The 57,671-nt window shown below is 40.4% G+C and carries 50 protein-coding genes, 2 tRNA genes and 1 pseudogene (2 of these 53 running past the window's edge); 44 read left to right on the top strand and 9 right to left on the bottom strand.

Going from position 1 to position 57,671, the window contains the following annotated elements; all coding sequences use genetic code 11:
- Positions 1–510, top strand: the end of a protein-coding gene (locus PVK71_RS13780) for a sigma-54-dependent transcriptional regulator (RefSeq protein ID WP_274419348.1). It extends 828 nt beyond the left edge of the window; only the last 510 of its 1,338 coding nucleotides appear in the window; its start codon lies off the left edge, out of view; its stop codon occupies positions 508–510.
- Between the two features lie 52 nt (positions 511–562).
- On the opposite strand, the gene mutH is transcribed toward PVK71_RS13780, so the two are convergent.
- Complete coding sequence (mutH, locus tag PVK71_RS13785) at positions 563–1,231, bottom strand: DNA mismatch repair endonuclease MutH (protein ID WP_151655438.1); 669 nt, start codon at positions 1,229–1,231, stop codon at positions 563–565.
- 598 nt (positions 1,232–1,829) lie between these two features.
- Here mutH and rppH point away from each other — a divergent pair.
- From rppH to PVK71_RS13810, 5 genes are all read left to right on the top strand, one after another.
- Positions 1,830–2,342 (top strand): RNA pyrophosphohydrolase, encoded by a 513-nt coding sequence (gene rppH, locus PVK71_RS13790; RefSeq protein ID WP_122036636.1) that lies wholly within the window; start codon positions 1,830–1,832, stop codon positions 2,340–2,342.
- Between the two features lie 36 nt (positions 2,343–2,378).
- Positions 2,379–4,640: a phosphoenolpyruvate--protein phosphotransferase gene (gene ptsP / locus PVK71_RS13795; protein WP_274419349.1), complete on the top strand. Its 2,262-nt coding sequence runs from the start codon at positions 2,379–2,381 to the stop codon at positions 4,638–4,640.
- Positions 4,641–5,444, top strand: a complete 804-nt coding sequence (locus PVK71_RS13800) for a sulfite exporter TauE/SafE family protein (protein ID WP_274419350.1) — start codon at positions 4,641–4,643, stop codon at positions 5,442–5,444.
- A 10-nt stretch (positions 5,445–5,454) separates the two neighbouring features.
- On the top strand, positions 5,455–6,306 hold the full coding sequence (lgt, locus tag PVK71_RS13805; RefSeq protein ID WP_151655442.1) for a prolipoprotein diacylglyceryl transferase: 852 nt from the start codon (positions 5,455–5,457) through the stop codon (positions 6,304–6,306).
- A gap of 101 nt (positions 6,307–6,407) precedes the next feature.
- The gene (locus PVK71_RS13810) at positions 6,408–7,259 is read left to right on the top strand and encodes a thymidylate synthase (protein ID WP_274419351.1); all 852 of its coding nucleotides are present in this window, start codon (positions 6,408–6,410) and stop codon (positions 7,257–7,259) included.
- A 104-nt stretch (positions 7,260–7,363) separates the two neighbouring features.
- On the opposite strand, the gene PVK71_RS13815 is transcribed toward PVK71_RS13810, so the two are convergent.
- A complete protein-coding gene (locus tag PVK71_RS13815; RefSeq protein WP_274419352.1) occupies positions 7,364–8,509 on the bottom strand; it encodes a Na/Pi symporter in 1,146 nt (381 codons plus the stop codon).
- Between the two features lie 405 nt (positions 8,510–8,914).
- On the opposite strand from PVK71_RS13815, the gene nhaR reads away from it, so the two are divergent.
- Together nhaR and PVK71_RS13825 are read left to right on the top strand one after the other, a co-directional pair.
- A complete protein-coding gene (nhaR, locus tag PVK71_RS13820; protein ID WP_274419353.1) occupies positions 8,915–9,817 on the top strand; it encodes a transcriptional activator NhaR in 903 nt (300 codons plus the stop codon).
- Positions 9,818–9,864: 47 nt separating this feature from the next.
- The gene (locus PVK71_RS13825) at positions 9,865–10,164 is read left to right on the top strand and encodes an ArsR/SmtB family transcription factor (protein WP_130044318.1); all 300 of its coding nucleotides are present in this window, start codon (positions 9,865–9,867) and stop codon (positions 10,162–10,164) included.
- Between the two features lie 202 nt (positions 10,165–10,366).
- Here the strand turns inward: PVK71_RS13825 and rpsT are convergent, their stop codons facing one another.
- On the bottom strand, positions 10,367–10,627 hold the full coding sequence (gene rpsT, locus PVK71_RS13830; RefSeq protein WP_005417629.1) for a 30S ribosomal protein S20: 261 nt from the start codon (positions 10,625–10,627) through the stop codon (positions 10,367–10,369).
- Positions 10,628–10,848: 221 nt separating this feature from the next.
- Between rpsT and murJ the strand changes: the two genes are divergently transcribed.
- The 9 genes from murJ (at position 10,849) to carB (ending at position 24,153) form a co-directional block, all read left to right on the top strand.
- Positions 10,849–12,408, top strand: coding sequence for a murein biosynthesis integral membrane protein MurJ (gene murJ / locus PVK71_RS13835; protein ID WP_274419354.1), 1,560 nt, complete (start codon positions 10,849–10,851; stop codon positions 12,406–12,408).
- 89 nt (positions 12,409–12,497) lie between these two features.
- Positions 12,498–13,430, top strand: coding sequence for a bifunctional riboflavin kinase/FAD synthetase (ribF, locus tag PVK71_RS13840; RefSeq protein ID WP_274419355.1), 933 nt, complete (start codon positions 12,498–12,500; stop codon positions 13,428–13,430).
- A 36-nt stretch (positions 13,431–13,466) separates the two neighbouring features.
- Positions 13,467–16,325 carry an isoleucine--tRNA ligase gene (gene ileS, locus PVK71_RS13845; RefSeq protein ID WP_274419356.1) on the top strand — a complete coding sequence of 953 codons (2,859 nt, stop codon included), beginning with the start codon at positions 13,467–13,469 and terminating at the stop codon, positions 16,323–16,325.
- Positions 16,325–16,840 carry a signal peptidase II gene (lspA, locus tag PVK71_RS13850; protein ID WP_130046875.1) on the top strand — a complete coding sequence of 172 codons (516 nt, stop codon included), beginning with the start codon at positions 16,325–16,327 and terminating at the stop codon, positions 16,838–16,840. The genes ileS and lspA overlap by 1 nt, the downstream gene beginning before the upstream one ends.
- Before the next feature lie 73 nt (positions 16,841–16,913).
- Positions 16,914–17,342 carry an FKBP-type peptidyl-prolyl cis-trans isomerase gene (fkpB, locus tag PVK71_RS13855; protein ID WP_443111724.1) on the top strand — a complete coding sequence of 143 codons (429 nt, stop codon included), beginning with the start codon at positions 16,914–16,916 and terminating at the stop codon, positions 17,340–17,342.
- Between the two features lie 24 nt (positions 17,343–17,366).
- A complete protein-coding gene (gene ispH / locus PVK71_RS13860; protein WP_274419357.1) occupies positions 17,367–18,311 on the top strand; it encodes a 4-hydroxy-3-methylbut-2-enyl diphosphate reductase in 945 nt (314 codons plus the stop codon).
- A 71-nt stretch (positions 18,312–18,382) separates the two neighbouring features.
- Positions 18,383–19,192: a 4-hydroxy-tetrahydrodipicolinate reductase gene (dapB, locus tag PVK71_RS13865; RefSeq protein WP_130044311.1), complete on the top strand. Its 810-nt coding sequence runs from the start codon at positions 18,383–18,385 to the stop codon at positions 19,190–19,192.
- A gap of 555 nt (positions 19,193–19,747) precedes the next feature.
- Entirely contained in the window at positions 19,748–20,905 is a 1,158-nt protein-coding gene (gene carA, locus PVK71_RS13870; RefSeq protein ID WP_274419358.1) for a glutamine-hydrolyzing carbamoyl-phosphate synthase small subunit, read from the top strand.
- Positions 20,906–20,922: 17 nt separating this feature from the next.
- Complete coding sequence (carB, locus tag PVK71_RS13875; protein WP_130046871.1) at positions 20,923–24,153, top strand: carbamoyl-phosphate synthase large subunit; 3,231 nt, start codon at positions 20,923–20,925, stop codon at positions 24,151–24,153.
- A 139-nt stretch (positions 24,154–24,292) separates the two neighbouring features.
- Here the strand turns inward: carB and dacB are convergent, their stop codons facing one another.
- Both dacB and PVK71_RS13885 read right to left on the bottom strand, forming a co-directional pair.
- The gene (gene dacB, locus PVK71_RS13880; protein ID WP_274419359.1) at positions 24,293–25,699 is read right to left on the bottom strand and encodes a serine-type D-Ala-D-Ala carboxypeptidase; all 1,407 of its coding nucleotides are present in this window, start codon (positions 25,697–25,699) and stop codon (positions 24,293–24,295) included.
- Positions 25,700–25,841: 142 nt separating this feature from the next.
- Entirely contained in the window at positions 25,842–26,864 is a 1,023-nt protein-coding gene (locus PVK71_RS13885) for a porin (RefSeq protein ID WP_274419385.1), read from the bottom strand.
- 594 nt (positions 26,865–27,458) lie between these two features.
- Between PVK71_RS13885 and greA the strand changes: the two genes are divergently transcribed.
- The gene (greA, locus tag PVK71_RS13890) at positions 27,459–27,932 is read left to right on the top strand and encodes a transcription elongation factor GreA (protein WP_274419360.1); all 474 of its coding nucleotides are present in this window, start codon (positions 27,459–27,461) and stop codon (positions 27,930–27,932) included.
- 95 nt (positions 27,933–28,027) lie between these two features.
- On the opposite strand, the gene yhbY is transcribed toward greA, so the two are convergent.
- Complete coding sequence (yhbY, locus tag PVK71_RS13895) at positions 28,028–28,324, bottom strand: ribosome assembly RNA-binding protein YhbY (RefSeq protein ID WP_105054030.1); 297 nt, start codon at positions 28,322–28,324, stop codon at positions 28,028–28,030.
- Between the two features lie 118 nt (positions 28,325–28,442).
- Here yhbY and rlmE point away from each other — a divergent pair, with 118 nt between their 5' ends.
- The 15 genes from rlmE to nlpI all read left to right on the top strand — a co-directional run bounded on the left by rlmE (position 28,443) and on the right by nlpI (position 44,432).
- Entirely contained in the window at positions 28,443–29,072 is a 630-nt protein-coding gene (gene rlmE / locus PVK71_RS13900; protein WP_130044306.1) for a 23S rRNA (uridine(2552)-2'-O)-methyltransferase RlmE, read from the top strand.
- An 85-nt stretch (positions 29,073–29,157) separates the two neighbouring features.
- Positions 29,158–31,128, top strand: coding sequence for an ATP-dependent zinc metalloprotease FtsH (gene ftsH, locus PVK71_RS13905; RefSeq protein ID WP_274419361.1), 1,971 nt, complete (start codon positions 29,158–29,160; stop codon positions 31,126–31,128).
- 64 nt (positions 31,129–31,192) lie between these two features.
- Positions 31,193–32,029, top strand: coding sequence for a dihydropteroate synthase (folP, locus tag PVK71_RS13910; RefSeq protein ID WP_274419362.1), 837 nt, complete (start codon positions 31,193–31,195; stop codon positions 32,027–32,029).
- Between the two features lie 44 nt (positions 32,030–32,073).
- Positions 32,074–33,411: a phosphoglucosamine mutase gene (glmM, locus tag PVK71_RS13915; protein ID WP_130046866.1), complete on the top strand. Its 1,338-nt coding sequence runs from the start codon at positions 32,074–32,076 to the stop codon at positions 33,409–33,411.
- A gap of 151 nt (positions 33,412–33,562) precedes the next feature.
- Positions 33,563–33,895 carry a preprotein translocase subunit SecG gene (gene secG / locus PVK71_RS13920; protein WP_130044302.1) on the top strand — a complete coding sequence of 111 codons (333 nt, stop codon included), beginning with the start codon at positions 33,563–33,565 and terminating at the stop codon, positions 33,893–33,895.
- Between the two features lie 9 nt (positions 33,896–33,904).
- A tRNA-Leu gene (locus PVK71_RS13925) sits at positions 33,905–33,989 on the top strand.
- A 69-nt stretch (positions 33,990–34,058) separates the two neighbouring features.
- A tRNA-Met gene (locus PVK71_RS13930) sits at positions 34,059–34,135 on the top strand.
- A 164-nt stretch (positions 34,136–34,299) separates the two neighbouring features.
- Positions 34,300–34,755 carry a ribosome maturation factor RimP gene (rimP, locus tag PVK71_RS13935; protein WP_012549404.1) on the top strand — a complete coding sequence of 152 codons (456 nt, stop codon included), beginning with the start codon at positions 34,300–34,302 and terminating at the stop codon, positions 34,753–34,755.
- A 17-nt stretch (positions 34,756–34,772) separates the two neighbouring features.
- Positions 34,773–36,260, top strand: coding sequence for a transcription termination factor NusA (gene nusA / locus PVK71_RS13940; RefSeq protein WP_130044301.1), 1,488 nt, complete (start codon positions 34,773–34,775; stop codon positions 36,258–36,260).
- Positions 36,261–36,283: 23 nt separating this feature from the next.
- A complete protein-coding gene (gene infB / locus PVK71_RS13945; RefSeq protein WP_130046865.1) occupies positions 36,284–38,965 on the top strand; it encodes a translation initiation factor IF-2 in 2,682 nt (893 codons plus the stop codon).
- Positions 38,966–39,076: 111 nt separating this feature from the next.
- Entirely contained in the window at positions 39,077–39,484 is a 408-nt protein-coding gene (gene rbfA, locus PVK71_RS13950) for a 30S ribosome-binding factor RbfA (RefSeq protein ID WP_130044299.1), read from the top strand.
- Entirely contained in the window at positions 39,484–40,440 is a 957-nt protein-coding gene (truB, locus tag PVK71_RS13955; protein ID WP_130046864.1) for a tRNA pseudouridine(55) synthase TruB, read from the top strand. The genes rbfA and truB overlap by 1 nt, the downstream gene beginning before the upstream one ends.
- Before the next feature lie 163 nt (positions 40,441–40,603).
- Entirely contained in the window at positions 40,604–40,873 is a 270-nt protein-coding gene (gene rpsO, locus PVK71_RS13960; protein WP_130044297.1) for a 30S ribosomal protein S15, read from the top strand.
- 350 nt (positions 40,874–41,223) lie between these two features.
- Positions 41,224–43,353 carry a polyribonucleotide nucleotidyltransferase gene (gene pnp, locus PVK71_RS13965; protein ID WP_274419363.1) on the top strand — a complete coding sequence of 710 codons (2,130 nt, stop codon included), beginning with the start codon at positions 41,224–41,226 and terminating at the stop codon, positions 43,351–43,353.
- A gap of 110 nt (positions 43,354–43,463) precedes the next feature.
- Positions 43,464–44,432 carry a lipoprotein NlpI gene (gene nlpI / locus PVK71_RS13970; RefSeq protein WP_274419364.1) on the top strand — a complete coding sequence of 323 codons (969 nt, stop codon included), beginning with the start codon at positions 43,464–43,466 and terminating at the stop codon, positions 44,430–44,432.
- A 79-nt stretch (positions 44,433–44,511) separates the two neighbouring features.
- On the opposite strand, the gene PVK71_RS13975 is transcribed toward nlpI, so the two are convergent.
- The 3 genes and pseudogenes from PVK71_RS13975 to PVK71_RS13985 form a co-directional block, all read right to left on the bottom strand.
- On the bottom strand, positions 44,512–45,390 hold the full coding sequence (locus PVK71_RS13975; RefSeq protein WP_274419365.1) for a U32 family peptidase: 879 nt from the start codon (positions 45,388–45,390) through the stop codon (positions 44,512–44,514).
- A gap of 9 nt (positions 45,391–45,399) precedes the next feature.
- A complete protein-coding gene (ubiU, locus tag PVK71_RS13980; protein WP_274419366.1) occupies positions 45,400–46,401 on the bottom strand; it encodes a ubiquinone anaerobic biosynthesis protein UbiU in 1,002 nt (333 codons plus the stop codon).
- A gap of 217 nt (positions 46,402–46,618) precedes the next feature.
- Positions 46,619–48,621 (bottom strand): annotated as a pseudogene (locus PVK71_RS13985) (putative bifunctional diguanylate cyclase/phosphodiesterase).
- A gap of 216 nt (positions 48,622–48,837) precedes the next feature.
- Between PVK71_RS13985 and ubiT the strand changes: the two are divergent.
- The 11 genes from ubiT to deoA all read left to right on the top strand — a co-directional run.
- Positions 48,838–49,356: a ubiquinone anaerobic biosynthesis accessory factor UbiT gene (gene ubiT / locus PVK71_RS13990; RefSeq protein WP_130044291.1), complete on the top strand. Its 519-nt coding sequence runs from the start codon at positions 48,838–48,840 to the stop codon at positions 49,354–49,356.
- Complete coding sequence (locus tag PVK71_RS13995) at positions 49,346–49,849, top strand: GNAT family N-acetyltransferase (protein ID WP_274419367.1); 504 nt, start codon at positions 49,346–49,348, stop codon at positions 49,847–49,849. The genes ubiT and PVK71_RS13995 overlap by 11 nt, the downstream gene beginning before the upstream one ends.
- Before the next feature lie 129 nt (positions 49,850–49,978).
- A complete protein-coding gene (locus PVK71_RS14000; protein ID WP_274419368.1) occupies positions 49,979–50,380 on the top strand; it encodes a DNA polymerase III subunit psi in 402 nt (133 codons plus the stop codon).
- Positions 50,370–50,816, top strand: coding sequence for a ribosomal protein S18-alanine N-acetyltransferase (gene rimI / locus PVK71_RS14005; RefSeq protein WP_274419369.1), 447 nt, complete (start codon positions 50,370–50,372; stop codon positions 50,814–50,816). The genes PVK71_RS14000 and rimI overlap by 11 nt, the downstream gene beginning before the upstream one ends.
- A gap of 117 nt (positions 50,817–50,933) precedes the next feature.
- Positions 50,934–52,514, top strand: coding sequence for a peptide chain release factor 3 (prfC, locus tag PVK71_RS14010; RefSeq protein ID WP_130044287.1), 1,581 nt, complete (start codon positions 50,934–50,936; stop codon positions 52,512–52,514).
- Between the two features lie 102 nt (positions 52,515–52,616).
- Positions 52,617–52,730 (top strand): DUF5363 family protein, encoded by a 114-nt coding sequence (locus PVK71_RS14015; RefSeq protein WP_130044286.1) that lies wholly within the window; start codon positions 52,617–52,619, stop codon positions 52,728–52,730.
- Positions 52,730–53,506 (top strand): TatD family hydrolase, encoded by a 777-nt coding sequence (locus PVK71_RS14020; protein ID WP_274419370.1) that lies wholly within the window; start codon positions 52,730–52,732, stop codon positions 53,504–53,506. The genes PVK71_RS14015 and PVK71_RS14020 overlap by 1 nt, the downstream gene beginning before the upstream one ends.
- 198 nt (positions 53,507–53,704) lie before the next feature.
- Entirely contained in the window at positions 53,705–54,961 is a 1,257-nt protein-coding gene (locus PVK71_RS14025) for a NupC/NupG family nucleoside CNT transporter (RefSeq protein WP_274419371.1), read from the top strand.
- A gap of 286 nt (positions 54,962–55,247) precedes the next feature.
- Positions 55,248–55,418, top strand: a complete 171-nt coding sequence (locus tag PVK71_RS14030; protein WP_005417708.1) for a XapX domain-containing protein — start codon at positions 55,248–55,250, stop codon at positions 55,416–55,418.
- 265 nt (positions 55,419–55,683) lie between these two features.
- Positions 55,684–56,460 carry a deoxyribose-phosphate aldolase gene (gene deoC, locus PVK71_RS14035; RefSeq protein ID WP_130044283.1) on the top strand — a complete coding sequence of 259 codons (777 nt, stop codon included), beginning with the start codon at positions 55,684–55,686 and terminating at the stop codon, positions 56,458–56,460.
- A gap of 115 nt (positions 56,461–56,575) precedes the next feature.
- Positions 56,576–57,671 carry the 5' portion of a thymidine phosphorylase gene (gene deoA / locus PVK71_RS14040; RefSeq protein WP_274419372.1) on the top strand. It continues 236 nt past the right edge of the window, so the window shows 1,096 of its 1,332 coding nt (coding positions 1–1,096); its start codon is at positions 56,576–56,578; its stop codon lies off the right edge, out of view.

The raw sequence follows: 57,671 nt of genomic DNA on the forward strand, positions 1-57,671 counted from the left end.
GCAAGCCATATTGATCTTGAAAAAGCGATAGAAGAAGGTAACTTTAAAGAAGAGTTATATTATCGTCTGAATGTACTTCGTATTCATGTCCCTTCTTTAAAAGAGAGAAGTTCAGATATTTCGGTCTTAGCGGATCATTTTCTTCAACGCTATGCCAGAGAATACAATACACAAGCACGTACTTTCTCAGAAGATGCAATGCAAACTATGCTGCATTACCAATGGCCGGGTAATGTTCGTGAATTAGTTAACCAGGTTAAACGTGCAGTATTACTTGCAGATAGCATGACGATAGATCTTGAGCATTTAGATCTTCCACAGCGCAGTGATACAAAACGAAGCTTACGTGTTATTCGTGAAAATTCAGAGCGTGATGCACTCTTGATGGTATTAGAGTCTCATGATGGTCAGGTGTCCTCTGCTGCAAAAGAGCTAGGAGTGTCGCGTGCCACCATGTATCGTTTATTGAATAAACATAACTTGATTTCAGAGCCAAGAAGCTACAGCTAATAAAAGCAAAGTTAGCAAAAGGGTCTTATCTTAATTAGAGATAAGGCCTTTTTTAATTAAAGAATGATTTTAAGATCGCATGAGTAAAATGAGTTTTTAAATAAAACCCTCTTGGTAGCGTTTTAATTGGGTTTCCATTCTCCCCGTAAGCTTCAGTAAGGGCTCGGCTGTTTGCCGCTTTAGGTCTAAGCTGTAAAACTTCACCATGCTTTGCCGTGATAGATTCCACTTTTCCTAAGACAATTAAGTCCATTAACTCTTCCCAATCTTGCTTTAATTGGTGCTCTTCTGCTATAGAAGGTTTCCACAGTACAGGGTAACCAACATGTCGATCACCGACAGGGATTTCTCGCTCCCCTTCAACAGGGATCCACAGAACATGAGCTAATTTATGGCGAACATGAGATTCCTCCCACTTTAAACTATGTACACCAGTTAGAGGTGCAACAGAGACAAAAGTGGTTTCAAGAGGTTTTCCGCTATAACTGATCGGAATTGTTTTGAGTTCAATACCAAGATCAATGAAATCAGGCAATGGTTTACTCCCTGCAGAAGCGCCTAAATGCCATTCTAATAACTGCCCAACCCAGCCTTTATCTCGCTTTAAATTTTCAGGGACAGCTATCCCTGCTTGTTCAGCAAGTTCAGAGAGCGTATAGCCTGCAATGTTTTCAGCTCTGGTTAATAGTTCATTAATACTGTTTGGTGGTGGTTGCTTCATAGTGGCTCTTTAATGGCGATAGAACGATAAGATTACCATATAATCTTTTCTATTTAGCACTCTTGATTGGATCTTCTCAAGTTATCCACAGTGAAGATTATTTTTTGCTCTATATTTGTTTTTATGGATCTATGTACAGTACTTTATTTCTTAATAAGTTATTGACTTTTTAAGGGGCAGCACATTATAGAGCTTGTAATTGTGGGTAACCATCAAGTTGCTCGATCTTTAACCGATCTGTGTTCATATTATTCAATCAGAGTTAAATAAAAAAGATCCAATTAAAGATCTTTTGTTTAACTTTATGTTTATTATGGTATTTGTTGATTTCCCATTATTATCTTCACTCTATTGATAAATTGATTTTTATTGCTCAATTTGATTTGTTTTTATCTTCTTCACAAAGTTATACACAGAAAAGGTGAATAAATGTGGGGCAGCTCTCATTGTTATGTTGATAAGTTCTCTTGTGATTAAAAGTTATTCAATAAAAGAGGTTATTTTAGTAAAACGTGATAAGAAAGCGTGATCCTGTTTGCTCAAAGAGACGATCTGTGAAAAAATCATAGGCAATATAAGTTTAAGATGAGGTCATCCAGTGATAGATGGCGATGGTTTCCGCCCGAACGTCGGGATAGTGATATGCAATAGCCATGGTCAAGTATTCTGGGCGAAACGATACGGACAACATTCTTGGCAATTTCCACAAGGTGGCATTGATGATGGTGAGACACCAGAGCAAGCAATGTACCGAGAATTGTATGAAGAAGTTGGTCTGACAAAAAATGATGTACGTATTTTAGCAAGTAGCCGCCATTGGTTACGATATAAATTACCGAAGCGTTTAGTTAGATGGGATTCAAAACCTGTCTGTATTGGGCAAAAACAGAAGTGGTTTTTGCTACGCTTGGAATGTGACGAATCCAAGGTGAATATGCAAAGAGATCGCACGCCAGAATTTGATGGTTGGCGATGGGTAAGTTATTGGTACCCAGTTAGACAAGTGGTTTCATTTAAGCGTGATGTTTATCGTCGAGCCCTCAAAGAGTTCGCGGTAATTGCTATGCCGTTTAAGGAACGAAAATTTAAAAGGAAAGGTAAAAAAGGTTAAGCGGTCGATACCTTATAACCTTAAGGATTGCCTCTTATGCTTACTCAACTCAGGGACATAGTTGATCACGTCGCTAAAGCAGAATCGCTCGATGATGCTTTAGCGTTATTAGTGAAGAATACCCGTCACTCAATGCGAACAGAGTGTTGCTCAGTCTATTTAATGAGTAATGATAATCTGCGTTTAGAATTGATGGCTACCGAAGGTTTAAAAGCCAAGCCGAATACCGTTTCACTTGGTATTGATGAAGGGCTTGTAGGCCTGGTTGCCCGTAGCTGCGAGCCATTAAACCTCGCTAATGCCTCAGTACACCCCTCGTATAAATACATTCCAAGTATTGCTGAATATAAATTTAACTCTTTTTTGGCGACGCCGATCATCTATCGTCGACAAAATTTAGGCGTTTTAGTTGTTCAACAGAAAGAGAAACGCCAATTTACAGAAGTGGAAGAATCCTTTCTTGTTACGCTTTCTGCTCAACTTGCAGTGGTATTAGCGCACGCGAAAGCACACGAAAGTTGGTCTGCTCATTTACAAACTTCAGTAATACAACAGAAACAATTTAAAGGGATCTCTGCGTCTAATGGCGTAGGTATTGCCCCTTTATGGTTTGATGATGCCCAACCTAAAATAGAAGCAATTTTACCAAGTTCTTGTCTTGATATTGAGCTGGAAAAAGATCGTTTAGGTACGGCGGTTGAGTTAGCTCTAAAGGATTTTAGACGTTCGAAAAAGCGTTTTGAGCAAGAGCTGAACAACGAAACGTTAGCAATCTTTGATCTCTTTACTCACTTATTAAATGATCCAATGCTGAAAGCTGATCTGAAAAAACAGATCGATAAAGGGGACTCTGCTGAGTGGGCATTGCGCCAAGTTATTGAGTCTTATGCTGGCCGTTTTGAGAGAATGAGTGACTCTTATTTAAGTGAGAGAGCAAATGACGTTAGGGAGCTAGGACAGCGTTTACTCTACTTTTTAAACTATGAAGATAACTTAGATATTGAACTGTCTCACCCTGTTATTTTGGTGACAAACCAATTAACTGCTTCAATGCTTGCGAGTATCCCAAAAGATAAGTTAAGAGGGGTTATCTCTCTCGAGGGGGCTGCTAACTCTCACGCTGCTATTTTATCTCGAGCTTTAGGCATCCCGGCGATTATGGGCGTAGAGTTTAACCCTGGTCATTACCATAAATCATTAGCCATTGTTGATGGTTACAGTGGCTTGCTTTATATCAAGCCGACAGAAGCGCTAACTCAAGAATACATCGAATTACAAAACGAAGAGATCGCACTCTCTGAGTTAATAACACAAGATCTTGATAAACCAACATTAACGCTAGATGGGCATTTGATGAAGATCCATCTTAATGCAGGATTAAGCGCAGACTCAAGCATTGCCGTTAACCAAGGGGTTGATGGTGTAGGGCTGTATCGCACCGAAATACCCTTTTTATTGCATCAACGATTTCCTTCTGAAGAAGAACAATATTTGCAATATAAGGCAATTTTAGAAACCTATCCTCAAAAACCAGTCATCATGAGAACGTTGGATATTGGAGGGGATAAGCCATTACCTTATTTACCAATAGAAGAAGATAATCCATTTTTAGGCTGGCGTGGCATTCGGTTCACTTTAGATCATCCTGATATTTTTTTACTACAGTTAAAAGCCATGGTCAGAGCGAATATTGGCAATGAAAATTTATCGATTATGTTGCCGATGATTTCAGGGATCCCTGAATTAAAGCAAGCCCGGGCGTTGATCAATCAAGCTTATGAAGAAGTACTTAGTGAGGCTGAAACACACTTTGCAAAACCTCGCATTGGTATGATGGTAGAAGTACCTTCTATGCTTTATCTCTTACCAAGAGTTGCAGGGTTAGTTGATTTCATTTCTGTAGGGACGAATGATTTAACTCAGTATCTATTAGCCGTAGATAGGAATAACTCACGGGTTTCTCATGTGTATGAGTCTTATCACCCTGCGGTATTATTAGCATTAAAACAGATTATCGATACGGCAAATCAACATAATTTGCCCGTCAGCGTCTGTGGTGAATTAGCGGGTGATCCTATTGGTTGTTTATTGTTGATGGGCCTGGGTTACAACAGTTTAAGTATGAATACCTCTAATGTAGCAAAAGTTAAGTATATTATTAGACAGGTAGGGTTATCAGAAATAGAAACGCTAATAGCTAAACTTTTACACCATGATGATGCAGAGCAAATTTTAGCTGATATGATGGCGTTTTTTGAAGAGAAGAATCTTTCAGGATTTATTCGAGCAGGTAAATAAATGTCAGTGGATTTTTGGTCTATTTTTGCACTCTATCTTGCATTAGGCAGTGTTGTTGGAGTAATGGCTGGCTTATTAGGCATTGGTGGTGGATTACTTGTTGTTCCTGCATTGTTATGGTTACTTCCACAAGCCGGTATTGATGCTAGCATTGCAATGCAAATGGCACTTGGTACATCACTAGCAACCATTATATTTACCTCAAGCTCATCGGCATGGAACCATTTACGTTTAGGTAATGTCGAAGTGGGGCTTATTAAAAGTTTAGCGCCAGGGGTTATTCTAGGCGGTTTTATTGGCAGTTACCTTACCGAATTAATACCAGCACATTATTTACCGAAAGTGTTTGGTGTTATTGTGCTTTTATTAGCTCTACAGATGCTGTTAGCGCTTAAATTTACGGCGACAAGAATAATGCCGCCACCGCTTAAAGTTGCGACATCCGGTGGTGTTATTGGTATTGTGTCTAGCTTAGCGGGCATTGGTGGTGGATCACTAACGGTACCTTATTTAAGTTTTCATGGTGTTGAAATGAGAAAGGCCATTGGCAGCTCTTCATTATGTGGCACATTAATCGCTATTGCAGGCATGATAGGGTTTGTAATACATGGTGTAAATGTGGAAAACTTACCGCCAATGAGTTTAGGTTACGTTTATTTACCTGCATTGTGTGGTATTAGCTTTACCTCTATTTTAACCACTAGAGTTGGGGCTAAATTAGCGTCACATTTACCAACACCGACATTAAAAAAAATCTTTGCCGTATTTCTAGTATTTATTGGCAGTAAAATGTTCTTAGGATAAGAGAGTAGTCATGAGTCAGGGGTATTTGAACTTCCCACACATCGATCCAGTTTTGATTGAAATAGGGCCATTAGCAGTACGTTGGTACGGCTTGATGTATTTATTCGGTTTCATGTTTGCCTTATGGCTTGCTAATAAACGCGCTGATAAACCAAACAGCGGTTGGACTCGTGATCAAGTGAGTGATCTTCTGTTTGCAGGCTTTTTAGGGGTAGTCATTGGTGGACGTGTTGGTTATGTCCTATTTTATAACTTTGGCCATTTCTTAGAGAACCCACTGTATTTATTTGAGGTGTGGACGGGCGGTATGTCTTTCCATGGTGGCTTGTTAGGTGTGATCACGGCAATGCTCTGGTACGGTTATAAAAATAATCGTAGCTTCTTTACCATTGCCGATTTTGTAGCGCCATTAGTCCCATTTGGTTTAGGTGCGGGTCGTCTTGGTAACTTTATGAATGGTGAACTTTGGGGACGAGTAACGGATGTGCCTTGGGCGATGGTATTCCCAACGGGTGGCCCTTTCCCTCGTCATCCATCTCAGTTATATGAATTTGCACTGGAAGGTGTTGTTCTATTCTTCATTCTAAACTGGTTTATTCGTAAACCTCGTCCGCTAGGTGCAGTCTCAGGGTTATTCCTATTTGGCTATGGAACCTTCCGTTTCTTGGTAGAATACGTTCGCCAACCTGATGCTCAGTTAGGTCTATTTGGTGACTGGATTTCAATGGGACAAATTTTATCATTGCCAATGGTGATTGGTGGTCTATTGATGATGATTTGGGCATTCAAACGTAATCTTTTTGCGACTGATTTAAAGAGCAGCGGCACCAAGTCAAAGAAATCTAAACAAAAAGCAAAATAAACAAACTAAGAAAAATACGCTAGAATAGCGTGAATGACGATTTATAGTAATGGCCTCTCGTTTGAGGCCATTTTTTTAACTAATTTTAAGAGAGCAGACCCGTGAAGCAGTATTTAGATTTATGCCAACGCATCGTTGATGAAGGGACTTGGATTGAAAACGAACGTACAGGAAAACGCTGCCTAACGGTGATTAACGCTGATTTAACTTATGATGTTGCTAATAGCCAATTTCCGTTAGTAACGACACGTAAGAGTTTTTGGAAAGCGGCAGTCGCAGAGATGATTGGCTATATTCGTGGTTACGATAATGCGGAAGACTTCCGTAAGATTGGCACTAAAACATGGGATGCGAATGCGAACTTAAATGATGCATGGCTGAATAATCCTCATCGTAAAGGTGATGATGACATGGGCCGAGTATACGGTGTACAAGGTCGTTCGTGGGCAAAACCAAATGGTGAGTTTGTCGATCAACTGAAAAAGATCATTGATGATTTAAGCGCAGGTATTGATGACCGTGGTGAAATTTTAAACTTCTACAATCCTGGTGAGTTTGATATGGGTTGCTTGCGTCCATGCATGTACTCACACCATTTTTCACTATTAGGGGATACATTGTACTTAAATAGTACTCAACGCTCGTGTGATGTTCCGCTAGGCCTTAATTTTAATATGGTCCAAGTCTATTTTCTACTGGCTATTGTGGCTCAAATTACAGGGCATAAAGCAGGTAAGGCTTATCATAAAATTGTTAACGGTCACATCTATGAAGATCAGCTTGAATTGATGAAAGAAGTTCAGTTAAAGCGTGAGCCATTGAAAGCCCCAATCTTTAAAATAAACCCTAAGATAAAATCATTAGAAGATTTAGAAACTTGGGTAACCATGGATGATTTTGAAGTGATTGGCTATGAAAGTCATGAAGCGATTAAGTATCCTTTTTCTGTGTAATACCCAGTCCAGTACTAATATCCATTTACTAATTACATTTGTATAAGATATAAAAAAGCCCCGAAGCATTTACTTCGGGGCTTTCCTTTATCTGTTTATCAATATTAAACCGTTAGAGCTAATACGCTACCTGGTAGAATGATGAATACAAAACTTAAATATCCAGCAACAACCGCTTTGTTACGGTTAGCCATTTCTGCAATCCACTCAGCACCTTTAATTGGTAACTCACGTAAGAATGGAGTACCGAAGATAACTAGCGTTGCAATTACGTTGAAACATAGGTGAACAAGTGCAATTTGCAGAGCAAGAACCGCATACTCTCCTGATGCAGCCGTTGCTGCTAGTAGAGCCGTCACACAAGTACCAATGTTGGCACCAAGAGTGAATGGATAAACATCGCGAACTTTAAGTACACCAGTACCTACAAGTGGAACCATTAAACTTGTTGTTGTCGATGATGATTGAACTAGAACCGTTACTACTGTACCTGATGCGATACCATGTAGAGGGCCACGGCCAATTGCGCTCTTAAGCAGTTCTTTTGCACGACCAACCATTAAGCTCTTCATTAATTTACCCATAAGAGTAATAGAAATAATAAGAACGGTAATACCAAGTGCAATCATTAATAGACCACCAGTCATGCTTCCAAAGCTAGATAGAGGCTCTTGGATAGCACTGATAACTGGCTTGGTAATTGGTTTGATAAAATCAAAGCCTTTCATGTTCATGTCGCCCGCACTTAAGAACGGAGACACCAACCATGCTGATAGTTTTTGGAAAATACCAAACATCATTTCTAGAGGTAAGAAAATAGACACGGCTAATAGGTTAAAGAAGTCATGAACCGTTGCGCAAGCAAATGCACGTCTAAATTCATTTTTACAACGAGCGTGGCCAAGGCTTACTAGAGTATTGGTAACGGTAGTACCAATATTAGCACCCATTACCATAGGAATTGCGGTTTCAATAGGTAAACCACCAGCCACTAATCCAACAATAATAGAGGTCACAGTTGAAGAGGATTGAATTAATGCTGTTGCAACTAAGCCGATCATTAAGCCAGCAATAGGGTGAGATGCAAATTCAAAAAGAACTTTTGCTTCCTCACCAACAGACCATTTAAAGCCTGTGCCAACCATAGCAACCGCTAAAAGAAGAAGGTAAAGCATAAATGCTAAGTTTGCCCAACGCAGCATGCGCGAGGTATTGCTCATTGTTGCTGCAGAAATTGATTGGGTATTCATAGTAAAGCTCCGTACCGAAATAGTATGTTGTCGGTTTATTTAATCTGAAGCGATAGTAGATAACGAATATTTCAGAAATATTACAGTGAAAGAGAAAACTGTAATAAATGCTTCATATTTCATTTAAGCTCTATTTTTAGTACTCTAGGTGTGTTTAAGTGGTTGAATTATAGTTTGTTTTACGCGTTATTAAAAAATGGAATATAAATTTTTTTTTCAAACTTTTTTGTTATATGTTTCGCTTGTATGACGGTTTTAAGAATCTAGTTGCGGAAAAAACGAATAATTTTAATGAAATAAATAGTTTTTACGAAGTGTTTGCTTTAACTGTAATAAATGTCGTATCGTTCATATTATTGATGATGCAATGACTTATTCGGTTCGCAAAAAGAGATAAGGTGCAATATGTCCCACTTAAATTACAACCATGTTTATTATTTTTGGATGGTATGTAAGCAAGGTTCAGTAACTAAAGCAGCAGAAGCTCTGTTTTTAACCCCTCAAACGGTAACTGGTCAAATTAAAATATTAGAAGAGCGCTTAGACGGTAAATTAACTAAACGTAATGGTCGGAATGTAGAGCCTACAGAGCTAGGACAACTGGTCTATAAATATGCAGATCGTATGTTTGGTTTAAGTTATGAGATGCTTGATATCGTTAATTACAGCCAGCAGTCGAATGTATTGTTTGATGTGGGTGTTGCTGATGCGCTTTCTAAACGTTTAGTAAGTAAAGTTTTATCAACAACAGTACCGGAAGATGCGTCTATTCATCTACGCTGTTTAGAATCCACTCATGAATTATTACTTGAGCAGTTATCTCAACATAAATTAGACATGATTTTGTCTGATTGTCCGGTTGATTCAAGTCAGAACTCTGGGCTTTTCAGTAAAAAGTTAGGTGAGTGTAGTATGAGTTTCTTTTGTTCTAAAGAGAGCGAATCAATCAACTTTCCTGAAGTCTTAGAAAAGAAGAAACTGCTTATTCCTGGTGGCAGAACCTCAATGGGAAGAAAGGTAATCCAGTGGTGTGATCAACAAGGTATTACCCCAAATATTTTAGGGGAGTTTGATGATGTCGCTTTAATGAAAGCATTTGCTCGTGAAAGCAATGCAGTTTTTCTCGCGCCAACCGTTTATATGAATGAGGCAGACTCTGATCTAACTTTACATAGAATTGCTGATGTAAATGATTTAAAAGAAGAGTATTACGTTATTTTTGCTGAACGAATGATCCAGCATCCAGCAGTAAAAAGCATTTGCTCTGCTGATTTCTCACATTTATTTGATTTTAATTTGCAATCATAAAGACGAATACGCTAAATTAGCTTTAACTAAATTAGATGGTAGTATTTATGAATTTACAGATGATGGCAGAGAATGGGCCAAAAGCCGTTACATTACTTAAAGCAATGGCAAATGAACGTCGTTTGTTTATTTTGTGTTTGCTGCTTGATGGGGAGCTATCGGTAGGACAAATTGCAGAACAGCTAGAGTTGAGCCAATCAGCATTGTCTCAGCATTTAGGTTGGTTACGTAAGGATGAGTTGGTATCAACAAGAAAAGAGTCTCAAACCGTGTACTACTCATTAAGTAGCCATGAGGTTAAGTCTGTCATTCAATTATTGCATGATCTGTATTGTCCAAAGAATTAATACGAGGCGATCACTTTTCTGCATAATATAGATAAGGTGCTTATACCAATCTAAGCAATTATCTGAACAACTACTTATCCAGAATGGTATTAAACATTGGTAGGGTAGAGAATCGTATCTTTTTTTATTTACCAAATAGCAGGCATAAAAAAACCGACCTAGGTCGGTTTTTTCTTATTTCTAACTGAGAATCAAATTTCTATTAAAGAGCTTTGATTGCTGCAGTGAAACGCGCTTTATGACGTGCAGCTTTATTCTTATGAATAAGGCCTTTAGTCGCCATGCGGTCTAGAAGTGGAGTTGCAGTTGCTAGTGCAGCAGTTGCAGCTTCTTTATCGCCAGCTTCGATAGCTGCGATAGTTTTTTTCATGTAAGTGCGCATCATTGAACGACGGCTAGCGTTGTGCTGGCGACGTCTTTCAGCTTGAGTTGCGCGCTTCTTAGCAGATTTACTATTTGCCAAGGGTCTAACTCCCAAAAACGTAGTTCGGTGACAATTTAAGGTCGGGAAATATGCATTCTTTGAACTTAAATGTCAACTGATTTGTGTAAAAACCAAGCTGAATCAAACAAAAATTTGATGAGAATGGCAAAACACGGTTAAGATGGCGTGCATTCTAACAGCATTTTTTCCAGTTAGTAAGCTCTTTATGGTAATCATCGCCATCTTTATGAGGTTTTTTTGTGAGTAAACGACTTTTACGTTCTGGCTTAATCGTCAGCATCATGACTTTAGTGTCTCGAGTACTCGGTTTAGTCCGTGATGTAGTAGTAGCAAATTTAATGGGAGCGGGCGCAGCAGCAGACGTTTTCTTTTTTGCGAATAAAATTCCTAACTTTCTACGTCGCCTATTCGCAGAGGGGGCTTTTTCACAAGCCTTTGTTCCCGTATTAACGGAATATCACGCCAGTGGGGATGATAATAAAACCCGTGAATTAATAGCAAAAGCATCGGGTACCCTTGGGGTTCTCGTTACCATTGTTACTTTTTTCGGGATTTTAGGTTCAGGAGCGGTCACTGCTCTGTTCGGCGCCGGGTGGTTTATGGATTGGCTTAATGATGGCCCGAATGCGCCTAAATTTGAACTTGCCAGTTTTCTTTTAAAGATTACCTTTCCTTATCTGTGGTTTATTACTTTCGTTGCACTCTCTGGCGCGATTCTAAATACCCTAGGTAAATTCGCAGTTTCTTCATTTACTCCCGTCTTTTTAAATATTGCTATTATTGCTTGTGCTTATTTTATTTCACCAAGTTTAGAACAACCAGAGATCGGCTTAGCGATTGGTGTATTTCTGGGCGGCTTGATTCAATTTTTATTCCAGCTTCCATTTCTTTATAAAGCGAAAATGTTGGTACGCCCACAATGGGGTTGGAATGATCCCGGTGTAACTAAAATCAGAACCTTAATGATCCCTGCATTATTTGGCGTATCAGTCAGTCAAATTAACTTGTTACTTGATACCTTTATTGCAAGTTTTCTAGCAACAGGTTCAATCAGTTGGTTGTATTATTCTGATCGCTTGTTAGAGTTTCCATTAGGGTTGTTTGGCATTGCAATAGCAACGGTAATATTACCTGCACTATCGAGAAAGCATGTGGATTCTGAAGGTGATGGTTTTTCACAGACCATGGATTGGGGGGTGAGAATGGTGATCTTACTTGGGATCCCTGCGATGTTAGGCTTAATGGTATTAGCAAAGCCGATGCTAATGGTGTTATTTATGCGTGGAGAGTTCTCTCCACACGATGTGAATCAAGCTTCTCTTTCTTTACTTGCATATGCGTCTGGATTACTTAACTTCATGCTAATCAAAGTATTAGCTCCAGGGTATTACGCACGACAAGATACAAAAACACCTGTTCGTTACGGTATTATAGCCATGGTAACTAACATGTTCTTTAACGCCATCTTTGCTTACTTTTACGGTTATGTTGGCTTGGCGATAGCTACCGCGTTATCTGCTCTCGTCAATATGACATTACTGTATCGCGGTCTGCATTTAGCCAATGTTTATAAGTTATCAAAAGAGACGATATTTTTTGTGCTTAAATTAATGGTTTCAGGCGCAGTCATGGTAAGTATTTTATTGTGGTTAATGCCATCAATGAGCGTTTGGCTAGAGTGGGACCTTATGAAACGAGTCATAATGCTTTTTTCTTTCATTGGGTTAGGTGCGCTAAGTTACTTGATAACCGCCGTTGTTTTTGGCCTGCGTCCTCGTCATTTACGAGTTTCAGCATAAAGTAAGAATTACGTTGTTCAGTGGTGCGAATGAACACATTAGTATATAATTCGTCAGTTTTTTTAAGCGAATAAATTGATATTGAGATAATGGAATTAATCCGAGGTATTCACAATATTACGCCAGGCCATAAAGGCTGCGTAATGACGATAGGTAATTTTGATGGTGTTCATTTAGGACATCAGCAAGTATTACAACAAGTTAAGTCTAAAGCCAAAGCGCTTGGCTTACCGTCTGTCGTCATGACTTTTGAACCTCAGCCTATGGAGTTTTTTGCAAAAGAAAAAGCCCCAGCACGATTAACCCGTTTACGAGATAAGTTTGTTCAGCTTAAAAAACTAGAAATAGAACGTTTATTGTGTATTAATTTTAATCAGAAATTTGCAGAACAAACCGCTGATGAGTTTGTCGAAGACTTGTTGGTTAGAGCATTGGGTGTTAAATTTCTGGTTGTTGGTGATGATTTTTGCTTTGGTAAACATCGCAAAGGAAATTTCGCCATGCTGCAAGAGGCCGGGAAAAAGTACGGTTTTGAAGTGGTAAATACACAAAGTTTTTGTTTAGAAAAACAAAGAGTAAGCAGTACGGCTATCCGTCATGCTCTCGCAAATGATAACTTAAGTGATGTCGCCACTATGTTAGGGCGAAATTACAGTATTACAGGCCGTGTCTCTCATGGTCGAAAGTTGGGGAGGACCATTGGTTTTCCTACAGCAAATATTCCATTAAAGCGTTGTGTTTCACCTGTGTCTGGCGTTTATGTTGTTCGAGCTAAAGACAAGAGTGGGAAACAATTAGGTGGTGTTGCTAATATTGGCAATCGCCCAACGGTGAATGGCGTTCGTCAGCAGCTAGAAGTACATTTTTTTGATTATCAAGCCAATTTATATGGCCAGCAATTGAATGTAGAATTACTTTGTAAGTTGCGTGATGAGCACAAATTTGAGTCATTTGACGCATTAAAACAACAAATAGAATTAGATTCTCAGGCAGCACGGGTGTGGCTGTCTGAAAATAGATAACATTTCATTTCGCCCAAGTAACGGAATTAAGAATCAATGAGTGACTATAAAGATACCTTGAACCTGCCTGAAACAGGATTCCCAATGCGTGGTAACTTGGCTAATCGTGAGCCAGAAATGCTTAAGCGTTGGTACGATGAAGATCTTTACGGTGAAATCCGTAAAGCGAAAAAAGGTAAGAAATCGTTCGTATTACACGACGGTCCTCCTTATGCAAATGGTGACATTCATATTGGTCACGCACTAAACAAGATTCTTAAAGACATTATTATTAAGTCGAAAACACTTTCAGGTTTCGATGCACCGTACATTCCAGGTTGGGACTGCCACGGCCTACCTATTGAATTAATGGTAGAAAAGAAAAAAGGTAAGCCAGGTCAAAAGATCTCTGCTGCTGAGTTCCGTGAAGAATGTCGTAAATACGCAGCTGGTCAAGTTGAAGGTCAAAAAGAGAGCTTCAAACGTTTAGGCATCATGGGCGAGTGGGATAAGCCTTACCGCACTATGGATTTTGGTACTGAAGCAAATATCATCCGTTCTTTAGGTAAAATTGCTGACCAAGGTCACCTACTTAAAGGTTTTAAACCTGTTCACTGGTGTACTGATTGTGGTTCAGCATTGGCTGAAGCAGAAGTTGAATACCAAGATAAAGTATCTCCATCTATTGATGTGCGTTTTATTGCAGCAGACGAAGCGGCAACATTAGCAAAATTCAGCACGCCTGAAGGTCATCAAGGTGAAGGTGAAGTATCCGTTGTTATCTGGACAACGACGCCTTGGACTCTTCCTGCTAACCGTGCAGTAGCATTACATGCTGATCTTGAATATGTATTAGTTCAAGTTGAAGCCCATGGTGAGCAAAAAGCACAACGTCTAATTCTTGCATCTGAACTAGCTAAATCGGTAATGGATCGTGCGGGTATCGAGCATTTCCATAACTTAGGTTTTGCAAAAGGGTCTGATTTAGAGCTTCTTCAATTCAATCACCCATTCTATGACTTTACGGTTCCTGCTATTTTAGGCGAGCACGTAACAACCGATTCAGGTACTGGTATCGTTCATACCGCTCCTGGTCACGGCCAAGAAGATTTCGTGGTTGGTAAGAAATACGATTTAGAAATTGCAAACCCAGTAGGATCAAATGGTGTATACCTTCCTGATACTGAACTATTTGCAGGTCAACACGTATTCAAAGCGAACGATTCAGTTCTTGAAGTACTAAAAGAAAAAGGCGCATTACTGCATCATCATGCGTACGAGCACAGCTACCCACATTGCTGGAGACACAAAACGCCAATCATCTTCCGTGCAACGCCGCAATGGTTCATCTCAATGGATCAAGCAGGTCTTCGTGCAAAAGCGTTAGAAGAAGTGAAGAGCGTTGAGTGGATGCCAGAATGGGGTCAAAACCGTATCGAAGGTATGATCGAAGGTCGTCCTGAGTGGTGTATTTCTCGTCAACGTACTTGGGGTGTGCCAATTGCTTTATTCGTTCATAAAGAAACGTCTGAATTACACCCTAATTCACTAGAGCTAATTGAAAAAGTAGCGAAGCTAGTTGAAGAAAAAGGCATTCAAGCGTGGTGGGATGTAGATGCCACTGAGCTAATGGGTGAAGACGATGCCGCTAAATACGAAAAAGTATTAGATACTTTAGATGTATGGTTTGACTCTGGTGTTACTCACTTCTCTGTAGTTGATTCTCGTGAAGAGTATGACTTCCCACAAGAAGAGAGAACACACAGCGCAGATCTTTACCTAGAAGGTTCAGATCAACACCGTGGTTGGTTCCAATCTTCATTGATCTCATCAGTAGCAATGAAAGGTAAAGCACCTTACCGCCAAGTACTAACACACGGTTTCGTGGTTGATGGTAACGGCCGTAAGATGTCTAAATCTATCGGTAACGTTGTTGCTCCTAAAGACGTAACAAACAAACTAGGCGCAGATATCCTTCGTCTATGGGTTGCTTCTACTGATTACACTAATGAAGTTGCGGTTTCTGATGAAATCCTAAAACGTTCAGCTGACGCATACCGTCGTATTCGTAATACAGCTCGTTTCTTCTTAGCTAACTTAAGCGGCTTTAACCCAGAAACTGATATCGTTCCTGCTGAAGAAATGGTTGCTCTTGATCGTTGGGCTGTTGGTCGTGCATTTGCTGCACAACAAGAAATCATCAAATCTTACGATGAATACAACTTGCATGAAGTAACTCAGCGTTTGATGCACTTCTGTTCAATCGAAATGGGTTCTTTCTACCTAGATGTAATTAAAGATCGCCAATACACAGCTAAGAAGAGCGGTCACGCTCAACGTAGTTGTCAAACTGCACTTTACTACATTGTAGAAGCATTGGTTCGTTGGATGGCACCAATCATGTCATTCACAGCAGATGAAATCTGGAATGAAATGCCAGGTGAGCGTGAGAAATTTGTATTCACAGGTGAGTGGTACCAAGGTCTGTTTGATCTTACTGAAGGTGAAGAGTTCAACAATGAATTCTGGACTGACATCCAATCAGTTCGTGCTTCGGTTAATAAATTACTTGAAGCTGCTCGTGGTGAGAAAGTTATCGGTGGTGCACTTCAAGCTGAAGTAACGCTATACGCTGATGACGCATTGATTGCTAAAATCAATAAATTAGAAGATGAACTGCGTTTTGTTCTTCTAACATCAAGCGCAACTGTTAAGCCACTTAGCGAAAAAACAGAATCAGCAAAAGCGACAGAGCTTGAAGGTCTGTTTGTAGATGTTGCAGCATCTGAAGCAGCGAAATGTGAGCGTTGTTGGCACCATGTTGCTGATGTAGGTACAATCGAAGGCCACGAAGAAGTATGTGGCCGTTGTGTATCTAACATTGACGGCGAAGGCGAAGAGCGTAAATTTGCATAATGACTAGCGATAATAAGACATTACCGCTGCTTAAAGAATCAGGACTCCGCTGGCTATGGTTAGCGGGGATCATCTTTATGGCAGACATCAGCATCAAGTTATTTGTGATGAAGGAAATGGGTTACGGTTGGGCAAACCGCATTGAAGTGTTGCCTTTCTTTAACTTCCTTTATGTTCATAACTACGGTGCAGCATTCAGTTTTTTAAGTGATCAAGCTGGTTGGCAACGCTGGTTCTTTACTGGTATTGCGATTGCTGTGTGTAGCTTGTTGGGTTATTGGATGCGTAAAGCACCACAAACTGACAAACTAAATAATATTGCTTATGCACTGATTATTGGTGGTGCGATTGGTAATGTGTTTGATCGTTTAGTTCATGGTTTTGTTGTTGATTACCTTGATTTTTTCTGGGGTAACTACCATTGGCCAGCATTTAACTTAGCAGACGCCGCCATTTGTATTGGAGCGGGACTGATCATCTTAGATGGTTTTCGCTCTGGTAAAAAAGAGCAATAAGGCCTAATTAGATATAATAAATTGAACGCTGCCCGAGAAGTCGAGTGGCGTTTTTTTTCAAGGAAAGATAATAATGAAAATAGAAAATAGCAGTGAAGTTACTCTACATTTCACCATAAAATTAAAAGATGGATCTGTTGCGGATAGTACATACAGTTCGGGTAAACCGGCTAAATTCATTATGGGCGATGGCAGCCTTAGTGATAATTTTGAAAAATGTTTATTAGGATTAGAGTCAGAACAATCAAAAAGTATTGAGCTTAATGCTGAAGATGCTTTTGGTCTTCCAAACCCTGATAATATCCACCATATGGATAGAAATCGTTTTATGGGTGATGCGGTAGCTGAAGTGGGAACTATTATGGCCTTTAGTGGCCCTGATGGAATGGATATTCCAGGAATAATCACGGAGATTGCTGGAGATTCTGTTACTGTGGATTTTAATCACCCATTAGCCGGTCAAGATGTTATCTTTGACGTAGAGATTGTAGCGGTTGGTTAATCCAACACAATAAAGAGATAAAAAATGAAAATAGTATTAGCAAACCCTCGTGGATTTTGTGCTGGTGTTGATCGTGCCATTAGCATTGTTGAGCGTGCACTTGAATTGTATGAAGCCCCAATTTATGTTCGCCATGAAGTGGTTCATAATCGTTTTGTTGTTGAGGGTTTAAAGCAGCGAGGTGCTATTTTTGTTGAAGAGTTAAGTGAAGTGCCAGACGACAATATCGTTATCTTTTCGGCTCATGGCGTTTCTCAAGCTGTACGTAAAGAAGCAAAAGAGCGCGCATTAACTGTATTTGATGCAACGTGTCCACTAGTAACGAAAGTACATATGGAAGTGGCTCGAGCAAGTAAGAAGAATATTGAAGTCGTACTGATTGGTCACGCAGGTCACCCTGAAGTGGAAGGTACGATGGGGCAATATGCCAATGAGACAGGTGGTATGTATTTGGTTGAAACCCCAAGTGATGTCATTAATCTTACGGTTAACGATCCAAGTAACTTGCACTATGTTAGTCAAACAACCTTGTCTGTAGATGAAACCGCTGATGTGATTGATGAGTTACGTCGAGTATTTCCTGAGATCCAAGGCCCTCGTAAAGATGATATTTGTTACGCAACCCAAAACCGTCAGGATGCAGTACGTGACATGGCAAGTCAGGTTGACGTAATGATTGTCGTTGGTTCAAAAAACTCCTCAAATTCAAATCGTTTACGTGAATTATCAGAAAAACTAGGTACAGCAAGTTATTTAATTGATTGTCCTGAAGACTTAAAAGAAGAGTGGTTAACCAATCAAGCTAAAGTTGGTGTAACTGCCGGGGCTTCAGCACCTGAAGAACTTGTTAACCAAATCATTGAACAAGTAAAAGCGTTTGGTGGTACGACGGTTGAAGAGTTAACTGGTCGTGAAGAAAATATGTTCTTTGAAGTGCCAAAAGAATTACAAATTAAAACTGTGTCTTAATACTTTACGTGTTGTGAATCAAAATTTGAGATAGAGTGCAAGGAAGCGAATTTAAAGGAGTAAAAATAAGAATGGTAAGAATAGCAATTGCAGGCGCAGCAGGAAGAATGGGCCGTAACTTAATTAAAGCAGTGAATGGCTCTCAGTTTGCCGTTCTTGCAGCAGCAAGTGAACACCCAGAATCAAGCTTAATTGGTGTTGATGTTGGAGAGATGGCTGGGTTAGGAAAATCAGGTCTTTCTATTGTGGATGATTTAGCAAAAGTGGTTGATGATTTTGATGTGATTATTGATTTTACACTTCCAATTTCAACCCTTAAAAATATCGAACTTTGTCAAGAGCACAAAAAAGCCATTGTTATCGGTACAACCGGCTTTAGTGAGCCAGGTAAAGCGCTTATCGATCAAGCTTCAAAAGACATTCCTATCGTAATGGCTCCTAACTACAGTGTTGGTGTTAACCTTGTCTTCAAGCTGTTAGAGAAGGCAGCAAAAGTGATGGGTGATTATTGTGACATTGAAATTGTAGAAGCGCATCACCGTTATAAAGTCGACGCACCCTCAGGTACAGCCATTGGTATGGGGGAAGCTATTGCGGGTGCTATGGGTAATAAACTTGAAGATGTTGCCGTATATGCTCGTGAAGGTATTACTGGTGAAAGAAGCAAAGATGAGATTGGATTTGCAACGATTCGAGCCGGAGATATTGTAGGCGAACATACGGCTATGTTTGCTGATATTGGTGAACGTGTTGAAATAACACATAAAGCAACGGATAGAATGACGTTTGCAAATGGTGCGGTGAGAGCCTCCCATTGGCTACATCAAAAGTCTCCTGGTTTCTATACCATGCACGATGTTTTAGAGCTAGATCAGCTATAACAATTATATTAAGCCCGAATCATTATTGATTTGGGCTTTTTTTTAACTGAACCAAATCAAATACAACTTAATCACTATTTATTCATTGTTAGTGCTCTGTATTACTGAGTTTTCTGGGTTGTGTAAATTTTTTGTTTTCTATTCGTTGTTTTATTTGCGCTTTACTTTTCTTGTGTTTTTGCTGGTTATTTACAGTATTTCACCTGGAGCTTTTGTTTTTTGATGTTTTGTTTGTTGTTTAACGTTTGCTTTGTTTTTATAAGTAATTTTAAATGATGAAAAAAGATTGAATATGCATAATTTTTATTTCGTAGTGATTTTTCATCATATTGATCTGGATAAATGCCTTTTTTACTGTGAAAATAGGTTTTTTGTAATGAGTTGTCTAAAAAAGTTATTTATCTTGGTGTTTTTTATTGACACTTATCCCAGATGTATCTAAAATTTCGCCAATTTGTCAAAATTCGAGCTTTTAGTTTGTATTTTGGGTTTCAAAAAAACAGTTTTGCAATTATATTGATTAAAACTGAATACTTATTATGTTTGGAGGTTGTCTTGAGTAAATCAGCGCTGTTAGTCCTAGAAGATGGGACAGTGTTCCGCGGTCAATCGATTGGAGCAGATGGCTCGGCCGTTGGTGAAGTCGTTTTTAATACCTCGATGACGGGGTACCAAGAAATTCTTACTGATCCTTCCTATTCTCAACAAATCGTTACTCTTACTTATCCTCACATTGGCAATACCGGAATCAATTCCGAAGATGAAGAATCTTCTTCTATCCACGCTCAAGGCCTTGTGATTCGCGATCTTCCTCTTCTAGCTTCAAACTTCCGCAGTGAACAAACTCTTTCTGAATACCTTAAATCTCAAAATATCGTCGGCATTGCTGATATCGATACGCGTAAATTAACTCGGATCTTACGTGAGAAAGGTGCTCAAAACGGTTGTATTGTCGCGGGCAATAATTTAGATGAAGCATTTGCGCTAGCTCAAGCAAAAGAGTTCCCAGGTCTTAAAGGCATGGATTTAGCAAAAGAAGTAACGACTTCTGAAGCTTACCAATGGAAGCAAGGTTCTTGGACATTAACTGGCGGTTTGCCAGAAGAAAAAGCAGACAGTGAGTTACCATTCCACGTTGTTGCTTACGATTTCGGCGCTAAACGTAACATCTTACGTATGTTAGTAGACCGTGGTTGTCGCCTAACGGTTGTTCCAGCACAGACTTCAGCAGAAGAAGTGTTAGCAATGAATCCAGATGGCGTATTCCTATCAAATGGCCCTGGTGACCCTGCGCCATGTACTTACGCAATTGAAGCTACGAAAGTGTTCTTAGAAAAAGGGTTACCAATCTTTGGTATCTGTCTTGGCCATCAAATTCTTGCTTTAGCATCAGGCGCTCAAACCGTAAAAATGAAGTTTGGTCACCACGGTGCAAACCACCCAGTTAAAGACTTAGATCGTGATGTGGTTATGATCACTGCACAGAATCACGGTTTTGCTGCGGATGAAGAAACACTTCCTGCGAACTTGCGTGCAACGCACAAATCATTATTTGATGGTACGTTGCAAGGCATTCATCGTACAGATAAGCCTGCATTTAGCTTCCAAGGTCACCCTGAAGCAAGCCCGGGTCCACACGATGCCGCGCCATTGTTTGACCATTTCATTGAATTGATTCAGCAGTCTATTTCAGACAAGACAAATAAAGCTTAATTCGGAGTAGTAATAAGATGCCAAAACGTACTGACATTAAAAGCGTTCTAATTCTAGGTGCAGGCCCAATCGTAATCGGCCAAGCATGTGAATTTGACTACTCTGGTGCACAAGCGTGTAAAGCACTTCGTGAAGAAGGCTATCGCGTTATTCTTGTGAACTCTAACCCTGCAACAATCATGACTGACCCAGACATGGCTGATGCAACATACATTGAGCCTATCCATTGGGAAGTGGTTCGTAACATTATCGAAAAAGAGCGTCCAGATGCAGTTCTACCTACAATGGGTGGCCAAACGGCATTGAACTGTGCGCTTGATTTAGAAAAGCACGGCGTTCTTGCTGAATTCGGTGTTGAGATGATTGGTGCAACGGCTGATGCAATTGATAAAGCAGAAGACCGTTCACGTTTCGATAAAGCAATGAAGTCAATTGGCCTTGAGTGTCCAACGGCTGATACGGCAAAAACAATGGAAGAAGCTTACAAAGTACTAGAGATGGTAGGCTTCCCTTGTATCATTCGTCCATCATTTACGATGGGGGGTACCGGTGGTGGTATCGCTTATAACAAAGAAGAATTTGATGAAATTTGTCGCCGTGGTTTGGATCTTTCTCCAACCAATGAACTTTTAATCGATGAATCTCTTATCGGTTGGAAAGAATACGAGATGGAAGTGGTTCGAGATAAGAACGACAACTGTATTATCGTATGTGCGATTGAAAACTTTGACGCGATGGGCATTCACACGGGTGACTCAATCACGGTAGCGCCTGCACAAACACTAACAGACAAAGAATACCAATTAATGCGTAATGCTTCTCTAGCTGTACTGCGTGAGATTGGTGTTGAAACGGGTGGTTCAAACGTACAGTTTGGTATTAACCCGAAAGATGGCCGTATGGTTATCATTGAAATGAACCCACGTGTATCTCGTTCATCTGCACTTGCATCTAAAGCAACGGGTTTCCCTATTGCAAAAATTGCAGCAAAATTAGCTATTGGCTTTACGCTTGACGAGCTAATGAATGACATTACAGGTGGTGCAACGCCAGCGTCATTTGAACCAACAATTGATTACGTTGTTACTAAGATCCCTCGTTTTAACTTCGAAAAATTCGCAGGCGCTAACGACCGTCTTACCACTCAAATGAAATCGGTTGGCGAAGTAATGGCTATCGGCCGTAACCAACAAGAATCGCTACAAAAAGCACTGCGTGGCCTAGAGGTTGGCGCGACAGGCTTTGATGAAATGGTTGATCTTGATGCGCCTGATGCATTAACTAAAATTCGCCATGAACTAAAAGATGCAGGTGCTGAGCGTATTTGGTACATCGCTGATGCATTCCGTGCTGGTATGTCAGTTGATGGTGTATTCAACCTAACAAATGTTGACCGTTGGTTCCTAGTTCAAATCGAAGATCTAGTGAAGATGGAAGCAGAAGTTAAAGCGGGCGGCTTCGCTAGCTTAAATGCAGACATGTTACGTAAACTAAAACGTAAAGGTTTTGCGGATGCGCGTCTTTCTAAACTATTAGGTGTGGGTGAAAGTGAAATCCGCCGTCTACGTGACCAGCATGATATTCACCCTGTCTACAAGCGTGTCGATACGTGTGCTGCTGAGTTTTCATCAGATACGGCTTACATGTACTCATCTTATGATGAAGAGTGTGAAGCAAACCCAACAGACAAAGATAAGATCATGATCTTAGGTGGCGGTCCAAACCGTATCGGCCAAGGTATTGAGTTTGACTACTGTTGTGTACACGCATCATTAGCACTACGTGAAGATGGCTACGAAACTATCATGGTTAACTGTAACCCTGAGACCGTTTCTACCGATTATGATACGTCTGACCGTCTATACTTCGAACCAGTAACTCTGGAAGATGTACTAGCAATTGCTCGTGTTGAAAAGCCAAAAGGTGTGATTGTTCAATACGGTGGTCAAACGCCACTTAAATTGGCGCGTGCTCTAGAAGCGGCAGGTGTTCCAATCATTGGTACAAGCCCTGATGCTATCGACCGTGCAGAAGACCGTGAGCGTTTCCAAGTTGCAGTAGACCGCCTAGAGCTTCTACAACCAGAAAATGCAACCGTAACAACAATGGAGCAAGCAATTGAGAAATCGAAAGAAATTGGCTTCCCATTAGTTGTACGTCCTTCTTATGTTCTTGGTGGTCGTGCGATGGAAATCGTATATGACGAGCAAGACTTACGTCGTTATTTCAATGAAGCGGTTAGCGTTTCAAATGAATCTCCAGTACTTCTTGATAGCTTCCTAGATGACGCAATCGAAGTCGATGTAGATGCAATTTGTGACGGTGAACAAGTGGTTATCGCTGGTATCATGGAGCACATCGAGCAAGCGGGTGTTCACTCAGGTGACTCAGCGTGTTCTCTTCCTGCTTATACGTTAAGCGAAGAAATCCAAGATGTAATGCGTGATCAAGTACGTAAGCTGGCATTCGAGCTGGGTGTTCGTGGCTTAATGAATACACAGTTTGCAGTTAAAGATAATAATGTATATTTAATCGAAGTTAACCCACGTGCTGCTCGTACGGTTCCATTCGTATCTAAAGCAACAGGTGCGCCAATTGCGAAGATTGCTGCACGAGTAATGGCGGGTCAATCGTTAGAGTCTCAAGGTTTTACGAAAGAGATTATCCCACCATACTACTCAGTTAAAGAAGTGGTTTTACCGTTCAATAAGTTCCCTGGCGTTGATCCACTGTTAGGCCCTGAAATGCGTTCAACGGGTGAAGTGATGGGTGTTGGTGCAACGTTTGCTGAAGCATTTGCAAAAGCAGAATTAGGTTGTAGCAAAGAGTACCCAGAAGGTGGTCGTGCATTACTTTCTGTTCGTGAAGGCGATAAGAAACGTGTTGTAGATTTAGCAAAACACCTTGTTAAATTAGGTTACCAACTGGATGCGACTCACGGTACAGCGGTTATTCTTGGCGAAGCAGGTATTAACCCTCGTCTAGTGAACAAAGTACACGAAGGTCGCCCTCATATTCTTGACCGTATCAAAAATGGTGAATACACCTACATCGTAAATACTGCAGCAGGTCGTCAAGCGATTGAAGATTCTAAAGTATTGCGTCGTGGTGCATTGGCTGAGAAAGTGAACTACACAACAACGCTAAATGCAGCATTTGCTAGCTGTCTAGCGCATGAAGCGGATGACCGTAAAACGGTTAATTCGGTTCAAGAGCTTCACGCAAAAGTGGCTGCTAAATACGCTTAATTACAATGTTAGTTACGAAATATATTAGCTAACTAATAATAAAAATCCCGAAGAATGCGAGTTCTTCGGGATTTTTCATTTGTCTTTTCTAGTTAACAAGCAAGAATGATCACATACTTATGTAGATTGGTATAAAATCCTAATCTTTTGAGAGTTCAATTAACTCTTGGTAAAAGTTTTTCTCAAAGGTATCAATAGGGCGCTCAACTGGTGTTGCGCCTTCTTTTGCTGCAACAGGGTGATAATCTGCAACAAATTGAACAAACAGCTGAGGTGCTTGATTCTCTAAACCCACAAACCCAGCCATATTATAACTACCAAACAGTGAGCCGCTTTTCGATTTCATGCTGCCTTTAATGGGTTCTTTACGCATGCTGTTACGATACTTTAAGGTGCCATCAATGCCTGATATTGGTAATAGGTCAATCAAGCCTAATTCTTTATCGTGTTTATATAGATATTGCAGGATTGATGTCATTTGATTTGCTGTCATACGGTTATTACGAGATAAACCAGAGCCATCAACCAGCACCGCATTGCTTAAATCAATATTCGCTTGTTTTAGTAAAATATCTTTAATTGCCGCAGTACCATTAGTGAAGCTGCCTGCTTGTTGGTAATTCAAATGACCTAGCATCTTGGTTAAGTTATCAGCGTAATGGTTATCAGATTTTTTAAGCATATGATCCAACAATTCCATTAATGGTTTTGAGCTGTGCATCGCTAATTTATTGCCAGTAATAACTGGCGCATCTGGTTTTCCAAAACGCACTTCACCATTAAGTTTAATATTGTGCTCATTTAAAATTTTAAGCACCGTTTGCTCGGTGAAATCTTGTGTGTCTTGTACTGCAAATTTTAGAGGAAGCGGTTTGTTACGATTAACCAAGCAGCCATTTAGCTCATAATGGTTACCTTGGGTAGTTAGCTCTAGATCGCAGAAGGTCGACTCTTGTTCTTCTCTACTCACACTTTTAGCGTAGCTAGAAAAAGAGATAGGTTGATGAATAGGAACAAAGACTCTGGTACTTCCATCATCATGAGTTGTGATCGAAGCTTGTACGCAGTTCTCATCAATACTGAATGCACTCGATGGGGCACTATAACACACGCCTAGAATATCCCATGGCCAACCAACCGCTCGCTCATAACCTGTGAAAATGGTGCCGTCGATCCATAAATCGCCTTGAATAGTCTTGATATCACCTTCATCAAACAGAGAAGAGAGTTGCTTACGTGATAAAGAGGGATCACCTGTGAAAGTCAGCACGATGTCTTTATCTGCTTTATATAAAGAGGTTTCAAAAGAGAACTCTTTTCCTAGTGCTAATCGAGCGGCCAATGCGGTGGCAATTTTTAAGGTACTCGCGGGTGGCAGCAGTTCATCTTGCTTTTGTTGAAACTCTATCTTATTTGATTGTAGATTTTCGACAGTAATAGCGGTTCTGCTACCTGATGGGAGAGAAGAAAGTGTCTCTTTAATATCAGCAATACTTGAAAAAGAAATAAGACTGAGTGCGATAAGGGTGTAACGAGAAAAAAACATGATGAGCTCAATTTGAAAATAATGAGATATCTTAACGTCTGTTGATCATGATGTGTAATGAATAAGAAAAAATTAATGGAATATCACAAAGAAAAAACGCCCACCGAGGTGAGCGCTTTATTTAAGTAAGAGTTAAGACTGATTAGAAGTCGTAACGCATACCTAGAGCTAGTTCGTCTTCTGCGTCTGCACTTGTTGCATTGCCGTTAAGACCAGATGTTGAACCAATCTTATCGCCCTTGCTGATCAGGTTGAAGTTGTAAGAGATGTACGTACGGAAGTTAGCATTGAAGAAGTACGTTGCATCTACAGCAAAGTTATCAGCTGATGTTTCATCATTTGTTTCTGCGTTGTTATACGTAGAAGTAAATACTGTTTTACCCATGGTATAAGCGACAGCTGCTTCGTAACCTGTGTAATCAACAGAACCGTTGTGGTATGTAGTTACACCAGCTGCGCTTGTTGATTTTTGCTTTTCACCATTAGTGAATGTACCTGCGAAGTATAGGTCACCCATAGTGTAAGAACCTGCAAACATCATTTCGTTCGCATCAGCTTGGTCTGCGTAACCAGCACCTAGTTTGAAGCCTGAATCACCGAACGCGTAGATACCAGATAGTGCGTAACCGTCGTTAGAGATCTCACCTTTATCTGCATCATCAAAACGGTAGTTTGCTTTAGCAGAGAAGTCACCGAATGTGCCTTTGTAGCCAAGGTTGTTGTTTGTACGGTCAGCTACAGAGATTTTATCTGCTGCTGAGTTACCAGCGTAAGCCATGATATCGGTAAAGTCAGTGATAACACCTAGTGCGCCATCGTTTTTACCGTAAGTTACTTCACCAAAGTTACCGCCAAGACCAGCGTATGTGTAACGGTTGTTTAGGCCGTTAGAACCAGAATCAGTAGCTAGACCGTTATCATTGTTAGTGAACTCACCTTCGTAGAAACCTACACCATATAGGCCGTCAGTAATTTGAGTCGTACCTTTAAAGTTTAGACGTACACGAGTTTTATCAGCAGCATCACCATCTTTCACAGATAGGCGAGCTTCAGCACGGCCGCCCATTTCTAGAGTTTGGTCTGCGCCTTTGTAGATTTCTGCTGCATTTACTGCGCCAGCTGACGTAATTGCTGCTACTGCTAGAGCTAATACTGATTTGTTCATCATTATTCTAATTCCTATAAGGGTGGAGGAGATTATGTCCATTTTAAGTGAAGTCAGTAATAGATAGCTTCTTATGTTTAAGAATAGTTATCACTTACTTCACCGTTTCAATAGGTTTATTTTCAGGGTTAACGCGATAAAAAGGTTAGTAAAACAATCTAAAAACTGCAATTGCACACTGTTTTTAATTATTTTTTTGTGATTTAGATCGTTATTTTTCAGTTGGTTATCGTTTTTGTAGAAAGTTTGTCTATAAAGTGAACTATAGGATGTTTTATGTTTTTTTTAGTTTTACCTATAAAAATTACGTGACAGCGATCGCATTTTGTATTTTATCTGGCCTTGTTTTTTGTGCTTGCTTTGTTATTTGAGACGAACTTCTTATTAATGTTACTGTCGAGGTAAAAACAAATCTTAGAAAACAAACAACAGAATAGGTGATAAAAGCCATTTCTTTGTTTACACTAGAGGAAATTAAATTTAGACAGAAACACTGAAGATAAATAACTTGTTGGTGAAGGTTCACCGGTAAAGTTATCTTTGGTGGGATTTTTATTTGCTGAATTTGTAATTTCAGCTTTAGAGGTAGAAAATATGGATAAGGTACCAATGACGGTACGTGGCGAGAAGCTACTGCGTGATGAACTGGAAGTATTATTAAAACGTCGCCCTTTGATTTCAAAAGCGATTGGTGAAGCTCGTGAGCTTGGTGACTTAAAAGAGAATGCCGAATATCACGCTGCTCGTGAAGAACAAGGTATTTGTGAAGCGCAAATCCGTGATATCGAATATAAACTATCGGTAGCGCAAGTGATTGACGTAACAAAAATGACCAACACAGGTAAAGTTATTTTTGGTGCTACCGTAACGCTTATCGATGTAAATACTGATGATGAAGTGAAGTACCAGATTGTTGCTGATGATGAAGCAAACATTAAAGAAGGTCGAATTTCAGTAAATTCTCCAATTGCTCGTGGCCTTATTGGCAAAATGGCTGGGGATGAAGTGAACATTCAAACACCTGGCGGTACAAAAGAATTTGAAATCGAAGCAGTTGACTATATTTAAGAGTTACTGTTATAGATGATATAAAGGCCGCGTAGCTATCTTCAATAAGAAAACTAGGACGGCCTTTTTAATTTCTTACAACATTAATGTAGAAATTATTTTCTAGGGATCTCGATTTTACGAGCTTCGCTAGCGCGGAATAGAACAAGTGTCTTACCGATAACTTGTACTTTTTCAGCTTCAGTTTCACGAATGATTGCGTCAACAATCAATTGCTTAGTATCACGGTCTTCAGAAGCGATTTTAACTTTGATTAGCTCGTGGTGATTAAGCGCAATCTCAATTTCAGCTACTACAGCTTCAGTAAGACCATTTGAACCCATCATTACAACGGGTTTTAAATTGTGAGCAAGGCCTTTAAGGTGTTGCTTCTGTTTTGTGCTTAGGTTCATATATACCCGATTTTTTCTATATTAAGGGTTGAAAACAGCCTATTCTAACGCCATCTATTCCGGAAGACTATTTTTTGTTTCAGTCTTCTAATTTAAATTAAGTATTTTTAGGTAATGCATGAGTAAGAATAAACTTTCAGCAAGCTCTGGCCGCTGGTTAAAAGAACACTTTGATGATAAATACGTTCTTGAAGCGCAAAAAAGAGGCTATCGTTCTCGTGCTATTTTTAAGATTGAAGAAATTCAAAATAAAGACAAGCTATTAAAGCCAGGTATGACAGTGGTTGACCTCGGTGCTGCCCCTGGTGGGTGGTCACAATACGCGGTTGAGCAAGTTGGTGATTCTGGTCAAGTTATTGCGTGTGATATTTTGGCAATGGATTCAATCGCTGGCGTAAGCTTTTTGCAGGGGGACTTTAGGGAAGAAGCGGTACTAGACGCATTGCTTGAACGCATACAACCAGATATGGTAGATGTAGTAATGTCAGATATGGCTCCAAATATGAGTGGTAACCTAGCTGTTGACCAACCAAGAGCAATGTATCTTGTTGAGTTAGCGTTAGATATGTGCCGTCAAGTATTGGCTCCAAATGGCAGTTTTACAGTAAAAGTGTTCCAAGGCGAAGGCTTTGATCAGTACTTACAAGAAGTACGTAATATGTTCAAGGTCGTTAAGATTAGAAAACCAGATTCATCACGTGCACGTTCTCGTGAAGTGTATATTGTAGCCACTGGTTACAAAGGATAAGTTTTACGTTGTAGCTACAGGATATAAACTGTAGTACTCTATCTTTCATCTATTTAGTTAACGCGGGGTTAACACCTTGAGTGACATGGCAAAAAATCTAATATTATGGCTGGTTATTGCTGTCGTTTTGATGTCAGTATTCCAAAGCTTTGGGCCGAGTGATAGCTCTGGTCGTTCGATTGACTACACTACTTTTGTTAAAGAAGTGGGGAATAGTCAGGTACAAGAAGCAACTTTTAACAATCGTGAAATAAAGGTAATGAAGCGTGACGGTACTCGTTATGTAACTTATATGCCTGTATTCCAAGATCCTAAATTGCTTGATGACCTTATTAATCAAAACGTAATCGTGAAGGGCACACCACCAGAAGAGCAGAGCTTACTTGAGTCTATCTTTATTTCGTGGTTCCCAATGATTCTTCTGATTGGTGTTTGGATCTTCTTTATGCGTCAAATGCAAGGCGGCGGTGGCAAAGGGGCAATGTCCTTTGGTAAAAGCAAAGCTAAGATGATGATTGAAGAGCAGATAAAAACCACCTTTGATGATGTTGCTGGTTGTGATGAAGCAAAAGAAGATGTTAAAGAATTGGTTGATTACTTACGTGAACCAAGTCGTTTCCAAAAGCTAGGTGGTAAAATCCCAACAGGTGTTCTATTAGTTGGTCCTCCTGGTACTGGTAAAACACTGATTGCAAAAGCGATTGCTGGTGAAGCGAAAGTACCATTCTTCTCAATTTCTGGTTCTGATTTTGTTGAAATGTTTGTTGGTGTTGGTGCATCTCGTGTGCGTGACATGTTTGAACAAGCGAAAAAATCATCACCTTGTATTATCTTTATCGATGAAATCGATGCTGTAGGTCGCCAGCGTGGCGCAGGTGTTGGTGGTGGTAATGATGAGCGTGAGCAAACATTAAACCAAATGCTTGTTGAGATGGATGGTTTTGAAGGTAACGAAGGTATTATCGTTGTTGCTGCAACTAACCGTCCTGATGTTCTAGATGCGGCACTGCTTCGTCCTGGCCGTTTTGACCGTCAAGTTGTTGTAGGTCTACCTGATATCCGTGGACGTGAGCAAATACTTCAAGTTCATATGCGTAAAGTACCTCTAGGTGCAGGTGTTGAACCATCATTGATTGCTCGTGGTACTCCTGGATTCTCTGGTGCTGATCTGGCTAACTTAGTGAACGAAGCAGCATTGTTTGCAGCTCGTGGTAATAAGCGTGTTGTTTCAATGGTTGAGTTTGAATTAGCCAAAGATAAAATCATGATGGGCGCAGAGCGTAAATCAATGGTGATGTCTGAAGAAACAAAAGAATCAACAGCATACCATGAAGCTGGCCACGCGATTGTTGGTCGCTTAGTTCCTGAACATGATCCAGTGTACAAAGTATCTATCATTCCACGCGGTCGTGCGTTGGGTGTGACTATGTATCTGCCTGAGCAAGATCGTATCAGTATGAACCGTCAACATTTAGAATCGATGATTTCGAGCCTATATGGTGGTCGCTTAGCTGAAGAATTGATTTACGGTGTTGATAAAGTATCAACAGGTGCATCGAACGATATTGAACGTGCCACTGATATTGCTCGTAAAATGGTAACGCAATGGGGCTTCTCTGATGCTCTAGGTCCTCTACTTTATGCAGAAGATCAAGGCGACCCGTTCTCTGGTCACGGTGGTTCTCATCATGCTAAGCACGTTTCTCCTGAAACACTGCAACTGATTGATGCTGAAATCCGTACTATCATTGATCGCAATTATGCACGTGCAAGACAGATCCTTGAAGACAACATGGATATCATGCACTCAATGAAAGATGCGTTAATGAAGTTTGAAACCATTGATGCAGGTCAGATTGATGACTTAATGGATCGCAAAGCTGATATTCGTGAACCGCAAGGGTGGGGCGATAACAACCCACAACCTCAAGCGAAAGCTGAAGCGCCAGTAGAAGAAGAAACAGAATCAAAAGCAGAAGATAAGGTTGAAGAAATAAAAGATCAACCAACTCCAACTGATGATACAAAAAACGATTCTGAATCATCTGAAAAGTAAGATGAAGTAAGATAAATTAAACCCCGAGCTATGCTCGGGGTTTTTGTATTTAAAAGGACTAATCATGAAATTGGTAAGCAAAGAGAAAACGTTATTATTAGATCGCTCACATGTAATGGGCATTCTTAATGTAACGCCTGACTCTTTTTCTGATGGCGGTAAATTCACTCATTTAGACGCAGCGTTAAAGCAAGCTGAAAAAATGGTAAATTCAGGTGTCAGCTTTATTGATATTGGTGGTGAGTCGACAAGACCAGGGGCTCCTGATGTGGGCCTTCAGCAAGAGTTGGATCGTGTTATTCCTATTATTGAAGCGATAAATCAACGTTTTGATACTTGGATTTCAATTGATACAAGTAAAGCTATTGTGATGGATGAAGCGGTCAATGCAGGGGCTGATTTAATTAATGATGTGCGTGCACTGCAAGAACCGAATGCGTTAGAAATAGCAGCAAAAGCAAACGTTCCAGTGTGTTTGATGCACATGCAAGGTCAACCTAGAACCATGCAATCTAATCCTACCTATGATGACCTATTGGCTGATGTATCTCGCTTTCTTGAGGAAAGAGTATCAGCATGCCAATCGGTTGGTATCGCAAAAGATAAGTTAATTCTTGATCCTGGATTTGGATTTGGTAAAACCTTAGCGCATAATTACCAACTGCTTGCTGAATTAGAGCGTTTTCACCAATTAGGTTTTCCTGTTTTGGCTGGGATGTCTCGTAAATCAATGATTTTTAAATTACTAAATACAGAGCCGCAAAATGCGGTGGCTGGTAGCTTGGCGTGTGCCACTATTGCAGCAATGAAGGGCGCACAAATTATCCGTGTTCATGACTTTGAGCAAACGATGGATATCGTAAAAGTATGTCAGGCAACGTTAGAGCAGAGTGCTCATTAGTAATCAATCAAACAAATTATTAAAATTAAAACATGGAGTACAACATGGCTGAGCGTAAATATTTTGGAACCGATGGGGTTCGTGGTCTGGTTGGCCAAGCGCCTATTACCCCAGATTTTGTTATGAAACTTGGTTGGGCTGCTGGGCAAGTTTTAGCTAAGCAAGGCACAAAAAAAGTCATTATTGGTAAAGATACACGTATTTCTGGTTATATGCTTGAATCTGCTTTAGAGGCTGGTTTGGCGGCTGCTGGGTTACAAGCGAAATTTACTGGGCCAATGCCGACGCCTGCTGTGGCTTACCTTACTCAGACCTTCCGTGCTGAAGCGGGTATTGTTATATCTGCATCTCATAACCCATATTATGATAACGGGATCAAATTTTTCTCATCTGAAGGAACGAAATTACCAGATGATATAGAGATGGCCATTGAAGCTGAACTTGATAAACCAATGACATGTGTTGAATCTGCTTTGCTGGGCAAAGCATCTCGCTTGAATGATGCTGCTGGTCGTTATATTGAATTTTGTAAAAGTACCTTCCCTAAAGAGCTGAGCTTAGCTGGTGTGAAAATGGTTATCGATTGTGCTCATGGCGCAACGTATCATATCGCCCCGAACGTATTTAAAGAGCTTGGCGCAGAGATCATTACGATTGGTTGTGAGCCAAATGGCACCAATATTAACCATGAGGTAGGGGCGACAGATGTACGCGCCTTACAAGCTAAAGTATTAGAAGAGAAAGCAGATTTTGGTGTTGCTTTTGATGGTGATGGTGACCGTATCATCATGGTTGATGAGCTTGGTGAAAAAGTCGATGGCGACCAAATTGCTTACATTATTGCTCGTGATGCGTTGCGTCGTGGTGAATTAAAAGGCGGTGTTGTTGGTACTTTGATGACCAATATGGGAATGGAAGTGGCGTTACGTAATTTAGGTATCCCATTCGTTCGTTCTAATGTTGGTGACCGTTATGTGATGGAAAAACTGCTTGAGAATAATTGGCTTATTGGTGCAGAAAACTCAGGGCACGTTATCCTTCTTGATAAAGTGACTACTGGAGATGCAATTGTTGCAGCACTTCAGGTGATTGCATCGATTGTTGGCAGTAAAATGTCATTAAAAGAATTATGCAGCGGCATGACAATGTTCCCACAAGTATTGGAAAATATTCGTTTTACTGGAGATAGTAATCCTCTTGATTCTGATGCAGTTAAAGCTGCTCAAGCTGATGTAGAATCAAAATTAGGTGATAACGGTCGAGTATTATTACGTAAATCAGGAACTGAACCTTTAATCCGCGTTATGGTTGAAGGTGAAAACGCTGAGCTTGTTCAGCAATATGCGCTGCAAATTGCGGATGCAGTAAAAGAAAGCTGTTAATTTGAGCAATTAAATGAAATTGAACGTTTTTTGTTAATTTTAACTTGTCATAGTAGCCTAGTTTGGTTAATATCCCTCGGCCTCTTAATTGAGAGGGCGCTGGTGTTGCCAATAGGCTACCGGTACATTAATTAGATACATGGGTGATGGAATGCATACGATTCTACTTGTGATTTATCTGATTGCCGCAGTCGGTGTAATTGGCCTAGTATTGGTACAACACGGTAAAGGCGCAGATATGGGAGCTTCATTTGGGGCTGGAGCATCAAATACAGTATTTGGCTCTGGTGGCTCTGGAAACTTTTTAACCCGAATGACTGCAATTTGTGCAACAGTATTTTTCATTATCAGTTTAGCGCTAGGCAATATGTCTACGCATAAATCTGAAGGTTTTGATCTTAAATTAGATCAACAAGCTACAGAGCAAGTAATTGATAATACGAGCGACGTTCCTGCTACTGAAAACAGCGACGTACCTCTTTAAAAGAATTTAGCCGAGATGGTGAAATTGGTAGACACGCTAGCATGAGGTGCTAGTGCCTTATGGTGTGAGGGTTCAAGTCCCTCTCTCGGCACCATATTCAGACAAGAATCTGATTCTTGTAATAAAAGCATAAAGAAACTATACTTTCTTTGTTCTTTTCGGACGCGGGATGGAGCAGCTTGGTAGCTCGTCGGGCTCATAACCCGAAGGTCGTCGGTTCAAATCCGGCTCCCGCAACCAATTATCTAGTAAAAGTAATTGCTCTTATTAGATAAGTCACGCAAGTGGCATTCAGGGTCCAGCAGTACTAAACCCCGCAATTATCGGGGTTTTTTGCTATCTGAAACAGACTGTTTTTTAAAGAATTGGGCCTAGAGCCCTTTTTTTGTTTTCAGGGGATATCAATGACAGGATTAGAAAGACAACTAACAGAAATGCTTGAGGCTCCTGTTGGTGCTTTAGGTTATGAATTGGTCGGTTTAGAATTTATTCGTGCGGGTGAACACTCAACGCTACGTGTATTTATTGACCATGAAAATGGCATCTTTGTGGAGGACTGCGCAGAAGCCAGTCGTCAAATCAGTGCAGTAATGGATGTAGAAGATCCAATTACAGTAGCATATAACCTAGAGGTTTCCTCTCCAGGTCTTGAACGTCCACTGTTTAAAGCAGCACATTATCAACAATTTGTTGGTCACGAGGTCAGCCTTGTATTAAAGATGCCGATGAATAACCGTCGTAAATGGAAAGGTGACATCCTAGACATTAACGGTGAAATTGTTACGGTTACAGTTGATGGTAACAATGAAGAATTTGCGTTAAGCAACATTTCAAAGGCGAACTTAGTTCCTAAATTTTAAGGCTTGAAGAGGCTAAAATGAACAAAGAAATCTTAGCTGTTGTAGAAGCAGTATCAAATGAAAAAGCTGTTCCTCGTGAGCGAATTTTTGAAGCATTAGAAATCGCGTTAGCAACAGCAACAAAGAAAAAATCTGAAATGGAAATTGAAGTACGTGTTGCGATCGATCGCAAAACAGGTGACTTCGAAACATTCCGTCGTTGGGTTGCAGTAGAAAAAGTTGAGCATCCAACGCTTGAAATTTCTATTGAAGCAGCACAGTTTGAAGATGAAACTATCGAAATCGGTGGTTACATTGAAGATGATATCGATTCAGTAACATTTGACCGTATTACGACTCAAACTGCAAAACAAGTTATCGTACAAAAAGTACGTGAAGCTGAGCGCGCAATGATCGTTGAGCAGTTTATTGATAACGAAGGTGAGCTGATCACTGGTATCGTTAAAAAAGTAAACCGTGATGCAATCATCGTTGATCTTGGTAACAACGCTGAAGCGGTAATTTTACGTGAAGACCAACTTCCACGTGAAAACTTCCGTCCAGGTGACCGTGTTCGTGGTCTGCTATATGCAGTTAAACCAGAAGCTCGTGGTTTCCAACTATTCATGACGCGTTCAAAAGGCGTAATGCTTACTGAGCTATTCCGCGTAGAAGTGCCTGAAATTGGCGAAGAGCTAATTGAATTAAAAGGTGCAGCTCGTGATCCAGGTTCTCGCGCTAAAATCGCAGTGAAAACAAACGACAAGCGTATCGATCCTGTTGGTGCGTGTGTTGGTATGCGTGGCGCACGTGTACAAGCTGTATCTGGTGAGCTTGGCGGCGAGCGTATTGATATCGTGCTTTGGGATGATAACCCAGCACAATTCGTTATCAATGCGATGGCTCCAGCAGAAGTTGCTTCTATCATTGTAGATGAAGATAACAACACTATGGATATCGCTGTTGAAGCTGATAACCTAGCACAAGCAATTGGCCGTAGTGGTCAAAACGTACGTCTAGCATCTCAACTGACTGGTTGGGAACTTAACGTAATGACAGTTGCTGATCTTAATAAAAAGCACCAAGAAGAAGCTCAAGGCTCTATTGATGCATTTGTTAAGCATTTAGATATTGATGAAGATTTTGCTCAACTATTAGTTGAAGAAGGCTTCACAACACTTGAAGAGATCGCTTACGTACCTGTAAACGAACTACTTGAAGTTGAAGCTCTAGATGAAGAAACAGTTGATCTTCTTCGTACTCGAGCTAAAGAAGCGTTAACAACACTTGCATTAGCGCAAGAAGAGTCTCTTGATGGCATCGAACCAGCAGAAGACCTACTTGCACTTGAAGGTTTAGAGCGTGAATTAGCGTTTAAACTTGCAGCTAAAGGTGTAATTACACTAGAAGACCTTGCAGACCAAGGTGTTGACGAACTGTCAGATATTGAAGATCTAACAGAAACTCGTGCTGGTGAGTTAATCATGGCAGCACGTAACATTTGTTGGTTCAGCGACGAAGCATAATTATTTCAGCAAGGAGAAGCGGTATGACAAAGCTTACGGTAAAAGCACTTAGTGAAGAAATTGGAACTCCGGTTGACCGCTTACTTCAGCAATTTTCGGATGCTGGTATAAACAAAAAAGATGGTGACTCTGTATCTGAAGGTGAAAAGCAATCATTGCTAGTTCACCTAAAGAAAGAGCATGGTAGCGCTGATGAAAGCGCGTCACCAACCCGTCTAACTCTTCAACGCAAGACTCGCAGCACATTAAGTGTTGCTGGGTCTGGCGGCAAAAGTAAAGATGTGCAAGTTGAAGTACGTAAAAAACGTACTTATGTAAAAGCAAGTACACTTGAAGAAGAGAAAAAAGCTGAGCAACTGAAAGCAGAAGCTGAAGAACAAGCCAAACGTGATGCAGAGGATGCTGCAGTTCGCGAACTTGAACAAAAAGCACAACGTGAAGCGGAAGAAAAAGCTAAGCGTGATGCTGAAGCAGAGGTTAAAGCAAAACGTGACGCTGAACAAAAAGCGAAACGTGCTGAAACTGAAAAGGCTAAAAAAGAAATGACTACTAAAAACGATCAAGCGAAAAAAGAAGCTGATGAACTAAAACTTCGTCAGGAACAAGAAGCGACTCGTAAAGCAGAAGCAGAAGCTGCAAAACTGGTTGAAGAAGCTCGTAAACTTGCTGAAGAAAACGAAGCTCGTTGGAAAGAAGAAGAGCAGAAAAAATCAGCAGCTGAAAAAACTGCAGATTACCACGTAACAACGTCATCTCACGCTCGTGAAGCAGAAGATGCAGCAGACCGTAAAGATGAGCAACAGCCTCGTCGTCGTAAGAAAAAAGCAAAACCAGCTGAAGCTGCAGCTCCTCGCGGTGGCCGTAACCAACGTGGCGGTCGCAACAAGAAGCCTCAAGTAAACAAACCAACTTCTATGCAACACGGCTTTGATAAGACAGCAACCGTTGCTAAGCAAGTGGTTGCTATCGGTGAAACAATCGTTGTTTCTGAACTAGCAAGCAAAATGTCTGTTAAAGCAACAGAAGTAATCAAAGTTATGATGAAGATGGGCGCTATGGCGACTATCAACCAAGTTATCGACCAAGAAACAGCGGCATTAGTTGCTGAAGAAATGGGTCATAAAGTGGTTCTTCGTAAAGAAAATGAATTAGAAGAAGCAGTACTGTCAGATCGTGATAACACAGCAGAAGCAGTATCTCGTGCTCCAGTTGTTACTATCATGGGTCACGTTGACCACGGTAAAACTTCTACACTAGATTACATCCGTCGTGCACACGTTGCTGATGCAGAAGCGGGTGGTATTACACAACACATCGGTGCATATCACGTTGAAACTGACAACGGTATGATCACTTTCCTTGATACTCCTGGACACGCAGCGTTTACTGCTATGCGTGCTCGTGGTGCTCAAGCGACAGATATCGTTGTTCTTGTTGTTGCTGCAGATGATGGTGTTATGCCACAAACAATCGAAGCTATCCAACACGCAAAAGCGGCTGGTGTTCCTCTGATTGTTGCTGTAAACAAAATCGATAAAGAAGGCGCTAACCCAGATAACGTTAAAAATGAGCTTGCTCAATATGATGTTATTCCTGAGGAGTGGGGCGGCGAGAACATGTTTGTTCATATCTCTGCTAAGCAAGGTACAAACATTGAAGGTCTTCTAGAAGCTATCCTTCTTCAGTCTGAAGTACTTGAATTAACTGCGGTTAAAGATGGTATGGCGTCAGGCGTTGTTGTTGAATCTCGTCTAGACAAAGGCCGTGGCCCTGTTGCTACTGTTCTTGTTCAGTCTGGTACTCTAAACAAAGGCGACATCGTTCTTTGTGGTCAAGAGTACGGCCGTGTTCGTGCAATGCGCGATGAAAACGGTAAAGACATTGACACTGCGGGTCCTTCAATCCCAGTTGAGATCCTTGGTCTTTCTGGTGTTCCTGCATCAGGTGACGAAGCAACAGTAGTTCGTGATGAGCGTAAAGCACGTGAAGTTGCAAACTACCGTCAAGGTAAATTCCGTGATGTTAAACTAGCACGTCAACAAAAAGCTAAGCTTGAAAACATGTTTGCAAACATGGAAGCGGGTGAAGTTGCTGAGCTTAATGTAGTACTTAAAGCTGACGTTCAAGGTTCTGTTGAAGCTATTGCTGATTCACTACTTAAACTGTCTACTGACGAAGTTAAAGTTAACATCGTAGGTTCTGGTGTTGGTGGTATTACTGAAACTGATGCAACGCTTGCAGCAGCTTCTAACGCTATCATTCTTGGTTTCAACGTTCGTGCTGATGCAACTGCGCGTAACACTATACAGAATGAAAACCTAGATTTACGTTACTACTCAATCATCTACCAATTGATTGACGAAGTTAAACAGGCAATGGGCGGTATGCTTGCTCCTGAATTCCGTCAAGAAATCATTGGTCTTGCACAAGTACGTGAAGTATTTAAGTCTCCAAAACTTGGCGCTATCGCTGGTTGTATGGTTACTGAAGGTACAATTAAGCGTAGCAACCCAATTCGTGTTCTACGTGAAAACGTAGTTATCTACGAAGGTGAGCTAGAGTCACTACGTCGCTTTAAAGATGACGTTGCTGAAGTTAAAAATGGTTACGAGTGTGGTATCGGCGTTAAGAACTACAACGATGTTCGTGCTGGCGACCAAATCGAAGTATTCGAAATTGTTGAGATTCAACGTACTCTTGACTAATTGACTATAATTACTAACGTTATCAGTAACGTTACGTAATAATCGGTTGTTGAATACACCATGGGGGGCTGGTAATTACCACGCCCCCCATCTTTCTAAGAGAGAAATGATATGTCAAAAGAATTTAGCCGCACACAACGTGTGTCGCAGCAATTACAAAAAGAATTAGCTTTAATTCTACAACGTGAAGTTCGTGATTCACGTATCGGTATGGTTACTATTTCAGATGTTGAAGTGTCTCGTGACCTTGCTTACGCAAAAGTATTCGTTACTTTCTTCTGTGTAGGTGACCAAACGCCTGAATCTTGCCTAGCTGCACTGAAAGAGCATGAAGTTCCAGTTCGTATGTTACTTGGTAAGCGTATCCGTCACCGTCTAACGCCTGAAGTTCGTTTTACTTATGACAACACGCTTGTTGAAGGTATGCGTATGTCAAACTTAGTTACGGATGTGATGAATACCGATAAGCGTAAGATGGCTGAATCTGGTCGTTCTGAATCAGATGAAGGTGAAGAGTAATGGCTCGCCGTCGTAAGGGTCGTCCAGTTAATGGCGTTATCTTAATTGATAAACCAACTGGAATTACATCGAACGATACACTGCAAAAAGTAAAGCGTATTTACTTTGCTGAAAAAGCAGGCCATACAGGCGCACTTGATCCACTTGCAACAGGTATGCTTCCATTATGTTTTGGTGAAGCGACTAAGTTTTCTCAGTTTCTGTTAGATTCTGATAAACGTTATCGTGTTGTCGCTAAACTTGGTGAACGTACTAATACCTCGGATTCCGATGGTGAAGTAGTTCAAACTCGTGAAGTGAAAGTCGACCGTGGCCAACTTGAGCGCTGTATTGCGAAATTTCGTGGTACAACAGATCAAATTCCATCAATGTTCTCTGCATTAAAATACCAAGGTCGCCCTTTGTATGAGTACGCACGTGAAGGCATTGAGGTACCGCGTGAATCACGCAAGATCACGGTTTACTCAATTGAATTGATCCGATTTGAGGGTCAAGAAGTTGAGATGGAAGTTCACTGTTCAAAAGGAACTTACATCCGTACTATTACCGATGATCTAGGTGAAATGCTGGGTTGTGGTGCGCACGTAACGTATTTACGTCGTACAGGTGTATCAAACTACCCATATGAAAATATGGTAACGATTGAGCACTTAGAAGCATTGCTTGAGCAAGCACACCGTGAAGATCGTGCGCCACGTGAATTACTTGATCCATTGCTTATGCCTATGGACTCAGCGGTTCAAGATTTGCCTGAAGTTAATATGATCCCAGAATTGGCAGATCATGTTCTTCATGGTCAACCGGTTCAAGTGTTTGGTGCTCCTCAAGAAGGTATCGTACGCATGACATCGGGTGAAGAACGTTTATTTATCGGTGTTGGTCATATTGATGATGATGGTCGTGTGGCACCTAAGCGTTTGGTTGTTTTTAGAGACGAAGTCGAAGAAGATAAGTAAGCCTACGTAAATTGCATAATTCAAGAAAGAGCAAAAGCCTTGTGGTTTTTGCTCTTTTTTTATTGCTTTATTATTGTTCATCCGTATAATTCGCCCTTCGCGTAGTGGCTGAATCAGAGATTGGCTGCTGCAAATATTAAACAACTCTTATCAGGAGAGAATTATGTCTCTGAATGCAGAAACTAAAGCAGCAATCGTTGCAGAATACGCACAATGTGAAAACGATACAGGTTCACCAGAAGTACAAGTAGCACTACTTACTGCTTCTATCAACCACCTACAAGGTCACTTTGCTAATCACAAGCACGATCACCACAGCCGTCGTGGTCTATTACGTATGGTTTCTAGCCGTCGTAAGCTTCTTGATTACCTGAAAGGCAAAAACCTTGCTCGTTACCAAGATCTAATCAAACGTCTAGGCCTACGTCGCTAATTTGCGATGTCTGTAAAGACAGTTTGACGAAAAGGAGCGTTTATCGCTCCTTTTTTTATACCTGCAATATTATGTCCCTTGGTATAACTCTCCTTTTTCATTTCTGAACCTCGCATATTGCCTCAATTGGGGTATACTATGGCCGTTGAAATCGCAGTGTGCGTTTTTAACGTTATCATTTTATTCAACTATTACAGTCACCGAAGTCGGCCACTAGGTCGCGACTATTACAAGTTATCTTTTAGTCAGTAAACTTGTACTAGTCGCGATTGGTAATAGATTGAGTTAACACTTAAATTTTCTTAATTCAGATCAGTAATGATCCAGCAGTTAAGAATAAAGGAAAAATAATGTTCGCGAATCCAGTCGTAAAATCATTTCAGTACGGTAACCATACCGTAACTCTAGAGACGGGCGTAATGGCACGTCAAGCAACTGCAGCTGTAATGGCAAGCATGGACGATACATCAGTATTCGTTTCTGTTGTTGCTAAGAAAGATGCAGTACCAGGTCAAGATTTCTTCCCACTAACAGTGAACTACCAAGAGCGTACATACGCAGCTGGTAAAATCCCTGGTGGTTTCTTCAAGCGTGAAGGTCGTCCTTCTGAAGGCGAAACACTAACGGCACGTCTAATCGACCGTCCAATTCGTCCACTTTTCCCAAGTGCGTTTAAAAACGAAGTTCAGGTTATCGCTACGGTTGTTTCTATCAACCCTGATGTAAACCCAGACATGATCACTATGATTGCAACGTCTGCAGCGCTTTCTATTGCTGGTGTACCATTCAATGGTCCTATCGGTGCTGCACGTGTTGGTCACATCAATGGTGAGCTAGTTCTTAACCCATCAAACACTGAGCTTGAAAACTCTAAACTAGACCTAGTTGTGTCTGGTACAGAAGGCGCAGTATTAATGGTTGAGTCAGAAGCTGACAACCTATCTGAAGAAGAAATGCTTTCTGCTGTTGTGTTTGGTCACGAACAACAACAAGTAGTAATCAAAGCTATCAACGAGTTTGCTGCTGAAGTTGCTACTCCTGCTTGGGATTGGACTGCTCCAGAAGTAAACACAGAGCTTAAAGCACAAGTTGCTGAGCTTGCAGAAACTCGTCTTTCTGAAGCGTACCAAATCACTGAAAAAATGGCGCGTTACGAGCAAGTTGGCGTAATTAAAAACGAAGCTGTTGAAGCACTTCTAGCTCAAAACGAAGAACTAGACGAGCGCGAAATCCGTGGCATGCTTGGTTCTTTAGAGAAAAAAGTAGTACGTAGCCGCATTATTGCTGGTCATCCACGTATCGATGGTCGTGAAAAAGACATGGTTCGTGCGCTAGACGTACGTACTGGTGTTCTTCCACGTACACACGGTTCTTCTCTATTCACTCGTGGTGAAACTCAAGCACTTGTTACTGCAACGCTTGGTACACAACGTGATGCACAAATTATCGACAGCCTAATGGGTGAGAAGAAAGATCACTTCCTTCTACACTACAACTTCCCTCCATACTGTGTAGGTGAAACTGGTTTTGTTGGTTCACCTAAGCGTCGTGAAATTGGTCACGGTAAACTAGCTAAGCGCGGTATCCAAGCGGTTATGCCTTCTGTTGAAGAATTCCCATACACAGTACGTGTAGTATCGGAAATCACTGAATCTAACGGTTCATCTTCAATGGCTTCTGTATGTGGTACATCTCTAGCACTTATGGATGCGGGTGTTCCAATTAAAGCATCTGTTGCTGGTATCGCAATGGGTCTTGTTAAAGAAGGCGACGATTTCGTTGTTCTTTCTGACATCCTTGGCGACGAAGATCACCTAGGTGACATGGACTTTAAAGTAGCGGGTACTAACGAAGGTATTACTGCTCTTCAAATGGACATCAAAATCGAAGGTATCACTAAAGAGATCATGCAGATCGCTCTAAACCAAGCACAAGGTGCGCGTAAGCACATCCTTACTGTTATGGATGAAGCAATCTCTGGTGCTCGTGAAGATATCTCTGAATTCGCTCCACGTATCCACACAATGAAAATCAGCTCTGATAAGATCAAAGATGTTATCGGTAAAGGTGGTGCAGTTATCCGTGCTCTTTGTGAAGAGACTGGTACAACTATCGAAATCGAAGACGACGGTACTATCAAAATCGCTGCGACTGAAGGTGCTGCTGCTAAAGAAGCTATCCGTCGTATCGAAGAAATTACTGCTGAAGTTGAAGTGGGTAAGATCTATACAGGTAAAGTTATGCGTATCGTAGATTTCGGTGCGTTCGTAACGGTTCTTGGTCCTAAAGAAGGTCTAGTACACATTTCTCAAATCGCTGAAGAGCGCATCGAGAAAGTGGCTGATCACCTACAAGTTGGTCAAGAAGTGAAAACTAAAGTACTAGAAATCGACCGTCAAGGCCGTATTCGTCTAAGTATTAAAGAAGCAAGTGCTGAGCTAAACCCAGCACCTGCTGCTGAAGCAAAAGACGCAGAATAATCTTATTGATTACAGTCTTTTGATTTAAAGCGTGTTATAAAGGGAGCAGAAGTGCTCCCTTTTCTTTTAAGTGTCGTTAAAAGAAATTGGCTTATCATAGGAGAAAATGAGTGAATTGGATTCGAGTTGCGTTAGTAGGCGCAGTATTAGTATTATCAGGGTGTGCATCAAACTCCTCTGGTTGGGGTTACCCACCAATGGCGGTTCCTTTGCAACCAAGCATCCAGCAAGAGATTCAATTGTCTCGTTTAGACCAATTATTACTACGACCAGATGTTGATGATATTACTCGTGCTAAAATGTTTTATGAGCGTGGTTTAATTAATGACAGTTTAGGTTTACGTGATTTAGCTCGTGTAGACTTCACCCAATCTCTTAATTTAAAACCAGATCAAAGTGATGTTTTTAATATTTTAGGTGTGTATTACACGCAAAATACTGACTTTGATGGTGCTTATGAAGCATTAGACTCTGCATTAGAGCTAGATCCATCGAATCAATTTGCAGAGCGCAATCTAGCCATCGCCCTTTATTATGGCGAGCGTTACGATCAAGCTTATGAAATTGCCACAAAACATTATAACGATGCACCACGAGATCCATATCGTGCTATTTGGTTATATTGGATTGGATTAGAAGTGGATGCGAAAGTAGCAACAGAAACTTTCCAAAAACAATATCAACAAAGAGCGGATGAAGATTTTGGATGGGATCTTGTCGGACTTATTTTAAAAGAAACCTCAGAAGATGAGTTTTATAAAAAGCTTCTGACTACCACTCGTAATAACGTTGCATTGGCAGAAAAACTAACGGAAGGGTATTTTTACTTAGCTAAGCGTTATCAACATGAAGGCGATTACTCTAATGCGATTGCTCTGTATAAATTAGCAATGGCAGGCAATGTGTATGAATATGTTGAGCATCGTTACTCTTTTGTTGAGCTTGGTAAAATCTATCAATCATTACGCGAGTTACAAGAGCAGAAGATAAAAGAACAGCAAGCATTAGAATCGAAAGAAGCACCTGTTGTTGAAAGTACAGAAAAAGAAGTGTTAAAAGAAGAAGCGTTAGCGGAATAACTCTGTATTTAGTATTTATGAAAGCCCTTATTTCTAAGTGAAGTAAGGGCTTTTTGTTTATGAAGGACTATCTAATTAATTAGATTTGGACATCTAGTCCTGCGATATTGTGCCAATAACCATTGCATTGACGAGCATCTTTTAGCGCAAACTTTTCAATACCTGCTTCATTAGTTTTAAATTTAGATACTTCGCTAAAGGTTTCTACACTTAATGGGCTTAATCGCACCACATCAACCAACTTTTCCATACTTGGTAAGTCATTGATAAGGTTATAGCAGTAGCCTGATTGGGTTTGAATACCATTTAAAGTAAAGACTTCTTGCCCTTCTTGGCTATTTACAGTGATGCCATTTGGGTACTTGATACAACAAGTCTCACACTCATCTTTTGGTTTGTTTTCAGCTCTTGCGGTAAAGCAGCGAGCTGAATAAGCCAGTGGTAAGTAACCGTAGCTGAATACTTCAGTTTCAAACTTATCGCGAATGCCCAATTCATCGCATTGAATTAATACGTTTTGTAGCCATTCGCGTGATAATTCAACGGGCATACACCAACGAGTCATACCTTGTTTTAAAAATAAATTTAACGTTTGTGCGTTATAACAGTTAACGGCAGGGCCAACCACAAACGGAACCTTGCTATCTGAAGCTAATTGAATTGCAGAAACATCGTTAGCTTCAATAATGAAGTCACCGTTATCAATGTACTTTTTCATTACATTGACTTCACTTGGTGCTTCTAACAGTGCCATGGTTGATAAAACGACCTGCTTGCCAGAATCTGAAATCTCTTTAGCGATAGCAAACCAATCTTTAGGTTTCATTTCTCGGCGCTTTGAGCAAACACTTTCGCCTAAATAAATAATATCAGCTTCACTGTTGATCGATTTTTGATAAAAGTCTTCAATATTTTCTTTTGACCAAAAGTACAGAAGTGGACCTAGTGCGTATTTCATAATGTTCTCCTATTGCCACTTCTTGTGATATGCACCAAGGGTTGTTTGAGTCCCTTCTGATACATTAGCTAATGTTGCATCCCACTTAGGTTCAACCGAGTAGCCTTCAGGGTTTGCTTTATAGTGATCAATGGCTGCACGCCAAGTTCGAGTCACTTGTTCTACATAAGCAGGGCTACGCTGACGACCTTCAATTTTAACTGAAGCGACATTGGCAGCAAAAAGTTCAGGCACAAGAGATAAGGTATTTAAACTTGTTGGTTCCTCAAGCGCATGGAAGGTTTTTCCCTCTACGTCAAAACGCCCCTTACAAAGGGTAGGATAACCCGCATTCTCACCTTCGCCGTAGCGGTCAATAAGGATGTTGTTTAAACGAGATTCTAGACCATTTTCTGTTTCTTGCCAGCGAACGTATTTTGCTGGAGAGCAGGCACCAACCGTATTTGGTGATTCGCCTGTCATGTATGAAGATAAGTAACAACGACCTTCAGACATGATGCATAAACTACCAAACGCAAACACCTCTAAATCAACATCAGAAGTTAAGTTACGTGATAGTTGCTTTACCTGATGGATTGAAAGAACTCGTGGCAAAACTACACGTTTAATATTGAAATTTTTCTTATAGAAATCAATCGCAGCAACGTTGGTAGCCGAAGCTTGAACGGATAAGTGTAGCTCTAAATCTGGGTAAGTGGTTGCCGCGTATTCTAGAACCCCGATATCCGAGATAATGAGCGCATCGATCCCCATTGCTGCCGCGTTATCAACGGCTTTTGTCCAACGGTTAAATCCATCTGGGTGAGCAAATGTATTTAAAGCGACATGAATATGCTTATTATTGTCGTGAACGTATTGCACCGCTTTCTCAAGTTTTTTACCTGTGAAATTTAAGCCTGCAAAATGGCGAGCGTTAGTATCGTCTTTAAAACCGATATAAACCGCATCAGCACCACAATCGATTGCGGTTTTCAGGGCAGGTAAATTACCGGCAGGGCAGAGGAGTTCCATTAGAATACCTAGTTACGAGAATCTGATGCTCTATGATAATGATAAGATAATTTTTAAACTTGATTTAAGGCAGGTTTTTGGTTCTTTTGTTGTTGAAATACAGCTTTGAAATAGAATGGTATGAAAGGTGACTTTTTTTGATTTAATTTTTCATAATCGGTTGTAATACCTAGAAAGTGGCAGGTACTTCCTAGGTATTAAGTTATCTAGTATTTGATTATCTAGAACGTTTGTTTTGTACTAATAGCGCTTCAATCTCATGTTTTGGTTGAGGTTTGTGGAAGTGAAAGCCTTGGATCGAGTCACAGTTTAAACTGGATAACAGCATCGCTTGTTGTCTTGTTTCAACCCCTTCAGCCACGATATCCATATTTAAGTTTTTGCCTAAATTAATCACATTTTCAATGATGGTGATTTGTTTAGGTAATGTGTCGATTTCACTGATAAAGCCACGGTCAATTTTTAGTTCATCAAGAGGGAAGCGCGCAAGATAAGCCAAAGAAGAGTAACCTGTACCAAAGTCATCAATAGATAAGGTAAAGCCAAGTTTTTTAATCGCATCTAGCATTTGAATGGCGTGTTCTCCATCACTCATTACAGCACTTTCTGTCAGTTCTAAAGTGATGCAGTTCGGGTCAACTTGTGTGGTTTTAAGCAAACGTTCCATGTATTCAATTAACTGAGGATTACCAAATTGCTCAGGTGATAAATTAATCGCAATACGGCCAGGTAAAATACCTTGATTACGCCATTCTTTAACGGTTTGGAATACCTCACGCATAACCACTTTTCCAAGAGTCTCAATCAATCCAGAGCGTTCAGCTACAGGAATAAAACGAGCAGGGCTAATATAACCTTCAACAGGATGCTTCCAACGAACAAGAGCTTCAGCGCCATTAATTCTAAAATCACGAGCGCTGACTTTTGGTTGATACCAGACTTCGAGCCCATTATTTTGTAGCGCTTTTTGAAGTTCAATCTCTAGCCATAAGCGCATACGCGCTTCTTTGTTCATTTGGTCATGGAATTTGATTAAACGATTACGGCCGCGATCTTTTGCTTCATACATTGCGGTGTCAGCATTTTGTAATAAGCTGCGCGCATCAGTGCCATCGGCAGGGTATTGAACACTACCAATTGAACAAGATCAAAAGGTTGGTTAATAAGGGATATGATCTTTTCAGATAATTGGTCAAGGATCTGATTATGTTCAGGCTTTGGAAAAAGAATACCAAATTCATCACCACCTAAATGGCCAACAATAGCGTGCTTAGGAAGTAATTTTTGTAAGCGAGTGGAAATTTCTTTTAACACTCTATCACCAATGTGGTGGCCTAAAGAGTCATTTATATTCTTGAAGTTATCGATGTCTAGGTAAAGCATGAAAAAAGGAATATCTTCTTTAATCATTTTTTCAATAACATGAGTGAAGCCATGTCGATTATAGATCCCGGTTAATAGGTCGACTTGAGAAACCGCGATTTGATTTTCATTTTTGGTTTGTTTTTTGTGCTCTTTTAAAATAACTAAATGAGCGGGGCTACCTAGGATATGTGTTTTTTCAACGGTTAATATGAGTTCAGCTCGGGTGCCACAATTAACGGTAGTTCTTACAATGAGAGATTGCTCTGATGCCAATTCAATAATGGTTTCGGAAAGTGATTGAGTTTTGTTTGCTGAGGCTAATAACTGCTCAATATTTTCGCCTACAAATTCAGAGGCTTTATTAAACCCAAGCATTTTGGCTGAAGCGGTATTTGCTGAAACAATAATATCTCCTTCAATCAGCAAAACGGAGTCATTCAGTAGCTCGGTAAGCTTATGATATTTGTTTTCACTTTCTTTTAAAGAATTGAGCAGTTGTTGTCGTTCTGAAGTATCAACAGCGTGAAAGACAATGTAGGTGTTATCGTCTTGTTCTATGGGGAATAAGCTAAAGTGAAGGCTGGTATCGAAACGATGATCGTCTAATGTAATTTCAGCTTCAATTTTTTCACCACTTAAGGCTCTATCATAATAAGCTTTAAGTGAGGAATAGAAATGAGCACCTAAGATATCGGTATCAGAACGACCACATAACGCTTCCCTACTTAACCCACTGATTTCACAGTAACGATTATTAACGGTAACGTAGTTATGATCCGTGTCCAAAATAGCAAACAGAAATGGACTATTATCTGTAAGCAAAGGAAGCCAGTGTTGTATTTGAGAAAGAGACATAGTGTTACCGCTTTTAGTAAAAGAAGACAAATAACTTCCAGAATTAATAATAATTATTAGTATTTATAAGTCGAACGATAAAATATACATTGAATGAATCCCTATTTTCTACCCTAAATTGTAATAAGTACTTTTTTTGATAAGAAACAGGTTAGATATCGGACAATCAATTTATACTTGCTTACAGTTATCGACTAAATGTAATGGAAATTAAGCGTGATTAATCAAATTCGTTCAAAACTAGTAAAAAATGCGGCATCGATCTTAAAAGTTCCTGCAAAGTTAGTACCTGTTTCAGTTCAACAGAAGGCTTTACTCGAAGGCTTGAAACAAGTATTTCATGAAGCGCTTGACGATGGGGATTTTGAGTTTCTAGAGGATAAATGGTTAAAAGTTTCCATTCTTGATCTCGAATTACATTGGTTTATCAGTTATCAAGATGAAAAACTGATAGTCTCAAACAAAGAAGAGAGTGATGATGTGAGTTTTAGTGGCCAATTAAATGATTTGATTTTAATTGCAGGCCGTAAAGAAGATCCTGACACTCTATTTTTCCAACGTCGCCTTAAAATTGAAGGGGATACAGAGCTTGGGCTTGAAGTGAAAAACTTAATGGACAGTGTTGATCTTGATTCACTTCCAAAACCTTTAAACCAAGCATTGATGACGTTGGCTAATTTTGTCCAACAAGGTTTACAAGAACCTGAAGTAAAAGAGACGATAAATGCTTATTAGAACTGAAGCGCCAGCGGATATTTTAACGATAGAACGATTAGTTCGTGAAACCTTTGAAACAGAAGCAGAAGCAAAGCTTGTGATGTCTTTACGTGAAAACAGTCACTTAACGCTATCACTGGTCGCTTGCTCTGATGAAGGAGAGGTGATTGGACACTGTTTATTTAGCCCTGTAACACTTGATGGTGAAGATTTTAATTGGCAAGGTTTAGCGCCATTGTGCGTTAAAAAAGAATGCCAAAAGCAAGGTATTGCTCAAGCCTTAGTGAAAGAGGGGTTAGAAACCTTAGCTGAGTTGGGTTACCCGGTTTCAGTGGTATTGGGTGATCCCGCTTATTATCAACGTTTCGGTTTTGAATCTGCAAAAACATATAATATGAAGTGTAAATGGGAAGTGCCAGAAGAGGCATTTATGATTAAGGCGTGCTCTCCTGAGTTTCTAGAAGGGAAAGCGGGCTTAATTGAATATTGCCCAGAGTTTGATTTGCTATAATCCAATAATAGAATGCTCATTATGATTAATGAGCATTTTTACTTATCGTTTTAATCCCTCCGACAACAAGTGGCATCAGTTGAGGAATATTGATAATATTCTTCTCCCTAGATTGACAAGTGAATTGATATGCCACAGCAAGCGTTACAGTTTTTAAATGAAATGAATATTTCAGTTTGGCAAGTCCGACAACCTGAATATTTCCCAACATTAGAAGCCAATACCATATCGTTACCGGAAACTTGTCAGTTACTTTTTGTGGCTCCTGCAGTTCCTACTGAGCGTGATGCTTTTCTTTTTGGAAAGGTACTTGCGAGCATGAAATTACTACCAGAGCAGGCGTTATTTCTTCCTTCTAGCGCGTTAGAGTATTTAGCTGAGCACAAGCTAGCATGGTCTTGGTTTTCGGGTGTACCTATTACTGAGTTGGAAGGGGTGAAGGCATTAAGCTCTCCACTGCTTTCAGAAATGCATACTAATACTCAATCACGACGTGATTTATGGCGACAAATTTGTTCTTATGACCATTAATATTCAACCGATCTCTGATTCTCATTTAGATGATATTTGGAGAATCGAAAACGCAGCACATTCACATCCTTGGGCAGAGTCTATGCTCCGAGAACTGAACAGTCGCTGTGCGCAACATCGAGTGATGCTAGAAAATGATCAGGTTGTGGGCTACTTCTATGCTCAAAACGTGGTAGGCGAAGTGACCTTACTGAATATTGCTATTGATCCTGCGCATCAAAGAAAAGGGTTTGGTCGTAAGTTGACTGAGTTTTTTATTGATATGTGTATGGAACAAAGCGCTGAATCTGCTTGGCTTGAAGTTCGTGAAAGTAACGTAAAAGCGATTTCTTTATATGAATCTGAAGGGTTTAATGAAGTTACTCGACGTCATGATTACTATCCAACAGCCACTGGTAAAGAAGACGCTATTATCATGAGTTATATTTTCTTTTAAATACCTCTTATTTAATGCTGAGGTTATTTTAATTCGGTGCTTTAGATAATGGCCGTCTTTGAGTATAATCTCGCCTAATTACATCCTTTCTGAAATCTTACAGGATTATCAACGCTTATGTCTTTTTTACAAGAAGTGGGTAAACGCAGAACGTTTGCCATCATTTCTCACCCGGATGCGGGTAAAACAACCATTACTGAAAAAGTATTATTATTCGGAAACGCGATTCAAAAAGCGGGTACCGTAAAAGGTCGTGGTTCAAACCAGCACGCAAAATCAGACTGGATGGAAATGGAAAAAGAACGTGGTATCTCGGTAACTACGTCGGTAATGCAATTTCCATTTAATGGTTGTCTTGTTAACCTTCTTGATACTCCTGGACACGAAGATTTCTCTGAAGATACTTACCGTACACTAACGGCAGTAGATTCATGTCTAATGGTTATCGATGCCGCTAAAGGTGTCGAAGATCGTACTCGTAAATTGATGGAAGTAACACGCCTACGTGATACACCTATCGTTACGTTTATGAACAAATTAGACCGTGAAGTACGTGACCCAATGGAAGTGCTTGATGAAGTAGAAAGCGAGCTAGGAATGGCTTGTGCACCTATTTCATGGCCGATTGGTTGTGGTAAAGAATTTAAAGGCGTTTACCACATCCATCGCGATGAAACGATCTTATACGCATCAGGCCATGGTCATGAAATTCAAGAAGTTCGTACCATTAAAGGTTTAGATAACCCAGAGTTAGATGTAGCCGTTGGTGCTGAGTTAGCTGCGAATGTTCGTGAAGAGCTAGAGTTAGTTATGGGTGCTTGCCCTGAATTTGATCTTGAGCTTTTCCTTGCCGGTGAATTAACGCCAGTATACTTTGGTACCGCATTAGGTAACTTTGGTGTTGACCACATGCTAGAAGGCTTAACGGATTGGGCTCCTGCACCACAAACACGTGAAGCAGTAGAACGTCCAGTTGAAGCAACAGAAGATAAGTTCTCAGGCTTTGTATTTAAGATCCAAGCAAACATGGATCCTAAGCACCGTGACCGTATCGCTTTCATGCGTATTGTGTCGGGTACTTATACTCAAAGCATGAAAATGAATCACGTGCGTACAGGTAAGAGTGTCAGTATTTCTGATGCGGTAACTTTCATGGCGGGCGATCGTTCTCGTGCTGAGACGGCGTATGCGGGTGATATCATTGGTTTACATAACCACGGTACCATTCAAATCGGCGATACGTTCACGCAAGGAGAGAGCTTAAAATTCTCAGGTATTCCAAACTTTGCCCCTGAATTGTTCCGTCGTATTCGCCTAAAAGATCCACTAAAGCAGAAGCAACTGCTTAAAGGTCTTGTTCAACTTTCTGAAGAAGGCGCGGTACAAGTATTCCGTCCACTTCAAAACAATGATTTGATCGTTGGTGCGGTTGGTGTACTTCAATTTGATGTGGTCGTATCTCGTTTAAAATCTGAATATAACGTTGAAGCTATTTATGAAGGCATCAGTGTAGCAACTGCTCGTTGGGTTGAATGTACTGATGGCAAAATCATGGATGACTTCCAGCGTAAAAACCAAAGTAACCTAGCGTTAGATGGTGGCAATAACTTAACGTATATTGCTCCAACGATGGTTAATTTGAATTTAGCGTCTGAGCGTTTCCCTGAGGTTCAATTCAGAGCGACTCGTGAGCACTAATCTAGTTGCAATCAAATAAATAGAAACGGAGTCTTAACGGACTCCGTTTTTGTATCTATAGTATAGAGATAATGACTGTAATTAATGATAAGGAAGGCGAGGGTGCTGAAACTGATTAAGTTATGGATTAAGAAATACGATGATTGGTGTAAGTCGCTAGGGTTAACGCCTGAAAATAAACGCAGTTGTGTCCCTTATAAAAAAGAAGAAGAGTAATGACTTTCCGATTCATTGATTCACACTGTCATTTTGATTTTGCTCCTTTTAAAGGTAACGAAGCCTTGTATTTACAAATGGCAAAAGACAGAGGAGTAACAACATTCATTGTCCCTAGTGTGAATCAATCAAACTGGGAGCAAGTGAATGGCTTATCTCAACAGTTTGATGACATTTACTGTGCATTAGGCATTCACCCATTATTTATTACATCAAACTATGAAAAGGAATTAGAAAATTTAGTTAAGTTGCTTGATGCAGAAAATAATAAGTGTGTAGCGATTGGTGAATGTGGATTAGATTTTTGGCATCAAGAAAGTGATAAAGAAATACAGATCTCTGTTTTTCGTCAGCAGTGTTTATTGGCAAAAAAGCATCAACTTCCTTTAATTATTCACAGCCGTAAAAGCCACGATGTGGTAGTAAAACTGTTGAGAGAAATTAGACCAGAGAGAGGCGGGGTTATTCATGGTTTCAGTGGTAGTTTGCAGCAAGCGAATCAATTTATTGAATTAGGTTTCTATATTGGTGTCGGTGGCGTGATCAGTTACGAAAGAGCTAAGAAGACCAAAATGGTGGTTTCACAATTGCCTTTAGATAAAATTTTATTAGAAACCGACGCACCAGACATGCCATTGTTTGGCTTTCAAGGGCAAAAAAATACGCCAGATAAAGTACAAAAAGTATGCGAACACTTGGCTTTGATTAGAAAAGAGTCAATGCAAACGATTTCGGAAACTGTTTATAAAAATACCACCTCTTTGTTTGGGATTTGAGTTATTAGTCATTTCTTTAGGTGTAATTGATGATTATTTAGAAACCTCTTAGTGATAATGATCACAATTATGAATGAACAAAGCATGTATCAGCCGCGATTATGTGACAACAGCATTACTTTATTGGTGGTTCAATGAGTATAATCGCCCCCGCTAATTTGAAACACGCCAACAATAAATTTAGGGAAAACTTTAACTATGAGCCTGCTAATGAGTTTGGTTGGGATCGTGGTACTGCTAGGTATAGCTGTACTTCTTTCTGACAACCGCAAAGCAATTAATTTACGTACTGTGGGTGGTGCATTTGCTATCCAATTCTTCCTAGGCGCATTTGTACTTTATGTACCTGTGGGTCGTGATGTACTTTACGGTGCATCTGAAGCCGTTGCGAACGTAATCAACTATGGTAACCAAGGTATCGAATTCTTATTCGGTGGTTTAGTATCAGGTAAAATGTTTGAAGTATTTGGTGGCGGCGGTTTTGTATTCGCACTACGCGTACTTCCTGTAATCGTATTTTTCGCTTCATTAACAGCGGTTCTTTACTACCTAGGTATCATGCAAATCGTGATTAACTTCCTAGGTGGTGCTCTACAGAAAGCGCTTGGCACATCTCGTGCGGAATCACTATCTGCTACAGCTAACATCTTTGTTGGTCAAACTGAAGCGCCTCTAGTTGTGCGTCCGTTTGTTCCAAAAATGACTCAATCTGAGCTATTTGCAGTAATGTGTGGTGGTCTAGCATCTGTTGCTGGTGGTGTACTTGCTGGTTATGCTTCTATGGGCGTGCCTCTAGAATACCTAATCGCAGCATCATTCATGGCTGCACCTGGTGGTCTTCTGTTTGCTAAAATCATCAAACCAGAGACTGAAACACCAATTGATCAACTTGACGCACTTGATAACGAAGGCGAAGATAAGCCAGCTAACGTAATCGATGCTGCTGCGGCAGGTGCTGCAACAGGTATGCAACTTGCGTTAAACGTAGGTGCAATGCTTCTTGCTTTCATTGGTCTTATCGCGCTTATCAACGGTATCTTAGGTGGCGTTGGTGGTTGGTTCGGTATGCCAGAAATCACACTAGAGCTTATTCTTGGTTATATCTTTGCTCCACTTGCATTCCTTATCGGTGTGCCGTGGGAAGAAGCGATAATCGCAGGTTCATTCCTTGGTCAAAAATTGGTAGTTAACGAATTCGTTGCATACCTAAACTTTGCACCGTACTTAGCTGAAGGCGCTGAAATTGTTCTTTCTGAGAAAACGAAAGCAATCATTTCATTCGCACTATGTGGCTTCGCAAACCTTTCTTCTGTAGCTATTCTACTTGGTGGTCTTGGTAGCCTTGCACCAGCACGTCGTCATGACATCGCAAAGATGGGTATGAAAGCAGTTGCTGCTGGTACATTATCAAACCTAATGTCAGCAACAATCGCAGGTCTATTCCTATCTCTATAATCTTATAGAGCAGAACAGATAATCACAAAAACCCGCACTTATTGCGGGTTTTTTTATGTTTGTTATTTAAGTAAGAAGTGTGATGAAAATATGATGTTATTTCACATATTTTGTGTAAAAAGATTGAGATGCAAACCGATTGCGTTACCACACAAAAACAATCAAGCTAAATTATATTGATATAATGAATCCATAATAAAAGAGAGAAGAACTGCTAGGTTAAAAAAATAAGCTATGGTCTAAACTATAGTTAATGCACACACAACCTAAAAAATGAGAGTCAATTATGAATGAAGTTTTACTATCTATGTTCGCAGGTTTGATTGTTGGAGTTGTTTTCTCTGCAATTAAGCTGCCTATTCCAGCTCCACCAGTTCTTTCTGGAGTGATGGGAATCGTCGGTGTTTACGCTGGTGCTGTCGGCTACCAATGGATTGTTGAACGTTTCTTTTCATAATCTCAGTGTCTTTCTATGGAAACATGGTTTCACTAGTGCCACTGAACAAGTATTGGTAAAATGAACCATGTTTCAACGGTGTCTCATGATGAGACGTTAGAGCGGTACTCATTCATACTATTGAAGTAAGTACTGGCGGCAAAATGGATATTGATTGAGCGTTATGCGCTCAAGTCTTCAAGGAATCAAGTCCGCTCATTTGCTGTTGAACTTAATATATGAACAGCAAAACTATCAAAGAATTTATTCTATTTTGGAGATAACAATGAGCGATTTAAAAGCAGCGGCACTACGTGCATTACAATTAATGGATTTAACGACGCTTAACGATAATGATACAGACGAAGCAGTAATTGCACTTTGTAAAAATGCAAAAACAGCAGTAGGCAATACCGCAGCAGTTTGTATTTACCCACGTTTCGTTCCTATCGCTAAGAAAACGCTGCGCGAGCAAGGCACACCAGAAGTGCGTATCGCAACAGTAACTAACTTCCCACACGGTAATGACGATATCGCTATCGCAGTTGCAGAAACTAAAGCTGCTGTAGCTTATGGTGCTGATGAAGTTGACGTGGTATTCCCATACCGTGCACTTATCGCAGGTGATGAAACGGTTGGTTTTGAACTGGTTAAGCAGTGTAAAGAAGCGTGTGGTGATGTTCTTCTTAAAGTGATCATTGAAACGGGTGAGCTAAAAGAAGAAGCGTTAATTAAGAAAGCATCTCAAATCTGTATTGAAGCTGGCGCTAACTTTATTAAAACATCAACAGGTAAAGTGCCTGTTAATGCAACACCAGAATATGCTCGCATGATGCTAGAAGTTATTCGTGATATGGGCGTAGCGAAAACAGTTGGCTTTAAGCCTGCGGGCGGCGTTCGTACTGCTGAAGATGCACAAGCATACCTAGCAATGGCTGATGATATCTTAGGTGGCGATTGGGCTGATAACATGCACTACCGTTTTGGTGCTTCAAGCCTTCTGACTAATCTACTAAACACATTAGAAGTAACAGAAGAAACAGCTGATCCATCAGCTTACTAGTTTCTCGTTATTTGATTTATAGCTAAAAAATAAATCGACTTAGGTGAGGCATTACCGCCTCACCTACCTCAACCCTACCTATATTAATTACCCAACCAAGATTGGGGAGGCACTAATGTATCTACCACAAGAGATTATTCGCAGAAAGCGTGACAATAAAGTACTAACAACAGAAGAAATTAACTTTTTCATTCAAGGTGTTGCAAAAAATACGGTATCTGAAGGTCAAATAGCCGCATTTGCAATGGCGGTTTACTTTAATGAAATGACAATGCCTGAACGTATCGCATTAACGTGTGCTATGCGTGATTCAGGAATGGTGATTGATTGGAGCTACATGAACTTTGATGGGCCAATCGTTGATAAGCATTCTACTGGTGGTGTAGGTGATGTAACCTCATTGATGCTTGGCCCAATGGTGGCAGCGTGTGGCGGTTATGTTCCTATGATCTCTGGCCGTGGTTTAGGTCATACTGGTGGTACGCTAGATAAACTAGAGTCAATTGCTGGCTACAACATTATGCCAAGCAATGAGATTTTTGGTAAAGTGACTAAAGAAGCGGGTGTAGCAATTATTGGTCAAACGGGTGATTTAGCTCCGGCTGATAAGCGTGTATATGCGACTCGTGATGTAACGGCAACGGTTGATAATATTTCATTAATTACAGCCTCTATCTTGTCTAAGAAATTAGCCGCGGGTTTAGATTCGTTAGTTATGGATGTTAAAGTGGGTTCTGGTGCATTTATGCCAACTTACGAAGCGTCAGAAGAACTAGCAAAATCAATTGTAGCAGTAGCTAATGGGGCTGGAACCAAGACAACGGCATTATTAACAGATATGAACCAAGTGCTTGCCTCGACAGCTGGTAACGCATTAGAAGTACGTGAAGCGATTCGTTTCTTAACGGGTGAATACCGTAATCCTCGCTTATACGAAGTTACGATGGCGTTGTGCGCTGAAATGTTAGTCATTGCTAACTTAGCAAAAGATGAGCAAGAAGCACGTACTAAACTACAATCTGTACTAGATAATGGTAAAGCGGCAGAATGCTTTGGTAAAATGGTGTTTGGTCTTGGTGGCCCAAGTGACATTATTGAAAATTACGATAATCATTTAGAAAGCGCTCAAATCATTAAACCTGTATTTGCTGATAACGCGGGTATTGTTAATGCGATGGATACTCGTGACTTAGGTATGGCTGTAGTGGGCA

Source organism: Aliivibrio sp. S4MY1 (assembly GCF_028765545.1).
Taxonomy (GTDB): domain Bacteria; phylum Pseudomonadota; class Gammaproteobacteria; order Enterobacterales; family Vibrionaceae; genus Aliivibrio.

Excerpts from the sequence above, each read along its gene's own strand:
- ribF (WP_274419355.1), top strand. The coding sequence starts at position 12,498 with ATGGAATTAATCCGAGGTATTCACAATATTACGCCAGGCCATAAAGGC.
- ftsH (WP_274419361.1), top strand. The coding sequence starts at position 29,158 with ATGGCAAAAAATCTAATATTATGGCTGGTTATTGCTGTCGTTTTGATG.
- yhbY (WP_105054030.1), bottom strand. The coding sequence starts at position 28,324 with ATGAACCTAAGCACAAAACAGAAGCAACACCTTAAAGGCCTTGCTCAC.
- lgt (WP_151655442.1), top strand. The coding sequence starts at position 5,455 with ATGAGTCAGGGGTATTTGAACTTCCCACACATCGATCCAGTTTTGATT.
- fkpB (WP_443111724.1), top strand. The coding sequence starts at position 16,914 with ATGAAAATAGAAAATAGCAGTGAAGTTACTCTACATTTCACCATAAAA.
- greA (WP_274419360.1), top strand. The coding sequence starts at position 27,459 with ATGGATAAGGTACCAATGACGGTACGTGGCGAGAAGCTACTGCGTGAT.
- deoC (WP_130044283.1), top strand. The coding sequence starts at position 55,684 with ATGAGCGATTTAAAAGCAGCGGCACTACGTGCATTACAATTAATGGAT.
- secG (WP_130044302.1), top strand. The coding sequence starts at position 33,563 with ATGCATACGATTCTACTTGTGATTTATCTGATTGCCGCAGTCGGTGTA.
- infB (WP_130046865.1), top strand. The coding sequence starts at position 36,284 with ATGACAAAGCTTACGGTAAAAGCACTTAGTGAAGAAATTGGAACTCCG.
- rpsO (WP_130044297.1), top strand. The coding sequence starts at position 40,604 with ATGTCTCTGAATGCAGAAACTAAAGCAGCAATCGTTGCAGAATACGCA.
- PVK71_RS13800 (WP_274419350.1), top strand. The coding sequence starts at position 4,641 with ATGTCAGTGGATTTTTGGTCTATTTTTGCACTCTATCTTGCATTAGGC.
- rbfA (WP_130044299.1), top strand. The coding sequence starts at position 39,077 with ATGTCAAAAGAATTTAGCCGCACACAACGTGTGTCGCAGCAATTACAA.
- PVK71_RS13825 (WP_130044318.1), top strand. The coding sequence starts at position 9,865 with ATGAATTTACAGATGATGGCAGAGAATGGGCCAAAAGCCGTTACATTA.
- nhaR (WP_274419353.1), top strand. The coding sequence starts at position 8,915 with ATGTCCCACTTAAATTACAACCATGTTTATTATTTTTGGATGGTATGT.
- rlmE (WP_130044306.1), top strand. The coding sequence starts at position 28,443 with ATGAGTAAGAATAAACTTTCAGCAAGCTCTGGCCGCTGGTTAAAAGAA.
- PVK71_RS13885 (WP_274419385.1), bottom strand. The coding sequence starts at position 26,864 with ATGAACAAATCAGTATTAGCTCTAGCAGTAGCAGCAATTACGTCAGCT.
- carB (WP_130046871.1), top strand. The coding sequence starts at position 20,923 with ATGCCAAAACGTACTGACATTAAAAGCGTTCTAATTCTAGGTGCAGGC.
- PVK71_RS14025 (WP_274419371.1), top strand. The coding sequence starts at position 53,705 with ATGAGCCTGCTAATGAGTTTGGTTGGGATCGTGGTACTGCTAGGTATA.
- ptsP (WP_274419349.1), top strand. The coding sequence starts at position 2,379 with ATGCTTACTCAACTCAGGGACATAGTTGATCACGTCGCTAAAGCAGAA.
- PVK71_RS13815 (WP_274419352.1), bottom strand. The coding sequence starts at position 8,509 with ATGAATACCCAATCAATTTCTGCAGCAACAATGAGCAATACCTCGCGC.
- PVK71_RS14000 (WP_274419368.1), top strand. The coding sequence starts at position 49,979 with ATGCCACAGCAAGCGTTACAGTTTTTAAATGAAATGAATATTTCAGTT.
- rimP (WP_012549404.1), top strand. The coding sequence starts at position 34,300 with ATGACAGGATTAGAAAGACAACTAACAGAAATGCTTGAGGCTCCTGTT.
- mutH (WP_151655438.1), bottom strand. The coding sequence starts at position 1,231 with ATGAAGCAACCACCACCAAACAGTATTAATGAACTATTAACCAGAGCT.
- PVK71_RS14030 (WP_005417708.1), top strand. The coding sequence starts at position 55,248 with ATGAATGAAGTTTTACTATCTATGTTCGCAGGTTTGATTGTTGGAGTT.
- dacB (WP_274419359.1), bottom strand. The coding sequence starts at position 25,699 with ATGTTTTTTTCTCGTTACACCCTTATCGCACTCAGTCTTATTTCTTTT.
- PVK71_RS13975 (WP_274419365.1), bottom strand. The coding sequence starts at position 45,390 with ATGAAATACGCACTAGGTCCACTTCTGTACTTTTGGTCAAAAGAAAAT.
- ispH (WP_274419357.1), top strand. The coding sequence starts at position 17,367 with ATGAAAATAGTATTAGCAAACCCTCGTGGATTTTGTGCTGGTGTTGAT.
- pnp (WP_274419363.1), top strand. The coding sequence starts at position 41,224 with ATGTTCGCGAATCCAGTCGTAAAATCATTTCAGTACGGTAACCATACC.
- prfC (WP_130044287.1), top strand. The coding sequence starts at position 50,934 with ATGTCTTTTTTACAAGAAGTGGGTAAACGCAGAACGTTTGCCATCATT.
- truB (WP_130046864.1), top strand. The coding sequence starts at position 39,484 with ATGGCTCGCCGTCGTAAGGGTCGTCCAGTTAATGGCGTTATCTTAATT.
- lspA (WP_130046875.1), top strand. The coding sequence starts at position 16,325 with ATGACTAGCGATAATAAGACATTACCGCTGCTTAAAGAATCAGGACTC.
- dapB (WP_130044311.1), top strand. The coding sequence starts at position 18,383 with ATGGTAAGAATAGCAATTGCAGGCGCAGCAGGAAGAATGGGCCGTAAC.
- glmM (WP_130046866.1), top strand. The coding sequence starts at position 32,074 with ATGGCTGAGCGTAAATATTTTGGAACCGATGGGGTTCGTGGTCTGGTT.
- rimI (WP_274419369.1), top strand. The coding sequence starts at position 50,370 with ATGACCATTAATATTCAACCGATCTCTGATTCTCATTTAGATGATATT.
- folP (WP_274419362.1), top strand. The coding sequence starts at position 31,193 with ATGAAATTGGTAAGCAAAGAGAAAACGTTATTATTAGATCGCTCACAT.
- ileS (WP_274419356.1), top strand. The coding sequence starts at position 13,467 with ATGAGTGACTATAAAGATACCTTGAACCTGCCTGAAACAGGATTCCCA.
- PVK71_RS13995 (WP_274419367.1), top strand. The coding sequence starts at position 49,346 with ATGCTTATTAGAACTGAAGCGCCAGCGGATATTTTAACGATAGAACGA.
- nusA (WP_130044301.1), top strand. The coding sequence starts at position 34,773 with ATGAACAAAGAAATCTTAGCTGTTGTAGAAGCAGTATCAAATGAAAAA.
- PVK71_RS14020 (WP_274419370.1), top strand. The coding sequence starts at position 52,730 with ATGACTTTCCGATTCATTGATTCACACTGTCATTTTGATTTTGCTCCT.
- ubiU (WP_274419366.1), bottom strand. The coding sequence starts at position 46,401 with ATGGAACTCCTCTGCCCTGCCGGTAATTTACCTGCCCTGAAAACCGCA.